This is a genomic window from Micromonospora sp. NBC_01412, assembly GCF_045040215.1.
Lineage (GTDB): Bacteria > Actinomycetota > Actinomycetes > Mycobacteriales > Micromonosporaceae > Micromonospora > Micromonospora rubida.
The window spans coordinates 461,374-519,044 of record NZ_CP109528.1 but is presented as its reverse complement, the minus strand read 5'-3'; the positions used below and the strand labels follow the sequence as shown (position 1 = coordinate 519,044).

Sequence of the window (57,671 nt, the reverse complement as noted above, 5' to 3'; positions counted from 1 at the left end):
GTCACCACGACCGAATACGACGGGCTCGGCCGGGTCGTCAAGACGAAGATGCCGGACCTGACGAACCGAACGGTCGCCTACGACGGGGCCGGCCGGGTCACCCGGGTGCAGAACTACAGCGCGACGAACGCGCTGCTCACCACCGAGACCCTGGGCTACGACGACAACAGCAGCCGGGCGCGGCCTGTCGTTGTGGGATGCGCACAGCGGGGAACGGCTGCCGTTGCCGGTTCCGGAGCAGGAGAGTCTCGGCGACATCGCAGGGGCGGTGCTGTCGGCGCGGGACGGCCGGGACGTGTTGACCGTCGTGACGGGGGCGCGCGAACTCGTGATGTTCGACGTTGCCACGCACAGGTGGGCGGCCGGATCGACGCGCACGTCAACGACTTTTCGCAGTACAGGGGACGGGTGTGGGGCGGCAAGCGCGCCCGGCCGAGGCTGGCGATGGTAGGCGGGGTGCTGGCGGTGCCGACGAGATGGGGCGTCCATCTGTGGGATCTGCCTGCCCCGGCACCTGCCCGACCGCCGTTGCCGGGGCCGGTACGTAAGCCGGTGCTGGCGTCGGTGCGGTGGGAGGGGCGGGACTGGCTGCTGACGGGCTCGGCCGAGGACGGCATGGTGGGCTTGTGGGACCTGGAGCCTCCGGCGCGGCGGTCGACGGGTCACCGGGAGCAGGTCGCCCGCCTCGACGTGGCGGAGCCCGGGGTGGTGGTCTGCGTCGATGACGGCGGAACGATCGCGGCGCGCCGGACCGGTGACGGTTCGCTGGTGACCCGGCCAACCCACACCAATGTTCGCGGCGTCGTGTCATTGGTGGCTTGGGTGGACGGGACGAGCGTGCAGGCGGCGACCGGAGCTGGCTCGCCACGTTCGTCGCATCCTTGGTTGCAGCGGTGGGACCTCGTCATGCGCGAAGAGATGCCCCCACCGATCAAGCTGGGCGTTCCGCAGGTGAGGCACGTGGGCATGGCCACCGTGCGGGGCGAGAAGGTCCTGGTGGTCGTCGATCGCGAGCTGCTGCAACTGCGGCGAGCCGCCGACGGGGCGCTCCTCGACGAGGTTTGTAAGGACCGAGGCACCTACCGGCTGGTGACAGGTCCGTCCGACGGCGGCCCGATTGCAATGGTCTCAGCGATCGACCGCCCGCCCGAGGTGTTCCGGCTGGAAGAGTTGACGGCGCCGCCCTCGTCGGTGCCCGGCCTACACGGCGGGTTCGCCGCCGCCTTGGACGGAACGCGCCTGGTCGCCGGAAGTCTCACCGAGCGGCGGACCGGGTGGCGTACCGTGTGGACCTGCGATCTGTCGGGCCACCCCCTCGGCCCGGATATCGGCGGCCCGCCGATCACCTCTATTGCGATCGCCACCTGGCCTGCAGCCTTCATCGCCCGCGCCGACGGCACCGTGTCCCTGACGGACCTTGAGTCCGGCCACGACCTGTGCCCAGTCCTCCAACTGCCAGCGGAGGCTCGCAGCATCGCCACCGCCGACGACGGGGACCTGCTCGTGGGAGTCGGCACCGATGTGGCCCGGTTCAAGCCGCCGATCCAGGCTTGGTTTTGAACCTTCTGATGACTGTTGGGGCCAGTGGCGCTTGGCGGCGGTGTGAAGTTTGACAGTCCTTGACAAGGTCAGGATGGCTACGTTCGGTAACAAGGGGGCGTGGGTTCGAAATCGACCACTTCGACAGTGCCAGGGCGCCCTGGCCGGGCCTGCCTCTGGCGGGCTTGCCGGACGCAGCGTTGCTGCAGGTGGCAAGGCTCGGCGGCGGCGGACTGCTACCGTCCACAGTCGATCATGATGTCGTCGTCGGTGCATAGCGACGGTGGGGTTACGGTATCGATCACCCCTCGGACACCAGTACGTGTAGAGATCCACGCGAGATCAACTCCCTTCGTGGGATCTTCGATTCCACCTTGTCCATCTGTGCGCACCGCCCCCCTCGGGAGTCGCTGCCACCTGCGCTGACACCACGGCATCCGCGCTGGCGGGGGCATAGGTGAGTCGCGGCAGCCCGCGCCATCGTCGGCCCGACGAGCAACTCGTCGAGGCGCTCGTACCTACCCCACTGCCGGTCGCATCGCCGGAGCCGGCGCCCCTGCCGACATTGCCCGCGCCCGCCGCCCGCAGTGGCGATGGCGTGCTGTTCGACGTGGCCCGACCCGACGCCGTCGGCCGGGTCACCGCCCGCGCGCTGCTGCGCGCGCTGGGCTGGACACCCGGCCTCGCGCTGCACGTCGACGTCGTGACCGGCGCAATCCTGATCACGCCGGCCGCTGATGGCGCGTACGTCGTGGGCTCCCGCGAGGAGTAGACACGCCTGCCCGACTCCGAGCCGCCCGCGCCCACGCCGCTGGGCGGCAGCGAGGACAAGCCAACACCAGCGCCACGAGGACGTCGTCGACGCCGGCCGCCACCACCACCGGTGGGTCTCGGCTGTGGGACACCTGGACCCAGACCCGACGACGTCAGCCCGATCTGCGGGCACCACCGCCGCGCGAAATGCGTCGGCTGCTGCCGGCGTTCGGGGAGGCATCGTCAGCCTGAGGCCTCCCCGACGCCGGCTCGTTCGCGCGCAGCGAGGATGTCCGGGACGTGCGTCTCGGCCCACTGTCGTACGGCACGCAGCGGCACCAGCAGGGAACGGCCGAGCTCGGTCAGGGCGTATTCGACGTGCGGCGGGTTGCCGCCCAGGTCGGTACGGGCGAGCAGACCGTCAGCCTCCATGGCGCGCAGCGTCTCGGTGAGGGCCTTGGGGGTGATCCCGCGGATGTGCGTTTTGAGCTCGGTGAACCGCATCGGTCCGTCCTCCAGTGCGTTGACGGCGAACACCGTCCAACGCGCCCCGATGCGGTGCAGCACAGTGCGACTCGGGCACGTCGCCGCCATGACGTTGTACGCCTTGCCCATGGGGGTCCTCTCGGTAGCGTTGAAGATACCGGTAGCAAATGTATACCGTCGCGGTCATGAGCGAGAACCTGACAGGCAAGCGGATCCTGGTCGTCGGCGGGGCCCGCGGTATCGGCGCTGAGATCGTCCGGCGCACCGGGCAGGCCGGCGCCGACGTCGTCGTCGCCACACGGTCTGGCCCCGAGGTCCAGATCGACGTCACCGACGAGACCACCATCGCGCGGGCCGCGGAGTCGCTCGGCGCCTTCGACCACGTGATCTCCACCGCGTCGGCTCACCATGACGTGCCGGTGCCCGACCTGGAACACGACAAGATCCAGGCCGCGTTCTCCGCCAAGGTCGTCGGCCCGCTGCTGCTGGCCAAGCACTTCGCCCCACGGATGCCTGCCGACGGATCGTTCCTGTTCTTCTCCGGCATTGTGGGCTGGCAGCCCAAGCCCGGCACCGTCGTCAAAGGTACTGCGAATGCTGCCCTGGCCGCGCTGGTCACCCACCTGGCCGTCGAGCTCGCGCCGCTGCGTGTCAACGCCATCGCGCCCGGTATCACCGACTCTGGCACCTGGGACCGGCTTCCGAACGAGCGTCGCCGTGCCTTGTACGACAGAGCTGCCGCGGCCTCCCTCACAGGCAGGGTCGGGACGCTCGAGGACGTCACCGACACCGCGCTGTGGCTCTTGGGTGCGGGATGGGTGACGGGCGAGACGGTCCATGTCGACGGCGGCACCCGGCACCGCTGATCCCGGCGCCACCAATACCATGGCAACCCCCATCAAAATCCAGGCACGTGCCCTCGTCCGTGCCTCCGGAGGCCCCCGCTATGCCGTCGCCCTGGCCGTGGACGCGCTCGGCACCGGCCTGCTGCGGCCCTTCCTGCTGCTCTACGGGGTGACGGTGCTGAGGCTGCCCGCGCCGGCCACCGGCATCGCCATGACCGTCGGCGCCGTCGTGGCTCTGGTATGCATGCCCGCGGTCGGCCGATGGCTGGACCGGGGCGCACGCAGCACGGTCGTGGCGGCGTCGATGCTGGTGCGGGTGCTGGGCGTGGCGCTGCTGCTGGCCACCCCGACGGGGAACGTCTGGCTGTTCGCGACAGCGGCACTCTTCCTCGGCATCGGCAACCAGGCATGGCCGGCCGCCCACGCCGCCCTCGTGGCCACGGTCGCCCACGGCCGCGAACGCGACGCCGCCCTCGCGGGAGGCCGCGCCCTGCGCAACGCCGGCCTGGGCGTGGGCGCCCTCCTCGCCACCGCATGCCTGGCGGGCGGCACCACCGCATTGCAGGCGCTGGCAGCCGCCACCGGGCTCGCCTACCTCGCCGCGGCAGCCTTGGCGTGGTCGGTCCACGTGCACGCTCATCCGGCCGCTGCCGCGGCCAAGGACCGGGACGACGAGCCCGCACCTCGGATGCGCGTGCTGCTGGCCGCCAACGTGATCTACGTCTTCTGCCTCAACGTCCCCGAAATCGCGCTCCCCCTGGTCCTGGTGACCCAGATGCACGCATCCCCGGTGTGGTCGGCAGCCATCTTCGTGGCCAACACCGTGCTGGTGGTCACCCTGCAGGTTCCGGTCACCGTCCTGATGTCCCGCTTCTCCCGGCGGACCGTGCTGGCTCTTGCCGGCGTGGTACTCGCCGCGTCCTACCTCGGCTTCCTCGCGGCCACCTCACTGGGACACGGCTGGAGTGCCCCGGCCGTCGCCACGGTGTCCGTGGTCTGCACTATCGGCGAGATCATCTATGCCGGCAGCGCCACCGCGCTCGTCACCGCCCTCGCCCCGGCCCATGTCCTGGGACGCGCCCTCGCCCGCTTCCAGCTCTCCACGGGCTTCGGCCTCGCCGTCTCCCCGGCGGTCATCACCGCTCTCGCCTCCCGCGGCTCGGCCGCCCTCTGGGGCAGCCTAGCCGCTGCGACGCTCCTCTCCGCCTCCGCCGTTGCCACCGAGAAGGATCAAGGAACGCGGCTCAGCGGTCGCTGCCGCCGGGCGCGAGCAGGCTCGTGAGCTCGGCGATCGCCTCGGAGGACGGCTCACGAAACGCGCGCGCGGCCGTTGGCCTGCCGGTAGCTTCCGGACCAAAAACAACTCCAGCGTTCACGTCCGCGCCCGGCCTGCGGCTGCTGGGGCACCTCACCACCGTCCACGTCGACCTCGACGACCACCCCGCCGACCGGGCCGTTCACCTTGTCGCGGACGACCTGGACGGCCAGCCCATCCCCGGCGGCCCAGCGGCCTGCCCGGCGGCGTCCGACCGCCGTACCGGGTGCTGCGCACCGAGCAGGGCTGGCACATCCATCAACGCGGCGGCTGGACCCAGAGGCCCTGGATCCGCTCCGGCGTCTTGCGTGACATCACCGGCCCTGACGCCGCCTGGTGGCCACTCACCCCTGGCCTGGAGTACCGGCTCACGGCCGAACAGGACGGCCGGTGGGCCGTGCACGCCCTCGCCGAGACGCCCTGCGACCTGCCCGACCCAACCACCCGCGAAGACTGCCGCTGGTCCGCTGCCCGACGACCCCGCCGGCCCCTGGACCTGACGCCGCGCCAACCGGCCGGCCGCGTAGGCGGTGAGGGGCAAGGCCGCCTTGCCCCTCACCGCCGCCCGCTCGCCGGGCTCACTCCAGGCGGGCCTGCCGCCGGTACCACAGGCCGGCCAGGAACACCGCCAGCACACCCAGCACGCCCGAGCCGACACCGCCGGCGAGTCGCACCGCCCCGGACCCGGCCCAGGAGGCGACCAACGCCACGGTGGCCACCACCGCGCAAGCGACCGCGACCGGCAACAACCCCCGCCCCGGCGGCACGAACTGGTCCGGTCGCCGCTGCACCAGCAGCACATTGCTGTCCACCGGATCCGCCTCGACCTGGTAGCCGGCCCGCTCCAACACCCGCCGGTAGCGGGCCACCGCCTCCACCTCATTCCGGGTGCCGCAGTACGACACGGCGAACGGTTCCGGCCCGTCCATGCTGGTGTTGGCGCCCTCGACTGCGAAACCGTCCAGGTGTCGCTCACCGAAGTCCCGCAACCCGGCCTGCCGCAGCACCCGCCGGACCACCTCCGCGTCCCGGTCCCGCGGCGACCCCAACGGCCGCCCACCATCGCCATACCCGTATCGAGGCCGCTCCTCATCCATGGCCGTCACCGTACCGACGTCGACGCCCCCGCCGGGCACCTCGCCGCCAGGTGGTGATTCCGGGGAATCGGTCCGGCCGGACGTCGGGGCATGGTGGCCTGTTGGCCTCGCCGTAGTTTCCGGACCAAGAACAACTCCAGCCCTAGTACGGCAGCCGCCGTGCGGGATCATGGTTGAAGTTCGAGGTTGAGGCGTCGTGTGTAGTGGGCTTGTCTGGCTCTGGCTTGATGGCGGCGCCGCCACTGTGACCAGCGCAGACGGTGGGCGAGGTCGCGGATCGGGCGGATGATGCAGGCGTTGATCAGTCGGCGGACCTCGTTGACCGTCAGTTTGATCAGCCTTGTGTCGGCCGGGTTGTGGTCGGCGGCGTCGGCGGCGCAGATCGCCAGGACGGCGAGGGCGGCCAGGGCGAGGGTGGTGAACCGGTGCCAGGAGTCCCAGCGGCGGACCTGGTGCTGGTCGAGGCCGACCTGACCCTTGGCGGCCTGGAAGCTCTCCTCGACTGTCCAACGGATGCCCGCGACCCGCACGAGGTGGGCCAGGGTGGCCGGGCGTGAGGTCCAGCAGCGGTAGAAGGCCAGCTCACCGGTGGTGGTGTTGCGGCGAATCAGGAGGCTGTGGCGGCCGCCGTCATCGGGGTCGGCGTCGGTGTAGACATCATCGAGCCAGGCCCAGTCGTAGAAGCGTGGCCCTTTCGACCCGGCTCCAGCGCTGCGGCGCTGCCACGCCGAGGCCGGTAGCTCGGCGGCGACCCGGTCGGCCCGAACCCGGGTCTTGCCGCCGTCGAGTGGGACCAGGTGACTACGGGACACGGCCAGGACGTAGCCCAGGCGGTGTTCGCGCAGGTGGGCGCGGAAGACGCTGCTGTTGCCGTAGGCCTCGTCCGCGGCCGCCCACCCGGCCGGAACGCCGGCGTCGAGGGCCGTGGTGATCATGTTGGCGGCCAACTCGGGTTTCGTGGCGAAGGCGACCGCGTCGGGGACTCCGGCAGCCTGGCAACGGTCCCGGTCATCGGTCCAGGACACCGGTAGGTAGACCCTGCGGTCGATCAGCGTGTGCCCATGCCGGCTGGCATAGCCGCAGAACACCCCCACCTGCGCGTTCTCGATCCTGCCGGCGGTGCCCGTGTACTGGCGTTGCACCCCGACCGAGTGAACGCCCTTCTTCAGGTCCCCGGTTTCGTCGACGACCAGCACCGCGTCCGGTCACCGAACCGGCCCACGACCACCGCCCGCACATCGTCGCGGACCGCGTCGGCGTCCCACACCGCCCGAGACAACAACTTCTGCATCGCGTCCGGCCGGGCGTGTCCGGCCTGCTCCGCCAACTGCCAGCACGTCTTGACCTCGATATCGGCCAGCAGGCCGGTCACGAACGCCGCCGCCGACCGCCGCGGCTCGACCCGCCCGAACCGTCCCGCGAACGCATCACACACCCCGGCCAGGACCTGCCGCCACCGGACAGGGTTTGCGCTGTGACACGCGGCCACCGCCAGATCTGAAGTTATGTCCACAGCAGACAGACGATCACGCGGTGGCCGCACCTCGTCTACCCGGCCCCACCAGCAACATCTCAAACGGCGGCTGCCGTACTAACAAACCGTAATCAAACCGGACCGGACACTTCCGAACAACGCCGGGGCCGTGGGCCTCTACCATCGCCGAGCTGCCGACACCGCCCCGCAAGCGGGCGACGAAGAAGACCCGTTGACGGGCCTGCCGAAGACCGGCGTCGGGCCGCGTAAGCCGGCGCATCAGGGACCCGACGCGCTCGTTCTCCGCGTCGCGGCTCCTGTAGCTCGCCACGCTACCTCCCCAAAATCCACATCACCGCGATCAACGAATGGCTACACGTACTTCGAAACACTGCCTGGTGCTCGCTCGCCGGGTTCGGGTCGCACGGTCTCGGGTAATTTACCCAAACGCCACCCGGCAACGTGGCGGCGCACTCCCGACGTGGAGTGCGCCGCCACGGGTGTTGCGGCTATCGCAGGGACCTGACGAAGGTGCGAATGTCACCGACTAGCAGTTCAGGCTGTTCCAAGGCGGCAAAATGGCCGCCGCGGTCGAATTCGGTCCAGTGCACGATCTTGTTGCCGTACTCGGCGAGTTTGCGGATCGGCAGGACGAGGTCCTTGGGGAACACCGCGACGCCCATCGGCGTGGTCGACTCCTGCGGCTGCGACCACGAGTGAGAGAACTCGTAGTAGATCTGGGCCGAGGAACTGGCCGTGTTGGTCAGCCAGTAGATCATCGCGGTGGTGAGCAGATAGTCCCGGTCGACCGGCTCGTCGCTCCATTCCTTGAACTTTTCGGCGATCCAAGCGAGCTGGCCTACGGGAGAATCGGCCAGGCCGTAGGCGAGGGTCTGTGGCCGCGACGACTGGATAGCCAAATAGCCGCCCAGATCTCCTTGAAAGGCCTCGAGCCGGTCCAACCGCGCCTTGTCCTGCTCGTCGAAGTCGTGCTCGCCGAATGGGAAGGTCATCAGGTAGTTCACATGAACCCCGATGACATGCTCGGCATCAACGATACCGAGTTCACGTGAAATCCCTGAGCCCCAGTCGGTTCCCTGCGCGACGTAGCGCTGGTAACCCAATTGCGCCATCAGCGCCGCCCACGCCCGGGCGATGCGGTTGAGGTCCCAGCCTGGCTGCAGATCCGGCCCTGAGAACGCGAACCCGGGCAGCGACGGGATAACCAGGTGGACCGCGTCAGCTGGATCGCCGCCGTGGGCGCGCGGGTCAGACAGTGGGCCGGCAATCTCCAGGAACTCGGCCACCGAGCTCGGCCAGCCATGGGTGAGGATCATCGGGGTGGCGGCCGGCTCTGGGGAGCGCACATGCAAGAAGTGAATCTGCTGGCCGTCGATCTCGGTGACAGATTGCGGGTACGCATTGAGCCGCGCTTCATATTCGCGCCAGTCATAGGTGCTGACCCAGTAGTCGGCAAGCTCCCTGAGGTAGGCGACCGGCACGCCGCGTGACCACTCGGCCCTGGGAACTTCGGACGGGTATCGGGTGCGGCTGATGCGTTCGTGCAAGTCGTCGATCTGTGACTGGTCGATGTCAATCTTGAAGGGCTTCACGAAAACCACGTTAGTGAGTATTGCGGCAAGCTTCTTGCCGCAATATCAACTAATATCAAAACATGCTGGAGACCTCTGCCAGGTTGCTGCGCCTACTGACGCTATTGCAGGCCAAACCGGACTGGACCGGCGCTGAACTGGCCGCCCGCCTCGCCGTCAGCCCCCGCACGATCAGGTACGATGTGGACAAGTTGCGCAACCTGGGCTATCCCGTGCACGCGGCTCCCGGGATAGCCGGCGGGTATCGTCTCGGCGCAGGTGCAAAGCTTCCGCCCCTGCTGCTCGACGACGACGAAGCGGTCGCCGTGGCGGTAGGCTTGCGCACGGCCGCCATCGGGTCTGTCACCGGGATCGAAGAAAGCGCCATGAACGCGCTGGCAAAGTTGGAGCAAGTCCTCCCCCCGCGCCTGCGCCAGCGGGTAACCGACCTGCACACCTACACCACCCCGCTCATCAAACGCGGTGATGCTGTTTCTGCCGAAACCTTGACCCGGCTGGCCGCGGCGTGCCGGGATCACCATCGCGTGCGCTTCACCTACACCAAACACAAGGGCTCGGCCGAAGAACGTGACACCGAGCCACATCGCCTCGTGCACACCGGACGACGCTGGTATCTGATCGCCTGGGACACCGCCCGGCGCGACTGGCGCACGTACCGCGTCGACCGGATCACGCTCCTGCAACCCACCGGCATGCGCTTTGTCCCCCGGCCGCATCCCCCGGACCCCGCAGGCGTGATCCGAGGCGTCGACACCGCCCTGTCAGCGCACCGCGCCGAAATCACCGTGCTCGCACCAGCCTCAGCCATCACCGGCTACCTGCCAGACTCCGTGGCAGTGCAGCCAATCGACGACACGACCTGCATCGTGTACGCCGGAGCGGACACCCCGTACCAGCTTGCCCTGCACATCCTCATGCTGAACAAGGACTTTCACGTCTGCGGCCCACCAGACCTGCTAGACGCCTTTGCTGTCATCCGTAACCGGTTAAATGCCATCACCTGCTAAAGGCGGCCACCGACACGCGGCGTCAGCCGCCCCAGGAAACGGGGGCCGAGCATATCGCCCAGTCCGCGGCCGACCGGTCTCGCGGCGACCGGCACGACGGAGCATGGGATCGCACCAGATATCGCGTCATCGCGGTACGCGAGCCGGTCGGGGTGGGCGGCCACTCGCTTGCGATGATCGAGTAGACAACGGTGTCGCGCACGGTTCCATCGGACATGATCATGTGGCTGCGTAGGATTCCGTCTTGTTTGGCGCCCAGGCGTTCGATCGCTCTCCGGGAGCGGTGGTTGAGCCAGTGCGTGCGGAATTCGACCGCAATGCAGCCCATGTCGTCAAAGGCGCGTGTCAGTAACAGGAGCTTGCAGGCTGGGTTGATGCCGGTTCCTTGTTGGGAGGCTGCGTACCAGGTGTAGCCGATCTCGGCGCGGCGGTTGGCCGCGTCGATGTGGCACAAACTGGTCACGCCCACCGCCTGGCCGGTGTCGGAATGGCACACGGCGAAGGGCTGCATGGTGCCCGCCGACCGCTCGAGGATGAATCGCCTGACGGTCTCGCCCATGGTGTCGGGGGTGGGAACGCTCGTAAAAAACAGCTCCCAGAGGTTTCCGTCACTGGCCGCCTCGATCAAGCTGTTCACATGGGACTCGTTCAGTGGCTGCAACTCCACCCCGTGGCCACGCATCCCCGCCTCAGCAAGCGCCACGACACGCCTCCCACATCCCGCAGGTCATCTCGTACTCGACCTCACCCAAGTCCGCTCCCGGCAGCGGGTCATCCCAGGACGGGAAGTACGTGCGCACGTACCGCATGCCGATGGCCTCCATCACGCCTCGAGACCCGGTGTTCACGGCCATGGTCTGCGCGATCACCCGGCTCTGCCCGACGGTGTCGAAGGCATGCCGCAGCAAGGCGCGGGACGCCTCGCTGGCCAAGCCTTTCCGCCAGTACCGACGGACGAGGCGGTAACCCAGGTCTGTGACAGTTGGGTCGTCAGGTTGGTCGGGCCCATGCGCCGGCGGAAGCATCATGAGCCCGATGAACTCGCCGTCGTCCTCACCGGCCGGCGGCGCCGAGCCACGCGCGCCGCCATCAGAGCCGAACGCCATCCAATAACCCAAGCCGTCCACCTTGCATGCCAAGGCCATCCGCTGCGCATGTGAGGCGACCACCTCGTCCCTGGATCGCGCCCGGCCGCTGATGTAGCGAATCACCTCCGGATCGGAGTCGAGCCGGAATTCCAGCTCAAGGTGTCGGTCGGCAAGTGGGACCAGCAGCAGACGGTCAGTACGCAAGATCGGTTGGGGCATTCGGCAACGATCGCATGGTCGCGCCCGTTGTACGATCCGATTTATCGCAGGTCACACGCACTCATCTAATGGGTTCTGCCGCGAAGCGAGTGGGCTTGCACGCCCTCAGCGATTGTCTCCAGCAGGGATAAGGAGCCAGCGCGCGAAGCAGCTTTCGTCGTCCAGTTCGGTGTACCACCGGATCTTGAACAGATACGCTGTGGTGTCACCCGTCTGGATCAGCATGCCCGGGTCAGGCTCTCGCTGCGGTGGACCGTGAACGATTGGCACCGGCCCTGGCCGTGCCGGCGACAACGGGGCCGAGTAGTCGCCGGCGCCGTCGAGTGCTGTGCTGAAGACCGCCAGTTCACCACTGCCGACGGCGAGGTCATCACCCTCGTCGTCCTCGGCGTCCGGATACTCCAGTGCTGCAGCGAGCACACGCGGGTAGTCGGGCCCAGATGCCTGCACGAAGGCGAGCGTGCCGTCCTCGGACTGGACGACCTCAATCCAACTGTCGTCGCGGATAACCCCGTCCCCGCCGACCAGAGCCGCTCTGCCGGCCCCGACGGAGATGGTGGTGTCCTCCGGCGCCATGTCAACGACCCGTTCGAAGTCGTCGTTGCTGTAACCGCACCATTCGCTGCGCCGCATGGCGTCGATAGCGAGGAACGGTTCACCGTTGGTCCACAGCCGGCCGACATGAACCCATGAGCCTCGCACTGACCCAGTATCACTGCCGCGTACGAGGACCCAGCAGTGGGGCATCTCGTGGCCATCGCCCCAACCAGCCCTACCGGTCCTGTCGATGAGCCATTCGGGCCCGCGTCCGACTCGCATCGCCCGCCACGGCATCCGAACATGCCGCTGGTCGGTCGTTGGCGGCTCAGCGGTGAGGCACACCCGACCATGTCGAGTTGAGGATGTCGATCGGACGATCTTCAGTGCGAGCATCTTCTGTAGAGAGTAGGCGCGAGCACGACGCGTGCCGCATATAGCAGCGCGCACTCTCACGCCGTCGACCGGGATAAGACGGAGCGTGATGTCCCCGGTGCCGCAGCGCCCGGTCGTAGCCGAGAGCAGTGTTTGTCCGACGAGCGAGCTCGGACGAACTCGTCCTTCATGCCTGGTGAAGCAGAGCCGCCATGGTTTGGTGGCGATGCTGCAACGTGCGGCGTGGTACCCGACAGCTTCCGGCGACAGCGCTTGCGGCGGTCAGCTCTGCTGGTAGTTTACTGCGGCGAACCCGCACGGCTGGTGCAGGTGCAGGTAGTAGGCGCCCTCGCCGAACTCGTCCAAGTCTGCACCGCCGATCAAACCCACGTAGTCCATCGGTTGTCCGCAGCCTGGGCAGTCGGCGTGCTCGGCGTCCTGGATCCAGTCGGGCCGGCCGCCTAGGGTCGAGCCGCCCCGAGTCCAGGCGCTGGCCTGGTAAGGGCTGGGCAGAGCCGGTCCTGGGACCGGCAGCAGCGCCGGCGGGTCCTCCGGTTCGGCCGCATCCGGTAGGTAGCTGGGGCGGGTGTTGCCGGCCCACCAGGTAGCGGCACCGGCAGGCGTGACCCGGCTGTACAGCGTCGTATAGCAGGCGCAGAAGTGGCAGCTCTCGATCACCAACCGGCCGGACCAGCCCGTGTGGGCCATGGCGGCACCGACGGCGGGGTCTACGGTGTCGAGGTCCGCGGCAGTCCAGAGCGGCGACGCGCACCACGGACAGTGGGGACGCTCTTCGCGTCGTGATGTCTCACGCATGACCCACCGGTACGCGGTGTCACCGCACAGGTCACGTCGGTTGCCGTCCGGGCCGACCACCCAACCGCCCTCCTGCGCGTAGCGCAGCGGCCCGACGTGCAGCTCGTCCACACCGGGCGGCGGCTGGGTCGACCAGCGACGCATGGCGCTCTCGGCGAGCGGGTGAGCACTGTGCGCCAGGACAAGGAGCAGGTGATTGAGCCGGTCCGGCGTCCGCCCGCCGTCGATCTGCTCGATGACCCGGCGGACCACGTCGGCACCTGCCGCTCGGTACAACTTCGCCGGCCACAACACGTCGAGGTCCAGCAGGAGGCCCTGGTGCGGAGTCAGGCTCCGCAGATCGGTGTCCGCGATCGCGCACAACTCCTCGATCGCATCGTCGTCCTCGGTGGCCGTTCTCCTGATCAAGTCCTCGATCACAAGGGGATGGTAGTCATGTCGATCAGCCTGCCCCGTAATGGACCGACCTTCTCGGCATCGCAGCACGAAGGCGCCGGTGCCCTCATCTGCCGCGATCCGCGCGGACAGCCGCCACTCGGTACGTCGCAATTCCAGACCATGATTACGGAGGGCGACTCACCAGCGGTGGTGATCACCGTGCGGTGGGGCCAGCTATGGCCGTCCTGGTGGAGCCGGCTTCCTTCCGTCACAACCACTCGGCGCCGCGAGGCGACGAACACCACCCCGTGCGCGACACCTGTCACAGATCAAACCGGGCACAACATACCTTCTGAACTGCGCAAACCCTTCACCCTTGACGACCGACCCCGGCGGAAGACCGCAGCCGCGTCAAACGCGGCGAGGAGCGGAAGCGGCGCGCCAGGACGGGCCGCGTCCACAGCGAGGCCGGCAGCGGGCCAGATGAGAGGTACATCGTCGGCTGTCACCCTCCGCCGGCCCGCTACTGCTAGCGACGAGGTGTCCGCCCGTGAGGACTGAACGTGTCCGTCGGCGCGGAGGGCAATGTCCGCCAAAAAGGAAAAGTCCGTGTCCGCTAGCACCCGCCGACTACAGCCTGTTACCACGACGAGGGGCGGAGCTGCCGCACCGCTCACCATCGAAGGCATAATGGCGGGTCGTGGATCTCGACCGGATCGCCGCGCTCACCGGACCGCCACCCGCCCACGTGCCGCCCGTCGACTGGGCCGACGTCGAGGCCCGGCTCGGGGTGCCGCTGCCGGCCGACTTCCGGGCCTTCGCCGCCGCCTACGGACCGATCGACCTCGGCGAGTACGTGTGGATCTGGTCGCCCGCCGGCAGCGAGGTGCCGTACCAGGTCCGGACCTTGGGCTGGCTGCGGTCCAACCGCGACGCCAACCCCGGCTCGGCGCCGTACCGGTTCTGGCCCGAACCGTGGGGGCTGCTCAGGTGGGCAACGAGCCGGGCCGGGGACGACTTCTTCTGGGACCCGTCCGGCTCCGAGGACCCGGACACCTGGCCGGTCGTCGTCGCCCGGTTCGCCCATCACCGCTGGCACCGGTTCGACCTGACCATGACCGACCTCGTGGCGGCCATGGTCACCGACGGCATCGACTGGAGCCCCGGCCACCGCACCGGCCCGCTGCCCGCGCGGTACGGCCCCGACCTGAGCCTCGAACGGCCGCGTCCCACGCCGGTCGCGCCGCTCAGGCCGTCACGGTCCGGGCTGGACCGACTGCGCGCCGCGCTGCCGGCAGCGACAGCGACCCGCGACCGGGCCGGGCCCTGGGCCGATGTCGACGCCCCGGCGGACTACCGCGAGCTGCTCGACGCCACCGGGCCGGGAACGCTCGGCGGCGTGCTGCGCCTGCTCGCGCCGGGCGGGCCGGACGGGTTCGACCTTGCCGCCGAGCACGCCGCCGCCGCCGACCTGGCGGACCCGCCGGCCGGCCTGTACCCGGACCCGCCGGGGATGCGGCTGTGGGGCCGGATGGCCACCGGCGAGACGCTGTGGTGGCTGCCGGCCTGGCACTCCGCCGACCACTGGCCGGTCGTGGTGGTCGGCACCGGCTGGCAGCGGATCGACCTGCCCACGACGACGTTCCTGGCCGAGTGGCTCGACAGGCGGATGGACCTGCCGGTCCTCGATCCGGCGGCCTCCCCAGGGGCGGCGCTGTGGACGCCGGCCGCCGACGGCGTGCCGCCCGCGCCGCCGCCGTCGACACGCCGCCGCGACCCGTTCGCCCTGCTCGCCACGCTGCTCGGCCCGCCCGACCCCGGCGAGGTCGACTGGACCGACACCGAGCGGGAACTCGGCCGGCGGCTGCCCGACGACTTCAAGCGGCTGGTCACCGGCTACGGCGAGGCCGTGCTCGACGGGCTGTCGTTCGGCGACCCGGTCGAGCACACGCAATGGTTCACCGACCTGCTCGACGACGACGAGCAGCCACCGTTCCCGGTGGTGATGTGCGGCGGGACCGAGGGCCGCGACCTGATCGGCTGGAACGCCACCGACCCCAACCCGAACGCCTGGACCGCCGTCGTCGAGCGGGCCGGGGAACTGGAGCCGTTCAACGGCACGCTCACCGACTTCGTAATCGCGGTGGCCACCGGACGGACGGACCTCATCGGCACCACCCCGAGCTGGCCCCGGTTGCGCCCGTGACCCCAGGCTGGATGCGGCTGGAGCGCTGGCTCCGGGCGCGGTCCGCGCTCGTTGCGGCTGATGGGAGCGGGTGACCGAGCGCCTCGCGGCAGATCAGGATGTCGGCGGTGGTCGGCGGTGACGACAAGGCCCAAAGTCGGGTCGGCACATGTACGGCTGGGATGATCGTCGCCATGTGGTTGGAGTCGCGGTGACGGCTACGTCGGATCGTGGAGTGGTGCCGGTACACGGTTCGTTGGCGGTCTATCCCGGTACGTTCGATCCGTTCACCCCGGGGCACCGCGACCTGGTGGCCCGTGCCCGGGTGATATTCGACCAGATCATCGTGTTGCTGGCGGTGAACGCCGACAAGCGACCAACCGCCGAGGCCACGACCAGGGCCGCACGCGTGCGCGACGCCATGCCGGCAGCCTGGGGCAATGTCGAGGTGGACACCTGGACCGGCCTGACCACCGCCTACTGCCTGCGCCGCGGCGCCACGGTCATCGTCCGCGGCCTACGCACGGCCGCGGACCTTCGCCACGAGTACCAGCTCGCTGCGATGAACGAGCAACTCGGCATTCAGACCGTCTGGTTGCCGTCCCGTCCGCAGCTGGCCGCCACTTCGTCCACGGTCGCACGCGCATACCGCTCGGCACAGTCGGCCCGTCCGTCCCTGAACGCTGAAGCGTGACCCCCAGGGATACCGGAACGGTGGCAACGCCTCGAGGTGGGATGCACTCTTCTCGGCTACTTAGAGACTTTCCGCAGGATCGATGTCCGGCCAGACTCGGTCCAGGTGCTCGGCGAGACGCTCCCACATTGCGGCTGCGCACCGGTGTCATTGGTGTGGCTCTCTCATGGCCTGCGTCTCGCCGGGCACCGGGCGAGGAGTGGCTGGAAAGGGGTTTGTTCTGCTCGAAGTAGCGGTGCCCTCCTTGCTGACAACTCCGTCCGAGTTCAGTCAAGGGAGGCACCGATGTCGGTGATCATCGGGATGGACCCGCACAAGCGTTCAGCAACCATCGAGGTCGTCGACGAACGCGCCCGGGTGCTCGCAGTGGGCAGGTATGGCACGGACAAGGCTGGCTACGCGGAGATGCTCGCCGCCGGCCGCAAGTACGCCGATCGGGTGTGGGCGGTCGAGGGTTGCAACGGCATCGGGAAGCACATCGCCCACCGCCTGCTGCATGACGGTGAGGCGGTGCTCGACGTGCCCGCGAAGCTGTCTGCGCAGGTGCGGGTGTTCGCCACCGGCAATGGCCGCAAGACCGACCCGGTCGATGCGCACTCGGTCGCGATGGTCGCACTGCGCACCCCGAACCTGGTGCGGGTCCAGCTCGACCCGGGCCTGCAGGTGATGGGGATGCTGGTCGACCGCCGCGACGAGCTGGGCCGCGCCAGGACGCAGACCGTCAACCGGCTGCACCGGCTGCTGCTGGAGCTCTTCCCAGGCGGGGCAAAGCAGTTCCTGTCCGCACGGCAGGCACGTGCGCTGATCGCGACCATCAAACCCCGCGACATCGTCGGCAAGACCCGGCGCCGCCTCGCCGTCGAGCTCATCGGTGAACTCGAGGGCATCGACAAGAAGATCAAGACCGCGGAGAAAGACCTCAAGGAGCTTGTCGTCGCCCGCGGCTCCACGCTGATGGACCTGCACGGGATCGGCCCCTCAGGCGCAGCCCGGCTGCTGGCAGACGTCGGCGACATCCGCCGCTTCGCCGACCGCGACCGGTTCGCGTCCTGGAACGGCACCGCACCGCTGGACGCCTCCTCCGGCGACCAGAAGCGTCACCGGCTCTCCCGCGCCGGCAACCGGCGGATCAACCGGACGCTGCACATCATGGCCGTGGTCCAGCTGCGCAACCGCACCGAAGGCCGCGCCTACTTCGACCTGAAGAAGACCTCCGGAAAGACCTCCATGGAAGCCATGCGCGCGCTGAAACGGCGACTGTCCAACGTCGTCTACGCCCGCATGGTCGCCGACCAGAAACGCAGGCAGGCGGCGGATCCGGGAGGGCAGTCGGGGACGACTCTGCTATCCAGCGTGACCGACCTGACCCCGGAAATCGGCCCTTCGGACAAGCCACTTCCCAGACCCGCCACCAGCAAGCCTAAACCCGCCCTCCGAGCGGTGTCTTGACATAAAGGGGTGCCATCCGGATGCATGCACCCGTGAGCTGGTTACCTTGGTGACGAGCGCTTCGCGGCATGTGCGGACGACTAGTCAGGATCTTCGTGATCGGTCGATCTGGTCCAGGAGCTTGTCCGCGCTGGGCGTGCTTGAGGAGGCGGAGCGCGGTCGCTGCGAAACTGTCGTGTTGTCGGAGCGATGACGACCGGCGTCCTGGAAAGTTCTTCAAAAATCCGGGAGGGGGTGTCGGATCGGGGCGGTGGTGTTCGTAGCAGGGGTGAGGCCGCCCACAAGGGCGGCGCCGAGGTAAAGGAACCGCGATCATGAAGCTGACGACCATGACCCAGATCACCCTCGATGGAGTGATGCAGGGAAACGGTGCCGCGTCGGATGACCGCAGGAACGGATTCGAGCGCGGCGGATGGGCCCGGGGGCGGGGTGACGACGAGACCAGGACGTTCATCACGCAGACCTACCAGCGCGCCGAGGCGTTCCTGTTCGGCCGGCGCACCTACGAGTTGTTCGCCGGCTCCTGGGGATCAATCGACCAGATGCGTGCACATCCCATCGGCGTGGCCTTGAACGAGGCCCCCAAGTATGTTGCCTCGACCACGCTCACCGCGCCGCGTTGGGAGGACACGACCGTTCTCCGCGGTGACCTCGCGGCGGCCATCAGTGAGCTGAAGGCCAAGCCGGGGGGTGAGCTGCAGGTGCACGGCAGTGGCGCCCTGACCCGGTGGCTGCTGGAGAACGATCTGGTCGACGAGATGATTCTGATCGTGATCCCGGTGATCCTCGGCCAGGGCGCGAGACTGTTCCCGGAGCCCGGTCCGGATCTTGCGCTCGACTTGGTCGAGTCGCGGGTCGACTCGAAGGGCGTGACGATCCAGGTCTACCGGCCGGCCGGGCGCCCGCGGTATGCAACGGCCTGAAGTCCCTGATCCACCGAACCACGCTGTCTTGACCCCAGAGGAGATGATCTTCAGATGCAGTACCTGGTTTCCGTAATCGATGACAAGAGCAATCCCGGCAGCACGGACAGGCAGCCTGCCATCAGCGCGTTCAACGAACGACTGATCGCCGAGGGCTACTGGGTTTTCGCGGGCGGACTCGCGGACACCGACGCGGCCACGGTCATCGACAACCGGGGCGAGCAGGCGGTGTTCAGCGACGGGCCTTTCGTGGAGTCGAAGGAGTACCTCGCCGGCGTCTGGGTGTGGGAGGCCCCCGATCTGGATGTGGCGCTCAAGCTCGCCGCCGAGGCGTCGAAGGTCTGCGATCGGAAGGTCGAGGTTCGGCCGTTCCTGTGAGCGACGTCGAGGAGGCGATCACCCGGGCCCACCACGAGGAGTGGGCCCGGGTGGTCGCCTCGCTGACCGGGCGTTTCGGTGACCTCGACATCGCCGAGGAGGCAGCGGCCGAGGCGTTCGCGACCGCCGTGGAGCGGTGGCCGGCCGACGGCGTGCCGCCCAACGGCGTGCCGCCCAACCCCGGTGCCTGGCTGACCACCACCGCCGTTCGCAAGGCCATCGACCGGATCCGGCGCGAGAACAAGCGCGACGACAAGCACAAGGAGGCTCAGATGGTGTACGACAACACCCCACCCGAGCCTCTCGGCGCCATCGACGACGACCGGCTGCGGCTGATCTTCACCTGCTGTCACCCGGCGCTGGCGATGGAAGCCCGCGTGGCGCTGACGCTGCGCATGCTCGGCGGGCTGACCGTGCCCGAGATCGCCCGCGCCTTCCTGGTGCGGGAGACCACCTTGGAGCAGCGGATCACCCGCGCGAAGGCCAAGATCAAGGCGGCTCGGATCCCCTATCGCGTGCCGGCCGCCGAGGATCTCCCGGCACGCGTCTCCGGCGTACTCGCCGTGCTGTATCTCGTCTTCAACGAGGGCTACCTGGCGACCGGCCCCGACACCGATCCCGTACGTCACGACCTGACCGCCGAGGCGATCCGGCTCACCCGCCTGATCCGCGCTCTGCTGCCGGAGGACGGTGAGGTGGCCGGGCTGCTGGCGCTGATGCTGCTCACCGAGGCCCGCCGCACCGCTCGGGTTTCGGCCAGCGGCGAACTGGTCGCCCTCGACGAGCAGGACCGTGGGGCCTGGGACAGGGCGCTGATCGCCGAGGGTCACCGGCTGGTGCGCGAGCGCCTCGCCGCTGCCGCCGCCGGGGTGGCTCCGGGCCGCTACCAGATCCTCGCCGCGATCAACGCCGTGCACACCTCCGCCCGCGACATCCGCGACACCGACTGGTCGCAGGTCGTCGCCCTCTACGACCAACTCGTCCGCCTCGACTCCTCGCCGATCGTCGCCCTCAACCGGGCCATCGCGGTCGCCGAGCTCGACGGACCGGAGGTGGCGCTGGCGGCCGTCGACCGTCTTGAGGACGAGCTGGCCGGCTATCACGCCTACCACGCGACCCGCGCCGACCTGCTGCGCCGGCTGGGCCAAAGTCAGCAGTCGCGCGCGGCCTACGACAAAGCCATCGAGCTGGCCGGCAACACTGCCCAGACCGCCAACCTGACCCGCCGCCGCGACCAACTGCGGTAGCGCCCACGAATCCCGATCGAAACCCCGCGCGCAGCGGCGGCCGGCCCCGACGCAATCAGATCGGCCCGATACCCGCATGAGATCGTCAGCTTCTACGGTCGGCACTGCACTGTCATCGGCTACTTGTTTCATTGACCTGCGACCGTGGCCCGGCCAGGCTTCGGTCGAGGCGCCCGGGCTGTCGCTCTCACATCGGCTGCCCACGCTGGTCGTGTGGCTCTCATTTGGCCTGCGCCGCCCGGGCGTCGCCCCAGGGCGGGGAGAGGCTCAAGAGGGGTTTGCTCGGCTCGAAGTAGCGTTGCCCTCCCGGCTCGACAACCAGGTGAATCGAGCATCGGAGGACGCGTTGACTGTCACATCGGATCGTGCGGTCATCGGGATGGACCCGCACAAGCGCTCCGCCACGATCGAGGTCATGGCCGGCGACGAGACCGTGATCGGCGGCGGCCGGTTCGACACCGACCGCGACGGCTACACGGCGATGAGGAAGTACGCCAGCCGGTGGCCGAACCAGGTCTGGGCGATCGAGGGCTGCCAGGGCATCGGCCGACACATCGCCAACCGGCTACTCGCCGACGGCGAACAGGTCGTCGACGTCCCACCGAAGCTGTCCGCCAGAGCACGGATGTTCGCCACCGGCCAGGGCCGCAAGACCGACGCCACCGACGCCCACTCCATCGCGCTGGTCGGCACCCGCATGGCCGGGCTACGCCCGGTGGTCAACGACGAACAGCTCGCCCTGCTGCGGATCCTGGTCGACCGTCGCCGGTCCCTCGGTGAGGACCACACCCGGATGGTGTCCCAACTGCACCAACTGCTGCTGGAACTGATCCCGGGTGGAGCGAAGAAGAGCCTGTCCGCCGCCCAGGCCAAGGCAGTACTGGCCACGGTCCGGCCCCGTGACACGGTTGGCAAGGCCCGGCGACGGGTCGCCGCGGAACTGATCGGTGACCTCGAACGCGTCTACCGACGTTCCAAGGACGCCGACAAGGAACTGAAAGAGCTCGTGGCGTCCACCGGAACCACGTTGATGGACCTGCACGGCATCGGACCCTCCGGCGCCGCCCGGCTGCTGGTCGAGGTCGGCGACATCACCCGTTTCCCAACCGGGACCACTTCGCCTCCTGGAACGGCACCGCCCCCATCGACGCGTCCTCCGGCGAGCAGGTACGCCACCGGCTCTCCCGCGCCGGGAACCGGCAGATCAACCGGGTGCTGCACATCATGGCCACGGTCCAGCTACGCAACCCCACCGGAGGCCGCGCCTACTTCGACCGCAAGAAAGCCGCCGGGAAGACATCGATGGAAGCGATGCGAGCGCTGAAACGACGCCTGTCCGACATTGTCTACCGACAGATGATCGACGACGCCACGATGGCCACGGCGACGGGCCCGGGAGGACAACGGGAGACGACTACTAACAACTCCTAACTAAATGATGTTGGGCGTAACCGGTTGGACGTGAGGGTCGTTCTGTCTGGACGTGAGGAGGGGTGAGCAGCCGCCGTGGATCGTCTCGGACGAGTTGTGGGCCGAGATCGCGCCGCTGCTGCCGCCCCGTCCCACCGCGGCGGCGCCGCTACCCCGGACGTAAGCCCCTGGATGACCGCAGGGTGTTGTGCGGGATCCTGTTCGTGCTCCACACCGCGATCCGGTGGGAGTACCTGCCGCAGGAGTTGGGGTTCGGGTCGGGGATGACCTGTTGGCGCAGGCTACGAGACTGGAACGACGCCGGCGTGTGGCAGCGACTGCATGAGGTCCTGCTCGGCAGGCTGCGAGCGGCTGGGCAGTTGGACATGTCGGGGGCGGTGATCGACGGCTCTCACGTGCGGGCGCTCAAGGGCGGCCCAAAACCGGTCCGAGCCCGGTCGACCGCCGCAAGCCGGGCTCGAAACACCACGTCATCACCGACACAAACGGCATTCCCCTCGCGGTGAGTCTGACCGGCGGCAACCGTCACGACGTCACCCAGCTCATGCCCCTGGTCGACAAGCTTCCCCGGATCAGGGGCATCCGCGGCCGTCCCCGGCAACGACCGCAGCGGCTCTACGCCGACCGTGGCTACGACTACGACTGCTACCGCCGACAGCTCCGGGCCAGGGCATCACCCCGGTCATCGCCCGACGCGGCGTCGGACACGGCTCCGGACTCGGCGCCCGACGATGGGTCGTCGAACAGACCATCGCCCTACTGCACTGGTTCCGCCGCCTCCGCATCCGCTGGGAGATCCGCGACGACATCCACGAAGCCTTCCTCACCCTCGCCTGCGCCATCATCTGCTGGCGCCGACTCCAAAACTCAAAGAGTTAGGAGTTGTAACTCCAGCGTGACCAGCTCACATCCCCATGCCGGCTCTTCGGAGAAGTCACTTCCCGGACCCGCCACACCCCAGCCTAGAACAACCCTCGCTGCGGCCTCTTGACACAGAGGGGAGCCACGTGAGTGCACGGGGTCGGGTCGATGCGTGCGCCAGTTACCTACGGAGGTTGACGGGAGCTTGTGCTGTGCCCGTCCATAAGGCGTGTCTGTGAGGGAGTTCCCGGCACCGGATGGGCCCCGGTTGACAGCCCGAGGGACCCACCCAGTCCAGGTAGGGTGATTGTCAGCCGATCGGGATGGCACCGAAAACGCGGAACCCGTGTTGGTAATCGGTTCGTGTCGATCCTCGGACACAAACTTGCGGCATCCATGCCATCTCTTGCGTACTGGTGGTCAAGGCTCCTTGATCACGTGAACCTGATCTTCGCGACCAACTTCGCCGGACCTGTACCGGTTGACGGTGGTGGTCGCTGTGGCTGATCCATCTCTGGCTTCCGTCGTCCCCGCAGTCCTTCTGCCGGACCGTGGGCGAAGTAATCCACGTGGTTCCAGCGCACCGCTGCGACGGGCTCTGTTGCCGATGCCAGCGCTTGCGCAGCAGCGGATTGAGGCCAAGGTGTACCGCCTTGCGTCGGTCGATGCCAGCGGTCGGATCCGTGATCGAGGCATCGTGCGTGCCCTGGCTTGGGAGCCTGGTGCCCGACTGGAGATCCGCGAGAGTGCTGGCGTTGTTATCGTGCGTCGGGATCCTGGTGGAGTCTTGCCGGCCAGGGACATCTGTTGCTGCCGGCGACATCCACGAAGCCTTCCTCACCCTCGCCTGCGCCATCATCTGCTGGCGCCGACTCCAACGCTCAAAGAGTTAGGAGTAGTTACGCGTCAGGGCCATCCCGTTACCGGGATGGCCCTGACGCGTATCCGGGATCGCTTTCCACGGCCGGAGGCGGCTCACCCCGGGCTGGCCGGCGGCGGGCAGGTGCTCCCGGCGTAGGCGAAGAGGGAGTCGGTCACACTCGCCCGGATCGATCTGTGCCGGAACATCGAGTCGGCATTGACGATCGGGGCCGAGGCTAGCGGGTCCGGGTGCACCGGGCAGGCGTTGATGCGGTCGAGCAGCCACACCCGCTGCCCGCTCGGGCCGGTGCCGGGGCTGAAGGACAGGCTCAGGGCGGTGGTGCCGATGTACCGCGGCACCGGCACCTCCTCTGGTGGCCGGGTCAGGCAGGACGGGGTCGTCTCGACCACCCGGACGTCGATCACCGTGACGCCGCCTGGCGCGACGCTCACCCGGACCGTCGAGCGCTGCGGGCGCACCTCGATGCGCTGCGGGTCGTCCCAGAAGCCCGGCGGTGGCCCGGAAGCGTCCGGGGTGGGCGTGGGCGGGTCGGTCGGCAGCACCGCTCGGCAGGACCGGACGGCCCGGTTCGCCGCGCGGAGGGCGGCGGCGTGGTCGTCGTCGCGGTGCAGCGCGCTGAGGTGCGGCCCGACGTCGCCGCCGGGGACCTGGGCGCCGAGCAGGACGAACAGCCGGTCCAGGTAGGCGTCGACCAACGCCGGGCCCGGGCGGACCTCGTCGGCCGATATCGAGAGCAGGTGCCGCAGCCCCACCGGGCAACGGCTGGCGAAGGTCGGCATGTTGATCACCATGGCCGCGGCGGAGATCGGGTCGTTGCAGGCCCGTTCGAACAGGGCCCGCTCGTCCTGGCGCCGCTGCTGCTCCAGCGAGTCGGTCCGCCGCTCGATGTACCAGGTGGTCGTCGAGGCCAGGCCGAGGAGGGCTGCGGTGAGCACGGCGGCGACCGGCCGGGCGGGCCGGCCGCCCGGCCGGTCGCCGCGGGGACTGGGCGGGGCGTCTCCGGCGTCGGCGGTGCGGCCTGCGTCGTCCATGCCCGGAACCCCCTCATCGTCGCGCCCAGAGTAGCCAGGGCCCGCGACCGGGGCCCCCGGCTACTCGGCGAACCCCATCAGGCGTTCTTTTCGCTCTCGGCGAGGGACCGCAGCGCCGGCCGGAGGCGGATCTGCTGGACCGCCTGGTCGTACCCTGCGAGCATCAGGAACGCGTCGTCGCCGGTGCCGAGCTGGCACATCGACCGGATCCACCCCGTCGGGTCGAGCAGCATGCTGATCAGCGAGCCGATGCCCAGCGAGCCCCGGCGCGCCATCCTCGCCGGGTCCCACAGCGTGACGCCGACGCCGTCCCCGGCGGTGGCCAGGAGCACCTCGCCGTCCATCTCCACCGCGCAGAGCGCGTACCGGGGGCCCGTCGTCGAAGGAGCCGAGGCGCTCGCCCGTGGCCGGGTCCCACAGGGCCACGGTGCCATCGCCGCCGGCCGAGGCGAGCCGGACCGCGCCGTCGACGGTGACCGCGCAGAGGGCGTTGACGCCGCACCGCTGGGCGCCCAGGTGGCGGACGAGCCGGAGCTGCACCGGGTCCCACAGCCGGACGGCGCCGTCCGCGTAACCGGCCGCGAGCAGGAGCTGACCGTCCACCGACAGGGTGCACAGCGCCCGGACGGACCAGCGCACCTCGCGGCCGACGGCCCGGAGCTGACGGCCGGTCTCGGGCTCCCAGAACCGTATCCCCCGGTCGTCCCCGCCGGAGGCGAGCAGGACGGTGTCGCCGGCCGGCACGGCGACAGGGCGTTCACCGGCCCCCGGTGGCCGGCGAGGGCGTGCACCGCCCGACCGGTCGCGGGGTCCCACAGGTGCACGGCGTCGCCGTAGCCGGCGGAGGCGAGCAGCACGCGCCGCGGGGTCTCGACCGCGCAGACGGCCCGCACCAGGCCGGGCGTGAGGCGGTCGAGGTACGGCCGGATGCTGTCCGGGATCGGGTCCGGCAGCAGGCCCGACAGCTCGACCAGCACGCCGGCGGAGCCCATCACCTGCAGCTCCCTGCCGGCGCGCGGATCGCCGACCCCGACGAGGTGGCCGATCCCGCCGTACGCGACCTGGAGGCGGCCGTCCACGGGCACCGGCGTCACGCAGGCGTGCCACGGCCTGGTCCACGCCAGGGTCGTGCCCATGACCAGCGTGCCGCCCGCGACCAGGCCGCCCAGCAGCGCGCCCGGCCACCGCTGCGCCGACTGCACGCCCGGCACCAGCTCGACGGCGGCGAGGTACCAGAGCAGCGGCACCGCGAACCGTGCCGCGAGCCGCGCCACGCCGAGGACGTCCGGCGGGAACGGCTCCGCCCGCAGGGCGCGTCCGCCACCGCGCAGCAGGGAGACGAGCACCACCAGCGCCACGACGATTCCCCCGATGACCGCCGCCGGGCCGGGGCCGTCGGTGAACGACGTCAGCAGGGCGAAGGCGACGACGGTGGCGAGGAGGCCGCTGATCCACGGCGGCACGTGCGTCAGGACGCGTCGGAGCAGCCGCAGGGTCGCCGCGGCTCCGACGGAGGTGACCAGCGCGACCGCCGCCAGCGGCCAGAACCCATCGACCCGCAGGGCGTCCGGATCGGCCCATCGCACCGCGGACAGGCCAGCAGTGTCACGGCGACCGGCAGTACGAGTCTCACCATGCGATGACCTCACAGCCCAGGTGCCCGATCGAGCCGGGCATCGACGATGGTCGAGTGGAACGCGTGTTCGATTGTGGCAGCGGGTTGCCACCCCCGGCCGTGGCCCGACCCCGGGCCCGCCAGCGACGCGGCCGGCACGCGCCCGCCGGTCCTCCCGGCGGACCACCACGGCTCCGGGTCGAGGCCGCCCGGGGATCGGAGCGGTCTACGCGAAGCGGGACAGATCCCCCCCGCGCCGACACGGACGATCTCGGGCTCGCCGTCGGAGAAGTCGACCACTAACAACTCCTATCTCTTTGAGCGTTGGAGTCGACGCCGGCAGACGATGGCGCAGGCGAGAGTGAGGAACGCTTCGTGGATGTCGTCGCGGATCTTGTACTGCCCGGAAACCCGGTTCTGGCCTCTGAGAGGACGTCTGATTCACGTATTTTGCCGGTTATGTGGGTTTAGTTGTATCGCCAGGTTGGGGTGGTTTCGGCGGTGAGGCGTTTGGCGAGGTTGTCGATCATGGCGATGGTGATCATGCTGGCGGAGTTGTCGGGTCGGGCTTCGTAGTCGCGGACGAGTCGGCGGTGGTGCGTGAGCCAGCCGATGGTGCGTTCGACGACCCATCGGCGTTTGACCACGCTGAAGCCCTTGGCCTACGGGTCTTTGGTGACGGTCTCGACGTCGATGTCGAGGGTGGCGCCGTGTTCGACGACGCGGTTTTTGAATCCGGCGTCGACCCAGGTCTTGGTCAGGGTGGGGTAGGTGGTGGTGGCTTGGTCGAGTAGGTCCATGCCGATGGTGTTGTCGCTGGCGCTGGCTGCGGTGACGATGACGGCGAGGAGTAGGCCGAGGGTGTCGGTGATGATGCCGCGTTTGCGGCCGACGATCTTCTTTCCGGCGTCGGTGCCCTGTGTGGACAGTGGGACGTTGGTGGAGGTTTTCACGCTCTGGCTGTCCATGATGGATGCCGTGGGTTCGATCGTGCGGCCGTGGTGGTCGCGGACGAGACCGGTGAGCTGGTGGTTCAGTTCGGTGAAGATGCCCTCTTTGCTCCAGGCGGCGAAGTAGCCGTAGACCGTCGCGTGGGGTGGGAAGTCGTGGGGCAGGTAGCGCCAGGCGATGCCGGTGCGATTGACGTACAGGATGGCGTTGAGGATCTCGCGTAGGTCGTGGGTGGGGGCGCGTCCGCTGTGACGCCGGCGTCGGTGCGGGCCTGTCGCCAGGCGGTCAGGCGGGGTGCGATCAGGGCCCACCGGGCGTCGGACAGGTCGGACGGATAGGCTCGCCGTTCGGTCATGGTGCAGGCGTACGGCGTTCGGGTGCCGCCTCGACGGACGTCACGTGCGTCGATGTCGGGTGAAAGTGAACCAAACACGATCACGGGGCGAAATGCTCTGATCTCGGCCAGGGTTGAGCCGCGCGCAATGTGTTCTTTCCGGGTCAGGTCGGACATCTTGCGCTACCGAGGTCGAGACGTGAATCGGCCTCTACTGGGCGCGAAGGTGAAACAAACGTCCAGTGAGGTGCGGTTTTGTGTGGCCCAGTCAGCCGACCGAGGGGCATGGTGGCGGGGCATGTTCGTGTCCTTCGGGTACCTGATCCTGTGTCTGATCCTGCGGTTGGTGGTCCAGGGCATGCGTGGCGAGCGGTCCAAGGACGTCGAGATTGTCGTGCTACGTCATCAGGTCGCGGTTCTACGCCGCCAGGTCGCACGGCCGGATCTGGAGCCCGTCGACCGGTTGGTGTTGTCAGCCCTGTCGCGGCTGCTGCCGCGTACCCACTGGTCGGCGTTCTTCGTCACCCCGGCCACCCTGCTGCGCTGGCACTGCAATCTGGTCGCCGGGAAGTGGACCTACCCGAAACGACGCTCCCGGCACTCACCGTTGCGGGCGGAGATCCGCGCTCTGGTGCTGCGTCTGGCCTGGGAGAACCTGACCTGGGGTTACCGCCGGGTGCAGGGTGAGCTTCTCAGGCTGGGTTATCGGGTCGCGGCCAGCACGGTGTGGACGATCCTGACCGCCGCCGGTGTTGACCCGGCTCCGCGTCGCGGCGCGCTGACCTGGACACAGTTCCTGTCCATCCAGGCCAGGGCGTTCTGGCCTGCGACTTCCTGCACGTGGACACGATCGGTATGACCCGCGTCTACGTCCTGTTGCTGATGGAGGTCGGCAACCGGCGGGTTCACCTTCTCGGCACCATCGAGCATCCGACGGGGGAGTGGGTCACTCAGCAGGCCCGGAACCTGTTGATGGACCTCGGTGACCGAGTCGCCCGGTTCAGGTTCTTGAACCGGGATCGTGACAGCAAGTACATCGCGCCGTTCGACGAGGTGTTCACCACCCAGGGGCATCGAGATCCTGCGAACTCCGCCCCGGGCGCCTCGGGCGAACGCGTACGCGCAGCGGTGGGTTCGTACGGTCCGCCGTGAGTGCCTCGACCGGATGCTGATCTACAACAGGCGGCACCTCCTCGCCACCCTCGGGGAGTACGTGGCTCACTACAACGACCACCGGCCGCACCAAGCCCGGGGCCAACAACCGCCCAATGCCACCGACATACCGCCACGACCGGTCGCCGACCTGACGGCCGCACGAGTGCGCCGTAGGAAGATCCTCAACGGGCTAATCAACGAATACTCCCAGGTGGCATAGCTCTGACCGACTTTCCGAGCGGTACAGGTGCTGCAAGGTGAAGGCTTGCGATAAGAGCACGAATTTTGATTCGTCGGTACCGTTTGACACGATCACCATCGTGTCGGATGCGCAGTACAGCTACGTGGGACCGCCGGACGCGCCGGACCGGTATGAGCTGATCGAGCGGCGCGCCGCTGGTGGCGAGGGCGAGGTCTGGCGAGCTCGCGAGCACCACGGAGACGTGGCATTCTCGTACGCGGTGAAGATCCTCCGGGTACCAGCGGAGGACCAGACCGACCGCGGCTTGGAGGGCCTCCGGCTACAGGCGGCGCTGGCGACCCAACTCGAACACCCGGCGCTGGTGAAGGTCAAGGAGGTCTTCGTCGGCCCGTCGCCGCATCCGGCCGGAGAGTCCACCACGGACACCGCGCCACGACTGTACTTCGTGATGAAGTGGATCGAAGGCCGCAGCCTGCAGGAAATGCTGGAGAGCGGCGGGGTACGCGGGTTGGACATCCTCAAGCCGCTTGAGCCGATCGCCGAGGCCATCGACTACCTGCACAGCGGCCAGGACACCGACGGCATACCGGTCCTGCACCGGGACATCAAACCAGCCAACATCCTGGTCTCCGGCAGCGGGCGGGCCTATCTGGTCGATTTCGGCCTGGTCCGGCTGCGCAGCACCAGCGGCACCGCCCGGGTGTACGGCACGGCGCCATTCATGGCACCGGAGTCCCTGGCCCGGGGCGAGTACACCCCGGCCACGGACCGCTACGCCCTCGGCGCGACCGTCTACTACGCAGTGACCAGCGAGATGCCGGTGCCCGGCGACATCGACGGCATGACCCAGCGGCTCACCGCGTCACTCGGCCCAGGGCAGGACCGGGTGATCCGCGGAATCCTGTCGATGGTCGCGGTGACCGCCGAGCGCCGGCCGGCCGCCGCGGCGGCCTGGGTCAACGCGCTGCACGCCGGACCGCCGGAGACATCGATCGGCGGGCCGCCGCCGTCCCCGCCGCCGCCCACCTCCGGGCCGCCCGGCTCCCCGCTGCCGCCCACTTCCGGGCCGCCGGGCTATCCGCTGCCGCCCACCTCGGGGCCGTCGGGCTACCCGCTGCCGCCCACTTCCAGGCCGCCCGGCTCCCCGTCGTCGGGCAACCCTGCGTCCTCGGACTACCCGCTGCCGCCCGGCCCGCGGCCGTCGGGGGCTCCGGGGCTGTCGGACTACCCGCTGCCGCCCGGCCCGGGACCGGCAGGCTTTCCCGGGGCGCCCCGCCAGCCCGGGAAGTCCAAAGCCCCGTTGATCATTGGTATCGTGGCGGCGGTCCTCTTGGCCGCCTGCTGCGTACCGTCGGTGTGGAGCGTTGTTCAAGGCAACCTGCCCGGCGACCTCCAGGCGAGTCCGACCCCCAGCATCGACCGTGCCTCCCCGCCGCCGGAGGTGACCGCACTGGAGCCGGTGCTGCTGTCGGTGGCCGACGTCGTATCCGCGATGAAGGTCGGAGACCGTGACTGGGTCAAGCCGAGTTCCACCACCGACGCGCTGCACAACGGACTGGCCAAGCTTGCGCTCTGCTCGGACGGCAACGTTCGCGGTGATGCGATCGGGGCGCACAGCAGCAACGGCTACTGGGTGACCAGCGGCCAGTACCCGTACCTCGGCTCGGCGGTCGCCGGCTTCTACGGCAACGCGGCCGACCCGTTCCTCGATGCCACCCGCAAGGCGGCCGAGCGGTGCGGATGGCGGCCGTTCACGGTGCCGAAGTTGGGTCAGGAGTCGTTCGGGATCACCGTTGGCGGCTCCAGCGGCATCTACGCGATGATCTTCGTCCGTTCGGGCCAGGTGCTCCTCCAGGTCGCGATCCAGAACGATTATCAAGGTGGCAGCTACCAGAGCGACCTGATCAAAATGGCGACGTCGATGGCCAAGCGGCTGCCGAAACCGAAGGCGAGCCGGTGACCGCCCCGGGGCCGGTGGCGGCGTGAGCGCCACGTTGCTGGTCGGCGTGCCCGGCGGGGGCGGGGAGCGCCGGGTCACGGCGGTCGGCGGGCCGTTGCGAATCGGCCGTGATCCACTCTGTTCGATCGTTTTGGACGACTCGCGGGCCTCCCGCGAGCACCTGGAGCTCACCTACCGGGCCGGACGGTGGCACCTGCGTGACCTCGCCAGCCGGAACGGCACGTTCGTCAACGGCCGTCAGGTGCACGAGCTGGAGATAACGGTCGCCTGCGCGGTGCGGCTCGGCAACGCCGTTGACGGTCCAGTGCTCACCTTCCGTCCGGAAGGTCCTCCCGCTGCCCCGCCGACGGTGACCGATTCGGCGCAGCCAGCCCCGTTGGCCGAGGTGCGGCCGAGCGGCTTCGTACCCGGCGCCGAACCACCATCCGGTGCAAGATTCGCGCTGGGCCGGATCCCCTCGGCCAGCTACCCGACCGCGGATCGGATCCGGATCGGGCGGGAGCCGGACAACGACATCGTCCTCGACGACCTGCTGGTCTCCCGCTACCACGCCGACCTTGTCCGGGACGGTGCCGGATTTCGCGTCATCGACCTGGGTACGCGCAACGGCACGTACGTCAACGGACGGCAGGTCGAGCGGGCCGTGCTGTACGGCGGGGACCTCCTCTCGTTCGGGCACCACCAGATGGTGTTCGACGGCGCCGCACTGCACGACTACGTCGATGTCGGCCGGGTGTCGCTGCGCGCCGAAGGGCTAGGTGTCAAGGTCGGCGCGCGGAACCTGCTCTTGGGGGTCTCGTTCGAGTTGGACGAGTGCAGTCTGCTCGCGGTCGTCGGCCCGAGCGGTGCCGGCAAGTCGACGCTGCTGGGGGCGCTGACCGGCAACCGCCCGGCGCAGGCCGGCACGGTGCGCTACCAGGACCGCGACCTGTACGCCGAGTACGCCGACCTGCGGCACCGCATCGGCCTGGTGCCGCAGGACGACATCCTGCACCGCCAGCTGACCGTACGCCGTGCGTTGCGCTACGCGGCCGGGCTGCGCTTCGGCCCCGATGTGACGCCTGCGGAGCGGGACCAGCGCATCGACGAGGTGCTTGGCCAGCTCGCCCTCACTGCGCACGCTGACCAGCGCATCGACACGCTCTCTGGTGGACAGCGCAAGCGCACCTCGGTGGCGCTGGAGCTGCTCACCGAGCCCTCGCTGCTCTTCCTCGACGAGCCGACCTCCGGGCTGGACCCGGCGCTGGACCGCGACGTGATGCACGGCCTGCGCGAGCTGGCCGATCGCGGCCGGACCGTCGTGGTGGTGACGCACAGCCCGCTGCACCTGAGCGTGTGCGACCAGGTGCTGGTACTCGCCCGCGGCGGCAAGGTCGCCTACTTCGGCCCGCCGGACGAGCTGCTCGACTTCTTCGGGGCGGCCGAGTACGCCGACGTGTTCACCGCGGTCGCCGCCGAGCCGGACGTCTGGGCCGCCCAGTTCGGGGCCACCCGCCCGCCGGCCAAGGCCGCACCGGCGAGCGAGCGGGCGGTGGCCACCGCGCCGCCGCCGCGTCAGGGCTGGTGGCGGCAGATGGCGATCGTCGCCCGCCGCACGGTCGCCGTCACCCTCGCCGACCGGTTGTACGCGGCGCTCTCCCTCGGCCTGCCGATTGGTCTCGCCGTCCTGCTGCACGTGGTCCCCGGTTCCGACGGTCTCGGGCTGCCCGCACAACCGCCCGGGCGCAGCACCGAGGCCGCCGAACTGCTGGTCATCCTGATCACCGGCGCGATCTTCATCGGGCTGGCCGGCGGCATCCGCGAGTTCGTCGGGGAGAGCGCCATCTACCGCCGGGAACGGGCGGTTGGCATGGCGCCCGGCGCCTACCTGAGCGCGAAGCTGGTCGTGTTCGCCGTACTGAACGCGTTCCAGGCGGCACTGTTCGTCCTGCTCGGCATGTTGGGCCGGCCGGCGCCACCCGAGGCGCTCGTGCTGGGCGTGCCGCTGGTCGAGCTGATCGCGGTGGTCTGGCTGACCACGCTGGCAGCCACCGTGCTTGGGCTGTTGGTCAGTGTCTACGTGTCCACGAGCGAGCAGACGATGCCGGTGCTGGTCGGGCTCGTGATGGCGCAGCTCGTGCTCTGCGGCGGGCTGTTCGCCGTGGTCGAGCGCACCGGCATCGAACAGCTCTCCTGGCTGGCCCCGGCCCGCTGGGGATACGCCGCCGCAGCTGCCACAGTGGACCTGCGCGCGATAATGCTGAGGCCTGCGCCGGACGCACTCTGGGCGCATACCACCGGCGCGTGGAGCTGGGCGATGGCCGTCCTGGCCGGCCAGACCGTACTGCTGACCGCAGCGGTGCGGTGGGCGCTACGTCGCCACGAGCCCGTACTGGAGAGCCGGAGGAATCGCACGTGAGTCGCCGTAAGGATTCTGCCGCCGCCCTCGAAGCCGTTCTGCGCGACGGCTGGAGCAGTGCATGCCGGCTGTACGAGCACCTGGCGCGGGGTGGCCAGTTGATCGCGCTGCCGCCCAGCGGACTGCGGCTGAGCCCGAACGAAGCGGTTTTCGGCGACACGGTGCTGGGTTACGCACGCTTCTACGGCACCGCCGTGCAGTATCGGGAGAGTAGCCACCTCTGGTTCGGCTCGACGAGTTTCGTGCTCGCCGGCATGGCCGGTGACGCCATCAGTAACGCCAGTGCCCGCAGCCGCGCCCAGGCGATGGCGGCGGCCCAGTGGCGGGACCAGGCGCAGGTGCGGATGATCCTGACCAACCAGCGGCTGCTCGGGGACTACCAGGGCAACCTGCTGAGCTTTTGGCACAACGGCGTACTGGAACTCACCGCCGACCTGACCCAGTGGTCGTTCATCCTCCGCTACCAGGAGGGCAATCCGCTGATGCTGCATGGCCCGGCGGCGCCGTGGTACGCGGTCGCGATCGCCTGGCTGATCTTCGGCCCGCAGGGCATGCACCTTCCGGCGCTCGCACCGATAAGCGCAGCCGTCGCGCAGCGGTCCCGCGCCATCACCGGCGAGGTCGTGCCCGACTAACGACCTCGTGCATGGTTGGTCGGAGTGGCCAGTCGCTTCATCGGCGGTGGGGTGCGGCTGGTAGGGCCTTGAGTGGCTTGGTGGCGTTTTGGGTGTGGTCGGGTGTGTTGGTGGTTGGATAGGCTCTGTTGCATTGGCGGATCGGTGGACACGCCGAGCCGCGTCAGCGGGCATTGGTCAGATCGCTCGCGCCAGTTCGGTGAAGGCGGCGGCCACCCGTAGCGTGGGCGGGACGTCGAGTCCGAGTTCGTAGTGTCCGCGTCGGAGGTTCTGCACGAAGGCGTGGCCGGTGATGATCGTCTGGGCGGTGCGGTCGGTGCGGAGCCCGCGCATCGGTCTGAGCCGGTGCTTGAGCTGGCTGTGATCAGCCTCGATCGGATTGTTGGCATGCCGCTCGACGTGGTGCCACGCCGACGGAACCAGCTCGTCGAGCCACCCTCGGGTAGACCGGGTTCGCGTCGGTGACAACCTCGCTGGGCGTGACCTTCAGCGAGTTCAGCGCTCGATGGAAGAACCGCCGGGCCGCGGCGGCGTCCCGACGTGCCGAGACGAGCACGTCGATGACCTGCCCGTGCTGGTCCACCGTCCGGTAGACGTACCGCCAGACCCCGTTGACCTTGACGTAGGTCTCGTCAACGTGCCAGCGGTCACCCGGTGCGTGGCGCGCGAAGCGGGCGGCGTCGGCCAGCAGCGGGGTGAACCGCTGCACCCACCGGTAGACGGTGACGTGATCCACCTCGACACCCCGTTCGACCAGCAGCTCCTCCACGTCTCGGTAGGAGAGGTTGAACCGCAGGTACCAGCGGACCGCCAGGACGATCACCTCGGACGGGAACCGGAACCCAACGAACGCCGATGCGGGCGGAGACCAGGACCCGAGACGAGACAGCGACCTCACCGGCCAAGCAGACCACATCGGGCAAGCTGGAGTCGATCATGCTTCCGCCCAACGCAACAGAGCCCAGCGGCAGCTTCCCGCACGCCAGCGCGACCTCCCGGGTCGAGCGGGGGTCTGCTGGCGGCCGGCCGCCAGCATCCGCGATCAACTTCACGGCGTCCGAGATGGGCAGCGTCGGGACGTCGACGACGGTCGCGCCAGCGAGGTCCGGCAGTCGCCACCGGCTCGTGACCAGTACGTCACAATGGCCAGGACCGGGAAGCAGCGGCCGTACCTGCGCCGCCTCACGCGCGTTGTCGAGAGTGATCAACATTCGGCGGTCGGCCAGCTCGCTGCGCAGAGACGCCGACGCCTCGGCCTCATCCACGCCAACCGGGCGAGCCGGCACGCCCAGGGCGCGCAGGAACCGTCCAAGCACTTCCATGGGTGCAACGGCTGCCCCGGTTCCGCCCCGCAGGTCGGCGTAGAGTTGCCCATCCGGGTAGCCGGTGCGTAACTGGTGCGCCGCCCTCAGGGCGAGGGCGGTCTTGCCCACTCCCGCAGCTCCGCTGAGCATGACGATGTTGGGGGAGACCTGCCCGTCTTCGGACGTACGTCGTTCGAACGCGGCCCTGATCGTGACGAGTTCGGTGGCCCGTCCGACGAACCCCGGCGGCGGGGCGGGCGCCTGCTGGAGCACTGGGCGGTGCGCCGGCGCCGGGGCCGGCGACTTGCGGCGCTGCAACGCGTAGTCGTGCGCCTGCCGGAGCTTCGGGCTGGGCTCGATGCCCAGCTGCTCCACCAAAGCGGCACGAATCCGCTGGTAGGTGGCGAGCGCCTCGGCCTGCCGGCCGCTGGCTGACAGGACCATGATCAGCTCGGCGTGCACTGGCTCGTCCAGCTCGAACTGCCATGCCAACTCCCGCAACGGCGGCAGCACCTGCTCGCAGCCGCCGAATTCCCGAGCAAGCGCCGCCCAGCTGCGGAGGAGCTGTGCGTACTGATGCCGCAGAGCGATGGTCACCGGAATGTCGCGCAGCGCCTCCACGTCCGTCTCGCCGCGCCATAGGAGCGCCGCTGCGGCGAAATGGCCGCTAGCCAGCTCGGGGTCGGCCTCACCAGTACCCAGCGCGATGAGCCGGCGAAACCGAAGTAGATCCAGTTGCCCCGGCGCGAGCGTGAGGCGGTAGCCATCGCCTGCCGCGCGGAGCACCCTCGTCGCGTCGTGGAGTCGCAGCTTCCGGCGGAGCCGGCCGACGTAGCTTTGCAGCAGTTGCTGGGCCCGCTGTGGCCGCTGGTAGCCCCACAGCAGCTCAATGAGTTCCTCGCGTCCCACCACCTCGCCGGCGTTCAGCGCCAGTCGCACGAGGATGCGGCGCTGCTTGGTGGAGGCCAGTTCCACCTCGTGTGGACCGCACCGCACCTGAAGTGGCCCGAGCACCGCCACCGAGAGTTCGTCAACAGGGTCTTGAACGCCAAAACCCCGACGGCGTGCCCCGCCGGGGCAGAGTGGCGTTCGTCGATACTCTGACCAGATGCGCCCTTCCCGTGCGAGCCTCGGACCGCTGCTGCTACTTGCCCTCGCCGCCTGCTCGGGTCCCGACACGGCCGCGACCGCGCCTTCCTCGTCGCCGGCCGCGCCGCCCCGGCCCGGGCGGCTGGTGTCGAGCGCCCACCCGTACACCGCCGACGGTCCCGCCACGCCCACGGACTACGGCGCTCCCGGTTCACCGCACGCGAAAATTATGCGTGAGCTGCAACAACAGGTGCTGAATCAGGCCGGCGCGCCCGCGCACACGTCTGTGACTTGCGACAAGAAATTCATCACCGGCAACGTGAAGGCGAACTGCACGGTGAAGTTCGACGACCTCGCGGTGCCGATGGACGTGACCGTGTCGATCGCCGACCAGTACATGACCTGGTCCGCCATCGCCTCGGTCGGCGTGCTGTCCCGGACGAACGTGGGCTGGCAGTGGAACAGCGAAGCAGTCAACAACAACGCCCGGCTGGGCACCGCGATGTGCGACGCCGCGATGCCCGACCAGGCGGTGTTCCCCTTCGGCACGACGCTGTTCCTCTGCTGGTACACCACCGCGGAAGGCACCGTGGTGGAGAAGCAGGTGTCGGTCGGCCGGCGGGGCATCACCTTCGAGAAGGCCTGACCGAGCCATGAGGAGACTTCGGCACACCGCCGAAGCGCTCGGCCACACCGCCCATCGCGCCTCGAAGCGCAACCGGAACAGGTCTATCCCTACCAACACCCAACCGCATCGATCTCTACAACTCCTCCGAATTGCCTGAAACGGTCATATGGCTATCTTGCGCGACCCCTGGCTGGCGTGGCGGGTGGTCTCCGGGCGGGGTGCCGTTGACTGGGCGGTCGATGTGCGCCTGCCCGACCAGGCCTGCTCCGCGCCACCGCGACCAGGGTCGGGTTTCCCCTCGAAGCGACTCGTGTCGAAGGTCCGTATGGCATTGCAGTTGCATTGCCATGCCGGGTATGGTGGGATGCAATTCAGATGTATTGCAAAGAGGGGGCGCCGTGCAGGTGATCGGCTTGTCCGAGACGAACCCAGACATGGTCGACCTGGTGGGTGGCAAGGCGGCCGGGCTGGGTGAGCTGATCCGGCAGGGCGAACGGGTGCCGCCCGGCTTCTGCGTCACCACCGAGGCCCACCGAAGCGGCGTCGTCCCGCGGGCGGAGATCGTCGAGGCGTACGAGCGGCTCGGCGCCGGCCCGGTGGCGGTGCGTTCCAGCGCCACCGCCGAGGACCTGCCGGACGCGAGTTTCGCCGGACAGCAGGACACCCTCCTCAACGTCACCGGCGCCGCCGAACTGATCGCCGCGATCGGGAAGTGCTGGGAATCGCTGCACAGCGCCCGCGCGGTCGCCTACCGCGACGCCCGCGACATCGACCACCAGGCGGTGTGGATGGCCGTCGTCGTGCAACGGATGGTCACCCCTGAAGTGGCGGGGGTGTTGTTCACCGCGAATCCGCTGACCGGCTGCCGCACGGAGATGATGGTCGACGCCGTACCGGGCCTCGGCACGGCCGTGGTGGACGGCGCCGCTGTCGTCGACCACTACGTCCTCGACGGGTCCGACCAGGACGACGAAGGATGTCTCACGCCGGCGCGACTGGCGGAGTTGGGCGGCGTGGGTGAGCGGCTCCAGCGTCACTTCGGCTGCCCACAGGACGTGGAATGGGCAATCGACCGGGACGGCGCACTGTGGTTGCTGCAGTCACGGCCGATCACCACGCTGTTCCCCCTCCCGCCGGACACCGGGAAACCCGGCCCCCGCGTCTACCTGGAGTTCGGCCACGTGCAGGGGATGCTGCGGCCGGTCACCCCGATGGGCATGTCCACGCTGACGTCCCAGGTGGCGGCGATGCTCGCGTCGTTCGGCATCAGGGTCGACATCGTCGACATCGGAGGGCGCCTCTACGGCGACCTGACCGATCTGGCGCGTAGCAGGTCCACCCGTAAACGCCTGGTCAAACTCATGGCGGTCGACTTCGGTCCACGGGCCCAGGCGGTGATGCGGCACGTCCTGGCTGATCCGCGGTTCGCCCCGGTGGGCGGCAGGAGCGGGCGCGGGGTCGCGGCCCGGGGCTCGTCGCTACGGACGGCGACGCGCGCGGTGGCGGGGATCGTCCGCACACTGGCCCGCCCCGACGCGGCGCGGATCCGGATGTTCGACGCCATCGAGCAGCTGAGGCTGAGGTCGGCCGCACCGGACGGGCTACGGTCCGCCGCGGAGCGGCTGCGCTTCGTGCGGGCCCAGGATCCAGCGGGAAACGCCGACGAGATCATCTGGCCCATCGTGACCGGCATGCTCGCGGCCGCCCTGCCGGCCCAGCTGTTGAAGGGTGTCGCCGGCTCGGACGAGATCAACACTGTACTGGGCGGAATGCCGCACAACGTCACCATCGAGATGGACCTGGCACTGTGGCGGCTCGCCCAGGGCGCCGGTGAACACCGCCAGCTGCTGCTCGACACCCCGCCGACCGAACTGGCCGCGCGGCACCTCCGTGGGACCCTCCCGGACATCGGGCTGGCGGCGTTCCTGGACGCCTACGGTCATCGCGGCGTTGCCGAGGTCGACCTCGGGGTGCCCCGCTGGGACGAGGATCCGACACCGGTCTTCGCCGCGGTCGCCAACTACCTGCGGGTCGCCGACCCCGAGCAGGCGCCCGACAGGCGCTTCGCAGCTGCCGCCTCAGCGGCCGAAGCCGCACTCCACCAGCTTGTCGCGCGGGCCGGCAGCCGCAGGCCGGTACGCGGCCGGATCGCCGGGTTCCTGCTGCGCAGGGCGCGGTCGTTGGCCGGCCTGCGGGAGGCCGGCAAGTTCGCCGGCCTGTACCGGCTGCGGGAGATGCGACGGCAACTGCTGCTCATCGGCGTCGACCTGACCGGCGCAGGGCTGCTGGACCAGCCGGACGACATCATGTTCCTGACCGTCGAGGAGGTGCACGCCGCCGTACACCGGAACCTCGACCACCGGGACCTGGTCGCCGCCCGCAAGGCGGTGCACCGCAGGGAGCTGCGTCGCAGGACCGTACCGGTGGCACTGCTGTCCGACGGAACCGACATCGAGACCGTTCTGCTGGCGGTGCCCGCTGCGGACGGCACCCTGACGGGCGTGGGTGCGGCAGCGGGTCGGGTGACCGGCCCCGCCCGGGTCGTCCACGACCCGGCCACCGCCCACATCGAACCCGGCGACATCCTGGTCGCCGCGACCACGGACCCCGGCTGGACCCCACTGTTCCTCACCGCCGGCGCGCTGGTGACCGAGACCGGCGCGGTCATGGCCCACGGCCCCACCGTGGCCCGCGAATACGGCATCCCCGCCGTCATCTGCGTTCCCGACGCCACCCGGAAGATCTCCACCGGGCAGGTCGTCACCGTGGACGGCGCAACCGGAACCGTCACTTTCACCTGACCGGGAAGCCCTGCCGCGAACCCAGCCCTGACCAGCCACCGCGTGAGGACGATGATGAGCGAGACGAAAGCCCCCGCCACCAGGATGGCCGGCCCGCTGCTGCGCCGGGCAGCCGCGACCGAGGGTGCGATGTGGCGCAGCATGTACCTGTGGGTGCGGCGCCGGCCCCTGCCCCTCGCCCCGGATGACGAGCCGTTCGGCTACATCGGCGTGGTCAAGCCGATCCTCGGCGTCTTCATCGGCCTGTCGATCGTCGAAATCCCGATTTTCGACCTCGTCGTCAGCAACGTCGTACCGTGGCGGCCGGCCCGCTGGATCGTGCTCGGGCTCGGCGTCTGGGGCCTGCTGTGGATGATCGGCTTCTTCGCGAGCATGAAGATCCACCCCCACGTCGTCGGGGACACGGGTATCCGCGTACGGCTGAGCGCGGGCATCGACATCACCGTGCCCTGGGAGAACGTCGAGGCGGTGAGCAAGCGCTACCGCTCGATGCCGTCCGGGAAGTCGGTGCAGGTCGAGGAGGAGGACGACCGCCGGGTGCTGCACATCCTGGTCGCCAAGCAGACGAGCGTCGATGTCCGGCTGCGCCGGCGGACGGCCTTCATGCTCCCGAAGGGGCGGACCGAGCCGGTCGATGAGCTGCGCATCTACGCCGACGACCCCAACGGCTTGCTCCACAGCGCGCAGGTCAGGTCCAGAACCGGAGCTATCGCGGAGTAGCGGTCGACCGCTGGCACGTATCAGAACATCAACCTGTGGAAGCATCGATCCCATGCCCAAGAAGGTCGATCGCCTGGAGCGACGCACGCTCATCGCCGACGCGTTGATGCGGGTCGCTGCGGATCAGGGCCTGGAGGCCGTCAGTCTCCGCCACGTGGCGGCCGAGGCCGGCGTCTCGGCGGGGATGGTGCAGCACTACTTCCGCACCAAGGACGAGATGATGTCGTTCGCGCTGGCCGTGGTCCGCGAACGGAGCCAGATCCGGGTCACCGAGGCGGTGGCACGACTCGGCGACGACCCGTCCCCACGGCTGCTGCTGCGTACGATGATCGCCGCGCTGCTGCCGCTCGACGAGCAGACGCGCGACGATGGGCGAGTGGGGCTGGCGTTCCTCGCCTACACCGCGGTACGACCAGCAGCCGTCTCCACCCTCCGCGAGGACACCGCGCAGCTGAGCGCCTTCATCGCCAGCATCCTCCCCTCCCCGAAGGCCGACGACGCCGCGGCCGGCCTGCTGGCGCTCATGGAGGGGCTGGGCGTCTACCTGCTGGGCGGGCACTACACCCCCGAACGGGCCCTGAGCGCGTTGGACGCCCACCTCGACCTGCTCTTCGACTCGGAAACGCACGCCCGCTGACCGGCACGGTGCAGCGCGGCTCGGGCGGTGCCATAGCTCGACCGTGAGCTGTCGACGGTGTCGGAGCTGCTCGTGGAGGCCGGCAATCAGCGGGCAGCCAACCTTGTGTCCCTGATACAGAACGCGGAGGCCCTTCCCTCCTCATCCGCAGACTGGCTGGCCCCGACGACCAAGGTGATGCTGCGGGTACGGCCGATGTTCATGGCGTCGTTCGAGCCGGCGGACCTGCGGGCGATCGGTGCGCAGTTCGACAAGCTGCTGATCGGTGCCCGCCAGCATGAGGTCACGGTCGCCCCGATGCTCGTCGACCCGTGTACCGTGCCAAAACTCGTTCGAGGGCCTGGACTGGGATTTCGAAGATCGCGTCAGGCTGTCCGGTGACGCTCGTTGATCACCCCGCCGAGTCGTCGGCGGTGTCGTACGGGCTTGTTCAGTGGGGTGATGACGGCTGGGTCGTGGTTGGGTGGCCGCTGGTGCCGTCCTTGGTGCGGCCGGTGGTTGTTGAATTGGTCCACGTACTCGTTGATCACGGTCAGCGTGTGCCGCTCGTTGTAGATCAACAGATGGTCGGTGGATTCGTCGCGGAGGTTGCGGCCCCGGCGTTCGATGGAACAGTTCGGCGGTGGTCACCTCCATGACCACCAGCGCGTACAGGCGTTGCGACATGACGGTGTCGAGGTGGAAGAGGTTGATGGCCAGCAGGCCGGTGGCCTGGTTGCGCAGGAAGGTACGCCAGTTGGTGTCCTGGTGGCGGGACGGTGGGCCGATATGTCGGCGGGTCAGGATTCGTCGATCGTGCCGGCCCCCGATGTGTTGGCCCAGCCGCTGCAGTTCGTCTTGGATTCTGCGGTGTCCCCAGCGTGGGTTCTCGCGGGCCAGCCGTAGCACCAGGTTCCGGATCTCGTCGTTGACGGGTGGGCGGCCTGCCTTGTTCGGGTTGGTCCAGCGACGTTGTACCAGCCGCCGTTGGCAGTTCAGCAACGTCGTCGGGGTCACGATTCGGTGTGCCCGTATTCGGCGGGGCAGCAGGCGGGCGAGGGCGGACAGGATCGCCCGTCCGGCCAGGACAGCCTCGGCCGGCCCTGAACGTGGCGGCGCAGCACTGCTATCTCCTGCCGTAGCGCGAGGACCTCGACCAGTAGCACTCTGTCACTGCGGATCAGTAATCCCATACCGCTGAACAGGCGGATCATTCCCAGGTACAGCAACCGTACGACCATACCGACGATCATCAGCCCGAGCCGAAAAAAACTCCGAAGTCACAGCATGTGCGACGAGTTATGGCACGCTACAAGCTGGCTACGTTCATGTGAACATCGACGGGACCCTGATCGAGACCGACCGGTGTCGTACCCCGGGGCCGACACCGGGGGTCGATCTGTGGTGGTCGGGAAAACACGACAACCACGGCGGGAACATCCAGGTCATCACCGCCCCGGACGGGTGGCCGCTGTGGACCTCCCCGGTGCGTCCCGGCCGGGAACACGACACCACCGCCCTGCGTGAGCACGGCATCCTTCCCCTGCTGACCGCCTGGACCGACGACGACCTGCGCGTGCTCGGCGACCTCGGCTACGAAGGCGAGGCGACCACGATCACGGTCGCGTTCAAGAAACCCCGCAACGGCAACTGCACCGCCGTCCAGCAGCAGTTCAACAGGGCCCACAACGGTGTCCGCTCGATCGGCGAACGCCGGAATTCCCTACTCAAGACCACCTTCAAAGCCCTACGCAACGCCAGCCTCTGCCCCTGGAGCATCGGAAAGATCACCGCAGCCGCTCTGGTCCTCCTCCACGTCGACCACGCCCGGACAACGTGATCACACACCGCCACAACTCGTTACGCGCAAAGGCTCAGTGAGCATCCCGCAGACCGTGCGCTGCCCGGTCTGCGCGATCAAACCCACGGTCAAGGCGCGGAACACCTCGAACGTCGGCGTCGTGAAACACCCCGCGAAGGCGTCCAGCAACCGGCGCAGCGAGATCGGTAGGCTGACTCCTGGAAGCATCGCCGGATCACTTTCGGCAACGACAGTGGTGTAAGCACCGCCGATGCTTCCGTCATCTCACCCCCAACACCCTGCATCCCAGGCCGCCCCGGCGTGTCACACCCACCGCCGATCCGTCACCCAAATCTGCGAAAATCCAGAAATTGGGCAACTGTCCGGAAGCACGCGGCAGCCAGGCCGTCTGCCGTGACCAGCGACGCCTGTCAGAGCGGAGACAGCCCATGGGACTGCAGCACTACTTCGTAGCGGTCGCCTCGGTAGAGACCCCCGACAAACTCCACCACCACACCCTCGGCGTCGCGAGCTATTCGTTCACCCCGTAACGCCGGCTCTCCTGGCTCTGTCTCGAGTAACGCCGCCTCAGTCGGATCAAGTATCACTGCTTGGAGTCGTTGCATACCCTCAGCGACCTGCACCCCATAGCGGTCCGCCAGGATCCCGTAGAGACTCCTGGTCTGCAGATCCTCCGCCGCTAGACCAGGGAACCTGTCGGCGATCAGGTGGCTCTCCTCCACCGCCAGCGGCACCTTATCCGCGGTCCGTACCCGCCGCACCCGGAGCACGTCGGTGCCGGCCGGCACCTCCATCCGGACAGCGAGCGACCCCACCGCCTGGATCGTGTCAAGATCGAGCAGTCTCGCACCCGCCTTGAATCCCCGGGCCTGGATCAACTCGGTAAACGAGGAGAGGTGCTCGGTATGTGTGAACGGTCGCTCAGCGACAAAGGTCCCACGGCCTTGCTGGCGATACACCAGCCGACGCCGTGCAAGGCGTTCGATCTCGACGCGCACGGTCATTCGGGCAACGCCGTACAACTTGACCAGGTCCCGCTCGCTCGGTAACGGAGCTCCCGGTTCGAGAGAGGCAATGTGGGCCTCGAGGATTTCCTGTAGTTGAACCCCCTTTGGCCCACCGTTGAGTTTTGGCGGCAGCGCTCCGCTGCGTTTGGCCTTGCTGGCCATGGCGTGCTCTCCTCCTCATCTGCAGCTGCACTGGAACGCCCAGGTTGATTGGCTTCAGGCGGACCAAGCACCTCGGTATCGATACTATCCTGGCCTACAACCGACCACAGTCGACGTGACGCGGGTACACCCACTCACATCCTATTTGGTGCGCTCGTAAGGAAAGTCGGGGCATCCTGGGTCACGTGGGATCCGAAGCTAAGATCCGCGCCGTGCTTGAGGTCCCCGGCCAACCCTGGAAGTTCGATGACGACCTGGCCGGCGAGCCGTGGAACTCGTCCTGCCCCAGCTCGCGGCCACACTGAACGGGCTCCAGCTCACGACGCCCCTTGGTCCCAGAGTGTCACTGATGTAAGGGCCGGGCGGGGCTGGCCGGCCAGCAGAAGGGCTCCCCCCACCGCGTCGGCAGCCGGCGGCCGCGGCGCGGCGCCGGGGGCTAGTCGGTGGATCTCCTCCTGGAACGGCTCCTGTAGCAGCGCACCGACGCTGAACAGGCCACCGGCCCACGACATCGCCGTGGGCGTGGGCCCCTGCAGGACGGCGGCGGCAGACACCACCGTGCGGGCCAGGTCCCGGCCTGCGGCGGCCCAGATGGCGATCGCGTCGGAGTCTCCCTCGATGGCCGCCGCGGCGACGGCGCGCGAGAAGTCAGCGATGACTCTCGCGGGCACCTGTGCCCCGTGTATTTTCCGGCTCATTTGGGTGGGGTTCCCGAACCGCTTCGCGGCGTAGGACGCGAGCACCTGTGAGCCGCCTCTGCCGTCGACGGCGCGCAGGGCGCTGCGCAGGCCGTGGGAGCCGATCGCGTAACCGCTGCCGTCGTCCCCGAGCAGGTACCCCCAGCCGTCTACGCGCGACACCTCGCCGGCGGAAGACAGGCCCATGGCAATGGTTCCGGTGCCCGCCGCCACGACCGCGCCTGGGACGAGCCCTAGGGCGCCGCAGTAGGTCGTCACCATGTCGCTGGTGACGACGATGCGGTCGGCGACGACCAGGCCGCGCAGGATCCGGGCGACGTGCTCGGCTTCTGGTGAGGGAGCGTGTACGGCATTCATGCCGATGCACACGGTGTCGAGCTGCCCGAGGTTGCCGAGGGGGGCCAGGGACGCAGCCAAGGCCAGGTGAACCGCTTCCGGGCCCCCCGGTGCGGTGATCATCTCCAGACCGGGCCCGCGGATGCGGGCAGCCGTCCGCCCTTTGACGGAAAGCTCTACGAGGGTCTTGGTCTTGCCGCCGTCGATGCCGAGCAGCCGCTGCGGCGTACTGCGGTCCGCGGTCAAAACGGGCCGTCCATGTGCTGGGTGGGGGAGCCCAGCAGTGGCTCGGTCAGCGTGGCTGGCGAGCCGTTGGGCCCGATCTGCGTGACGAACCGGTAGCGGTCTCCGCGGTAGGCGGAGGTGACGTACTCGATCACGATGCCGTCGACGTAGTACGTCGTTCGCGAGGGCGCGGGCGCGGACAGGGGACGCCGAGCGGGGCGACTCCTCCTCGTCCGTTGGGCGGGGGATTCGGGGTTCATGGTGATGGCCGTACCGCGGTGTCTGCCGCCGGCCGGTGGGGCGGCTGCTGGTCTTGCCACAGTTCACGGAGGAGTCGCCGCTGGATCTTGCCTGATGCGGTGCGGGGAAGGTCGTCGAGGAAGATGAATCGCCTGGGGTAGAGGTGCCTGCCGAGTCGGGCGCGAACGTGGTCTTGCAGTTCAGTGACGAGCGTGTCGCTGGCTACGGCTCCATCGGTGAGGACGAGCGCGGCGGCAACGAGCTCACCGCGCCGCGGGTCAGGGATGCCGAAGACCGCGGCCTGCGCCACCTCCGGATGGGCGCGTAAGACGGCTTCGATGTCGTCGGGGCCGATCCGGTATCCGGAACTGTTGATGACGTCGTCGGCGCGGACGGCCGACGCGAACACTCCGTCGGGCTGGGTATGAGCGGTGTCGCCGGTGACGTAGTACCGCGACCCATGGGGGAGGCGTTCGGCGGTCTTGTCCGGGGCCTGGTAGTAGCCGGTGAACCAGTACAGCGGCGAAGCGGCGGTATCGATTGCCAGGTCGCCGACTGTCCCGGGTGGTACTTCGGCCCCGGTCGGGTCGAGGATGGTGGTGCGGAAACCGGGCAGAGCGCGACCCATCAGGCCGGTCCGGGGGGACTCGGCCAATTGTGGGTGGCGGGCCCAGCCGATGGCCATGCCGACTTCACTCTGGCCGTAGTGGTCGTGGATAGGCGTGCCGAGGTGCTCAGCTGACCAGTCCAAGAGGTCGGGGCTCAAGGGCTCGCCTGCGCTCGAGGCGGCTCTCAAGCCTGTGCGCTCGCGGAAGCCCGGGTCGACGCCGTGTTCGCGTACGGCGCGGTAGAACGTGGGCGAGCCTGCGAGATTCGTGATCCCCAGTCGTTCGACGGCCTGCAACGCGTCGGCAGGGTCGAACGGTCCGCCCCGCAGCGTCGTGGTGTGGCCTAGCAGTAAAGGGCCGACCACGCCGTACCACAGGCCGTAGGCCCACCCGGGGTCGCTCACGTTCCAGAACACGTCATCCTCGCGGAGGTCAACGGCGTAGGTCATGTAGGCGTGGAAGGAGGCCAACGCCCGGACGGGTACCTGGACGCCTTTCGGTTTGCCGGTGGTGCCGGAGGTGTACAGCAGGATGAATGAGTCCTCGGCGGTCATCACAGGCTCGTCGATCTGACCAGGGCGTTCGGTGGCCTGCAGGAAGTCCAGGTCGCCTGGCTCGCCCGATCCGACACAGAAGACGGCTACGGTGCGGCCGTCGCTGGGGTCGAGCTTGGAGCGGTTGCCAGTATCGGTGATAACGGCTGTGGCCCCGGAGTGCTCGCAGCGGTAGTTGACCGCATCCGGTCCAAACGCAGTGAACAGCGGTACGTGTACCGCACCGAGCCGCCAGATCGCGATCAGCGCGGTGACTAGCTGCGGTGAGCGGGGCAACAGGACGGCCACCCGGTCACCGCGACCGATCCCGCGGTCAGCGAGCGCTGCGGCGAGGTTTCGCGACCGGTACTGCAGTTCGTCGAACGACAGAGTTTCCTGCCGCCCTGCGTCCTCGTAGAGCAACGCTTCGCGGCCACGGCCGGCGTAGGCGTCGCAGAGTAGATGACCGAGACGGGCAGGTGCTGAGTAGGTCTGGACCAGGGCGCTGATCTCAGCGGCGACTCCGGTCGCGGTGTCAGTCATGCCGCTCCCTCCTACAGGGCTGGGGTGGTGAACAGTTCGCTGATCGGGCCGGGTACGTTTCGGGCGTCGGCACCCTCGAAGAGGGAAGCGTGGAAGGCCGCCGCGGTGATGGATGACCACTGGTCGGGCTGAGTGGTGTTGCATCGGGTCGACCAGCCGCCCAGGTGCCGCACGCTGACACCGGCCACGACGAACACCTGGCCCGTGACGTCGTCGGCAGCCGGAGACGCCAGCCAGGCGACGAGCGAGGCGACGTGCCGCGCAGAGAGCGGATCGTCATCGTCGAAGGCGCCGAACGCAGCCTCGCTCATCGGCGTGCGGGCTCTGGGCGCAATGGCGTTCACGCACACGCCAAGGCGATCCAGTTCCGCAGCCAGGGTCAAGGTGAGGCCTACCAGGCCGGCCTTCGCGGCGGCGTAGTTGCTCTGTCCGGCGTTGCCGTAGAGCCCGGATTCGCTGCTGGTGTTGATGATTCGCCGGTCCGAGGCTGCGGGCTGGTTGCGCCAGTGCCGGGCGATCGCCCGACACAGCCGAAACGGTGCCGTGAGGTTGACAGCGAGCACCGAGTCCCACTCGGCGTCGTCGAGGTTGTAGATCATCCGGTCCCTGACCATTCCGGCGTTGTTGACCAGGGTGGTAACCGGCGCGGCGAATCGGTGCGCGGCGGCGACGATGTCATCGGCGGCGCCGGGTTGGGTGATGTCGCCGTGCCAGGCGTGGGCGGTGCCGCCGCGATCTCGGATCGCGTCGACGACGGGGTTGGGGTCGACGCGGTCGACGCAGAGCACAGCAGCGCCACGGCCGGCGAGTAGGCGTGCTTCGGCCTCGCCGATGCCCTGTGCGGCGCCGGTGATGATGCAGGTCTGGCCGGCCAGATCGAGCGGCTGTGCGGGCGTGACGTGGGTTGTCATGCGGTCCTCCGGTTGGTAGCGATGAAGTGAGACCAGGACGGCGGCAAGCACGGGCCGCCCTGGTCTCACTTCCACAAAGCCGGCGGGTCTGTCGGCCGGGTAGGGCGCCCCACTGAGCGCTGGTACGGGTTGTCGAACGCGGCCTGCTGATCATCGGCCTGGGATGTCCCGAGTTCCCTGGAACTCGGGACATCCCAGGCCGGCTCCGAATCAGTGGTGCGGATGGGTCATTGCGCGGTCACCGAGAACTCACGGACAGCGAACCATCCGGGCGAAGTCGCCGTCGCCCGCATCCGGACATAGCGCGCTTTGCTGTCCGCGGGCAGCGTCACCGAGACATCCGGCTGATTCGTGTAGCTGCCGATCACCGTCCAGTTTGTGTTGTCCGCGGAGTACTCGAGCACCCCCTCGTGAATGTAGTCACCAGGCGACACAGGATTGCCCATCAGCAGATCGATCTTGGTAATGGCCCGCACCGAGCCGAGGTCGACCCCGACATAGTCTCCCTTCTCGACATTGCGGTTGCTGGAGTACGCGGTAGACGCGTCGCCGTCGATCATGTTGTCCACCGCGTAGTCACAACAACCGGTGTAAGGCGGCGCCGACGCGAAGGCTTGGCGGTCGGCGGCCGTCGTCACGTTGACGGTCAAGGTGGTCTTGGTCGTCTGTCCGGTGCTGCTGGTGAAGGTGACTGGCACAGCGTAGGAACCGGTGGTGGTGCCGACCGCCACCTTCACCGCGACCTCGACGGCGACGTATCCGCCACGGTAGGCGGTGACGCTGCTCTTGGCTGGTTCCACGGAGAGGCCGGCGGGCGGGTCGACGGTCAGGGTGCCCGTGACGTTGGCGGCCCGGTGTGACACCACGGTGGCCTTGGCTGCGGTGGGCTGGCCGTCCGCCACCACGTCGGCGTTCGGCGGGTCGATGGTCAGACTGACTGCAGGCACATCGGTGAACCACGGCACGATTTCGTTGATGACCGGTGCCGGTGATTCCTGCTTCCAGACGAGCCGCACCGCGTCGGCCGTCACGCCACCGGCAGCGAGTTGGGTGTAACCGGGGGCGAGCTCCCCGATCGACTTCCACACCGACCCGGTGTGCACCTGCACGTCCGCCGTAGCAGGGGACTCACCCGACTGCAGGATCACCAGCTGGTCGAGCGGGCGGGTCGGCGAGATCGCCAGCTGTAGCACGTCGCCAGGCTTCGGCCGGTTTGCGCCGACGTACGCACTGTCTGCGTCGCCATCGACCGCAGCCGCGTGTGTCGAGGTGCTCGCCGCGGTCGGGGCGCCGCTGACGGTCAGCATGGTCCCTTGCGCCGCGGTCACTGAGAACTCGCGGACAGCGAACCATCCACCCAGGGCCGCCGTCGCCCGCATCCGGACATAGCGCGCTTTGGTTCCCTCGGGCAGTGTCACGGCGATATCCGGCCGGCCGGTGTAGCTCCCGATGGGTGTCCAACCGAACCCGTCGGGGGAGTACTCGAGCACACCCTGGCGGATGTAGTCACCAGGAGCCGCCGGATTGCCCATCAGCAGATCGATCTTGGTAATGGCCCGCACCGAGCCGAGGTCGACCCCGACATAGTCTCCCTTCTCGACATTGCGGTTGCTGGAGTACGCGGTAGACGCGTCGCCGTCGATCATGTTGTCCAGCGCGTAGTCACAACAACCGGTGTAAGGCGGCGCCGACGCCAAGGCTTCGCTGTGAGGCCGGGTGAGCCCAAGCCAGCGGTCAGAATAGTCATCCAAGCTGCTCAGGAACGGGCCAACCACATCTCGATAGGCCGTTTGCGGGATGGCGTTGATCCGGTCGAGGCTGGCATTCAGTGCTTGCCTGCTGGTCCAGGCGTTGGCTCTGTCATCTGTTCTTTGGGCGAGTAGCAGCGCGATCGCTTGCTGGCCGGCTCGGCCCTGAAGTTCGAGCTTGTCGAGCCACGGTTTGACCTCGACGAGCAGGGCAGGGTTGTCCAGGCCCGCTCGTAGCGTGGCGGGTGCGGTCGCCATCTTGCGGAAGTAGTCGTTGAGCTTCGCCGCTGCGGTCTCCAGCCCGCTGTCGGAACTGTAGGCGGTCAGAAAACTATCGATCAGTGGCCGCAACACCGGCGACTCTGTCGCATCGATCCAGGAGGAGTAGTTGTTCTCGGCCAACACCTTCAGGGCCGGCCACTGATCCCCGCCGAGGTCCTTGACCGCGGCGAGCCACGATGCCTCAGGGTTGTACGCGTCCGGGTTCCACGCGAAGTCCCCGGACGTGAAGACGGCAACCTTCGATGCCTCCGCCTGGTTCATCGGATTGACAACCAGGCCCGCAAGATATTGCACGATGCCCGGCTCGCGACCGACGTAGGGCCCGAAGTGCAGGTTGTTGACCATGGAGACGTCGTTCACGGGATAGTTGTCCCCGAGCAGAAGTCCCTGGCCGAAGACCTCCTGGGCCAGCTTGGCCTCTGCGGTGGTGATGGTCTCGGGGATGACTGAAGAACCGGTCCAGTACACGAGGGTGTCCGGGTCTTCGAGCTTGGTGCGGAACTCCTTCAAGTAGGGCGTGTCGCTGGTGCCCGTGTACTCGGTCGCAGCGGTCGTCAGATTCGGTTGCACGCCCGGGTGGGTGGCGATGAACTTCTGGTGGACCCGGTTGAGCAGGTACGTCTGCGCTGAGGCAGCCGCCACGAGGCCAGTGCCGAACCGCTCCTCGTCCTGCGGACAGTTCCACGTCGTGTAGTTGATGTCGTCCAGCTGTATCGCAAACGAGCGCACTCCGATATCCCACACCGTCTGGAACTTGTCCACCAGCACCTGCAGGTCGCTGTCCGAGCTGTAACAGATCGACAAGCCAGGTGACAGCGTGTACTTGAACTGGACATGATTAGCGGTCGAGGCATTCGCCAGCGCCTTCATGTTTGCCAGCTGGTCCGCGGGATAAGAGTCCCGCCACTGTGCGCGCAGGTACGGATCGTCCTTCGGGGAGTAGGCGTAACTGTTCTGCTTGGTGCGGCCGAGGAACTCGATCTGGCTGATCCGGTCCCGGTGCGACCACGGCGTGCCGTAGAAACCCTCGAGGACTCCGCGGAGTGGGGTTTCCGGCCAGTCGCGGATCGCGAGCGCGTTCACTTTGGAGGTCCTGTCGAAGGTGACGACCAGCTGGCGCAGGGTCTGTGCCGCGTAGAAAGTGCCGATGGTGTCGACGCCTGACAAAGCGATGACGTTGCGGCGGCCGGCCTGCCCGGCGGCCAGAACGTAACCGCCCTCGGACAGTCCCGCGGGTCCGTCCACGTCGAGTTGGTTCAAGATCCCGGCCGTGGCGGCATTCTCGCTCGGTCCGCCCAGGTAGACCGTCAGCGGCGTCCTCGGTGACGGGTCATCCGCGTGCGCGGTGACGAGACGGTCCACGCCCGCCGCCCGCAGCACCTGTTTCACCGCCTTGGTGGCGTTGGGGTCTGTGTCCTTGCCGACTACCAGCCCAACCGAGCTGGGGATGGTCACGGTGCCGTTGCGCACGTCAAGGTGCTGAGGAGTCGGCCACACCGGTGGCACCGTCTTGAACGGCGATCCGGCGCCGCTCGCGGGCGGCGCCGCGGTGCCCGGGGGCGGCGGGGCCGCGGCAACAGGGCCCGAGATCGTGATGGCCATCGTGGCCACCAAGGCCCCGACAGTCAGGTGTGCGACGAGCGCACGGGTACCAGTGACGAAACGGTTGTTCATGACTTCCGTTCTCGCTTCCGTGTTCAGGGGACCGAGCTGACGGCGTCTTGCCTGAGCGATGGGTATGCCGAATGATCGGACTAGACATGGACTAGACCACTGCGCCCCGCTCGGTGTCAACAGGCCGTGTTGAGTCATCAAGTGAGCACGTGGAGTGGGGTCGTTGACATCAAGCCCACTGAGGTGGTCTAGTCCTTTCATCAGGCGTATCCATGGCTCGGCAAGTGCCGCGGCCGTCCCCAAGCACGGCACCGGGAGGTACGTCTCCGTGGACCAGTGAGAGAGGTAGTCAGATGCGGCATGGATTCGGACGACGAGGGGCGGCCCTCGTTGCGGTGGGGTTGGCCTTGGCGGCCTGCGGGCAGAGTGAGGACCCGCGCGGCGCCACGCAGGGGGGCGACGGGAACGCCGGAGGCAGTGTGTCTCTGAGCATCGCGAGCTGGCGCACGGAGGACCTTCCGCTGTGGAAGAACCAGATCATCCCGGCCTTCAACGCCGAGCATCCCGACATCAAGGTCACGTTCGAGCCGACGACCAACACCGAGTACAACGCCGCCCTCGACTCCAAGCTGGACGGCGGTACGGCAGCCGACATCATCACGTGCCGGCCGTTCGATCTCTCCGACGCCCTCAACCAGCAGGGGCACCTCGTGCCGCTCGGCGACCTCAAGGGCATCAACAGCTTTCCCGAGCTGGCCCGCAGCGCCTGGGCCGCCGATGACGGGACGCCCTTCTGCGTGCCGATGGCCTCGGTGATCCACGGCTTCTACTACAACGCAGACATCTTCGCCAAGCTCGGTCTCAAGGAACCGACCACGCAGGCCGAGTTCGTGCAGGTGCTGCAGGCCATCAAGGATGACGGCAAGTACGCCCCGCTGGCGTGGGGGACGGCGGACGAATGGATCGCCTCGCAGACCGCGTTCACCAACGTCGGCCCCGGCTACTGGCACGGGGAGGACGGGCGTCGTGCCCTCGTCTCCGGCGAGAAGAAGTTCACCGACCCGCAATTCGTCGCGGCCTGGCAGGCGCTGGCGGACTGGCAGCCGTTCTTCCCCAAGGGCTATCAGGGCATCACCTACACGGACACGCAGCAGTTGTTCACGCTCGGACGCGCGGCGATCTTCCCCGGCGGATCCTGGGAGATCACCTCGTTCAAGGACGCCAAGTTCAAGATCGGCGTCTTCCCGCCGCCGGTCCCGAAGCAGGGTGACGACTGCTACATCACTGACCACACCGACATCGCGATGGGCATCAACGCCGCCAGCAAGAAGCAGGAGGCGGCTCGCACGTTCCTCGAGTGGGTGACCGGTGGGAAGTTCGCCGGCATCTATGCCAACAAGCTGCCCGGCTTCTTTCCGCTCACCAAGGAGGAGGTCACGATTGACGAACCGCTGGCCAAGGAGTTCGTGTCCTTCCGCGACGAGTGCAAGTCGACAGTGCGCCTGCCGGACGAGAAACTCAGCGCCGGCAAGCCGAACACCGACAACCAGGTCGGCGCCCTGACCGTGCAGATGTGGAACGGCAAGCTGACTCCCGAGAAGGTCGCCCAGGAGATGCAGCGGGGACTCGCGAGCTGGTACCAGCCGCAGCGGTAGCAGTCTGATATCCCACGGGGTGGTGGCGCACCTGACCTCGGGTGGCCACCCCCCCCGGTTACCGAGGAGATGCACGTGCGTGGAGTGAACCGTCCCCGCTTGTCCCACCTGGCGATGTTCGTCGTGCCGGCTCTTGTCGTTTACACGGTATTCGCCGTCTACCCGCTGCTGGACTCCATCCGGCTGAGCTTCTTCACCAGCGAGGGTGGTGAGCTGCGGTACGTCGGCTGGGACAACTACGCGCATGTGCTCACCGATGAGTACTTTGCCCCTCGCTTCTGGAACGCACTGCTCAATAACTTCATCTTTTTCGGCATCCATATCCTGGTGCAGAACCCGATCGGGCTGCTGCTGGCCGCGCTGCTGACGTCAGGAGCGGTTCGCCGCACCCGGGGTCTGTACCGCACGCTCATCTTCATCCCCACCACCCTGTCCGTGGTGATCGTCGGGTTTATCTGGGAGCTCATCCTGAGCCCGCTGTGGGGCCTGGTGGATAAGCCGCTCCTCGGGTTGCCCAGCACTGCGCTGCCCACCGTGTCGCTGATGTCGGTGTGGCAGTACGTCGGGATCCCGATGACCTTCCTCTACGCCGTGCTGATCGCGATCCCGAACGACGTGCTGGAGGCAGCGCGCATCGACGGCGCCTCGGCCTGGCAGACGTTCTGGCGCATCAAGTTCCCGCTGGTGCTCCCCATGTTCGGGCTGATCACCGTGATCACCTACATAGCCAACTTCAACGCCTTCGACCTCATCTACTCGGTCCAGGGGGCCATCGCGGGGCCGGACTTCTCGACCGACATCTTCGGCACGCTCTTCTACCGGACGTTCTTCGGTGAAGGCAGCACGCCGGGCGACTCCACGCTTGGCGCAGCCGTGGCCACCCTGACGTTCTGCGTGATCCTGCTGGGCGCCGGCGCCTACTACTTCCTGCTCCACCGCCGCACAACGACCTACGAGCTCTAGGGGGAAGATATGCCCAGCACTGTCGGTGCAGCGACCGGGCCGGTGACGGCTCCGGGCGCCTCACGCGGTGGCCGGCGTAGCTCCACCGTCACGCGTGGGGACCTGCCCAACGTTCTGGTCCACGTCGTTCTGGTCGCCTACGCCTGCGTGGCACTCGGTCCGATCCTGGTTGTCATCGCGAACTCGCTGAAGACCGACAGTGCGATCTTCGACAGCCCCTTCAGCCTTCCGAACGCGGAGACGTTCAGCTTCGCCGGCTACGAGCGGGTGCTGACCGAGGGCGACTTCGGCCTGTACTTCCGCAACAGCTTCGTCGTCACGACGGCGTCGGTGCTGCTCGTGCTGGTGCTGAGCGCGTTGGCCGGGTTCGGGCTCAGCGAGTACACCTCCCGCATCACCCCGGCGCTGCTGTTGTTCTTCGCCGCCGGGGTGATGCTGCCGATCAGGCTCGGCACGGTCAGCCTCCTGGAGATGATGGTGTCCTGGCGCCTGGTCAACTCCCTGACCGCCCTGATCCTCGTTTACACGGCCATGAGCATGCCCCTCGCCGTGGTGCTGATGGCGCAGTTCATGCGCCAGACCCCGCGCGAGCTCAAGGAGGCCGCGCGCATCGACGGCGCCGGCGAGTTCCGGGTCTTCGGCCTCATGATCCCGATCGTTCGCCCCGGCCTGGCGGCGGTGGCCACGATCACCATGCTTCCGATTTGGAACGACTTGTGGTTCCCGCTGATCCTGGCCCCCAGCCCGCAGACCAGCACAGTCACCCTTGGGATCCAGCAGTTCGTGGGGCAGTACGCCACCGACTGGAGCGCCGTCCTAGCCGCGCTGACGCTCGGCGCGATCCCCGTGATCCTGCTCTTCGTCATCTTCTCCCGCCAGTTCGTCAGCGGACTGACCGCGGGGGCGGGCAAATGACCTTGCACCCATTCGCCGCCGCCCTCATCGAAGGCATTGCCCGCGCCATCGAGGAGCAGGACGACCTACTGCGCTCCACCGCGCTCGTGGTGGCGGAGAAGGTCCGCAGCGGCGGTGTCCTGCACGTCTTCGGCTCCGGCCACTCCCACCTGATCACCGAGGAGCTGTTCACCCGGGCCGCCGGCGTCACGTTCATCAGCCCCGTGTTCGACCCCGCCCTGATGGTGACGGGTGGGTACGAGCGCAGTACCCGAACCGAGCGCCTGCACGGCTACGCCGAGGCGGTTCTGGCCGGTGCCGACCTGCGCGAGCACGACATCGTCCTGATCGTCTCCAACTCCGGTCGCAATGCGGTCCCGGTCGAAGCCGCCCTGTTCTCGCGCAAGCGAGGATGCTTCGTCATCGGCCTCACGTCCGTGCAGCACTCCGCGTCGGTGGAGTCGCGCCACCGCAGCGGCAAAAAGCTAGCGGACGTCGTCGACGTCGTCCTGGACAGCCACGCCCCGGCAGGTGACGCCGTGCTTGAGGTCGGACAGAGCGGGGACCGTTACGGGCCCACCAGCACCATCCTCGGCGCCGCCGTCGCCCACACGCTGCTCTGCCTGGTCGTCGAGGAGCTGGTCCGGCTCGGCGAGGAACCGCCCGTCCTGCGCAGCGCCAATCTCGACGACTCCGACAACGTCAACGCCCTCAGGAAGGCCCGCTACGTGGGCCGTATCCCGGGGCTCGGCGGACCCGCCCACCCCACCACAGCTGAGTAAGGAGACTCCGCCGATGCTACTCACGAACGGCCGGATCGTCACGCCCACCGGATCGCTCGACCCGGGCTGGGCCCGGATCGACGACGGGGTCATCACCGCAGTCGGTGCCGGTGTCAGGCCGGCGGAGCCGGCGACAGGCGAGGAAGAGATCGACCTAGGGGGCCGCTGGGCGGGGCCGGGTTTCATCGACATCCACGTCCACGGGGGCGCCGGGTACGAGGTCATGGATGGGGATGACGCCTGCCTGCCGCCGATAGCCGTGTTCTTCGCCCAGCACGGGGTGACGTCGTTCCTGCCCACCACCTACACGGCCTCGCGGGCCGATACGCTGCGCGCTCTCGAGGTGATCGCGGCCCATCAGGGTCCCATCGACGGAGGAGCGAAGGTGCTGGGCGCCCACATGGAGGGCCCGTACCTCAACCCTGCCCGCAAGGGGGGCCAAAGCGAGCAGTACCTACGGGGGGCCGAGCGCGACGAGTTGGAGGCCTTCCTCGCGACCGGGGTCGTGCGGCTGATGGCCGTCGCGCCGGAGCTCGAGGCCAACGCGGGTCTGGTCGAGGAACTATCGGCTCGCGGCGTCGTTGTCTCGGCCGGCCACACCGACGCCACGTACGCGGACATGGCCTCCGCAGTGGAACGGGGCACCTCCCTGGTCACCCACCTCTTCAACGGCATGCGTGGCATCCACCACCGCGAGCCCGGGGCCGCCGGCGCGGCGCTGGCCTTGGACGAACTGCGCTGCGAGCTGATCGCCGACGGCGTCCACGTCAGCCCGGCCGCCATGCGTCTGGTGTGGCGAGCCAAGGGCCCACGGGGCGTGGTCCTGGTCACCGATGCCGGCAAGGCGGCGGGCATGCCCGTGGGCATCTACGAGCGGGCCGGACGGACCCTGGAGGTGCGGGGCGGGGTGATGCACTTGCCCGACGGCACGATCAGCTCGAGCGTGCAAACGCTCGACACCGGGTTCCGAAACTTCTGCGCCGCGAACTCTCTTTCCTTCGACGAGGCGTGGGACTGCGTGAGCCGCAACGCCGCGGAAGCGCTGGGAGTGGCCGACCGCACGGGCACCCTGGAGGCAGGCAAGGATGCGGACATCACGGTGCTGGACACCGAGGGTCAGGTCTGCGCCACCATCGTGGCAGGGCGCGTAGTCCATCGGACGTGGTGAGGTCTTCACCACGTGAGGGCTACCCAAAGGAGCTGCCCACCCGGTCCCCAGGCATGATCGCCCGTCTGGACATACGCCGACGCGACCGGCTCGGCGGCATCCTGCACGAGTATGAGCATGCCGCGTGACGTACGCGGATGAGTTTTCGGCAGGCGCCGGGACCACTGAGCCTTTCCGCGTAACGGCGTGAGTGCTGAGGGTGGCTGTCCTGGTGGGCGGTGTGGACACGCCCGGACCCGTTGTGGTGCAACGTGAAGACGCAGAACCCCGGTATGAAGTGGTCCTTCCACAGATCAACTTCAGTAGGGGTCCTGCGTCGTCATGAGTGTCACCGCCGGGCACGCGGCCCGGTGCTCGGGCCCAAGCCCCGGCTGTCAACGCCGCCCCAACCCTGGCTCTGGCACACATTTTGGATGCTGTTGGTGATCTTGGTGGTTGATCATCAGCT

Annotated in this window: 45 protein-coding genes and 7 pseudogenes (1 of these 52 running past the window's edge); 32 read left to right on the top strand and 20 right to left on the bottom strand. The window is 68.5% G+C overall.

Features of this window, described 5'->3' with window-relative positions; genetic code table 11:
• Together OG617_RS02160 and OG617_RS02155 are read left to right on the top strand one after the other, a co-directional pair.
• Window positions 1-1,560, top strand: the 3' portion of a protein-coding gene (locus tag OG617_RS02160; protein WP_405098227.1) for a hypothetical protein. 189 nt of this gene lie to the left of the window's left edge; only the last 1,560 of its 1,749 coding nucleotides appear in the window; the start codon falls outside the window, past its left edge; its stop codon occupies window positions 1,558-1,560.
• 436 nt (window positions 1,561-1,996) lie between these two features.
• Window positions 1,997-2,311: a hypothetical protein gene (locus OG617_RS02155; RefSeq protein WP_405098225.1), complete on the top strand. Its 315-nt coding sequence runs from the start codon at window positions 1,997-1,999 to the stop codon at window positions 2,309-2,311.
• A 224-nt stretch (window positions 2,312-2,535) separates the two neighbouring features.
• Here the strand turns inward: OG617_RS02155 and OG617_RS02150 are convergent, their stop codons facing one another.
• Window positions 2,536-2,907 (bottom strand): winged helix-turn-helix transcriptional regulator, encoded by a 372-nt coding sequence (locus tag OG617_RS02150; RefSeq protein WP_405098223.1) that lies wholly within the window; start codon window positions 2,905-2,907, stop codon window positions 2,536-2,538.
• 56 nt (window positions 2,908-2,963) lie between these two features.
• On the opposite strand from OG617_RS02150, the gene OG617_RS02145 reads away from it, so the two are divergent.
• Both OG617_RS02145 and OG617_RS02140 read left to right on the top strand, forming a co-directional pair.
• Window positions 2,964-3,644, top strand: a complete 681-nt coding sequence (locus OG617_RS02145; RefSeq protein WP_405098221.1) for an SDR family oxidoreductase — start codon at window positions 2,964-2,966, stop codon at window positions 3,642-3,644.
• 19 nt (window positions 3,645-3,663) lie between these two features.
• Window positions 3,664-4,905, top strand: coding sequence for an MFS transporter (locus OG617_RS02140; RefSeq protein WP_405098219.1), 1,242 nt, complete (start codon window positions 3,664-3,666; stop codon window positions 4,903-4,905).
• 611 nt (window positions 4,906-5,516) lie between these two features.
• Here the strand turns inward: OG617_RS02140 and OG617_RS02135 are convergent.
• The 3 genes and pseudogenes from OG617_RS02135 to OG617_RS02125 form a co-directional block, all read right to left on the bottom strand.
• Window positions 5,517-6,035 (bottom strand): hypothetical protein, encoded by a 519-nt coding sequence (locus OG617_RS02135; protein WP_405098217.1) that lies wholly within the window; start codon window positions 6,033-6,035, stop codon window positions 5,517-5,519.
• Between the two features lie 167 nt (window positions 6,036-6,202).
• A pseudogene (locus OG617_RS02130) lies at window positions 6,203-7,479 on the bottom strand (IS701 family transposase).
• Window positions 7,480-8,018: 539 nt separating this feature from the next.
• Window positions 8,019-9,122: an epoxide hydrolase family protein gene (locus OG617_RS02125; protein WP_405098215.1), complete on the bottom strand. Its 1,104-nt coding sequence runs from the start codon at window positions 9,120-9,122 to the stop codon at window positions 8,019-8,021.
• Window positions 9,123-9,184: 62 nt separating this feature from the next.
• Here OG617_RS02125 and OG617_RS02120 point away from each other — a divergent pair, with 62 nt between their 5' ends.
• Window positions 9,185-10,129, top strand: a complete 945-nt coding sequence (locus OG617_RS02120) for a helix-turn-helix transcriptional regulator (protein ID WP_405098213.1) — start codon at window positions 9,185-9,187, stop codon at window positions 10,127-10,129.
• A gap of 22 nt (window positions 10,130-10,151) precedes the next feature.
• Here OG617_RS02120 and OG617_RS02115 read toward each other — a convergent pair whose 3' ends face one another.
• The 4 genes from OG617_RS02115 to OG617_RS02100 all read right to left on the bottom strand — a co-directional run bounded on the left by OG617_RS02115 (window position 10,152) and on the right by OG617_RS02100 (window position 13,584).
• Window positions 10,152-10,832, bottom strand: coding sequence for a GNAT family N-acetyltransferase (locus tag OG617_RS02115; RefSeq protein WP_405098211.1), 681 nt, complete (start codon window positions 10,830-10,832; stop codon window positions 10,152-10,154).
• Window positions 10,819-11,436 carry a GNAT family N-acetyltransferase gene (locus OG617_RS02110; RefSeq protein WP_405098209.1) on the bottom strand — a complete coding sequence of 206 codons (618 nt, stop codon included), beginning with the start codon at window positions 11,434-11,436 and terminating at the stop codon, window positions 10,819-10,821. The genes OG617_RS02115 and OG617_RS02110 overlap by 14 nt, the downstream gene beginning before the upstream one ends.
• Before the next feature lie 105 nt (window positions 11,437-11,541).
• Window positions 11,542-12,138 (bottom strand): hypothetical protein, encoded by a 597-nt coding sequence (locus OG617_RS02105; protein WP_405098207.1) that lies wholly within the window; start codon window positions 12,136-12,138, stop codon window positions 11,542-11,544.
• Window positions 12,139-12,630: 492 nt separating this feature from the next.
• A complete protein-coding gene (locus tag OG617_RS02100) occupies window positions 12,631-13,584 on the bottom strand; it encodes a hypothetical protein (protein ID WP_405098205.1) in 954 nt (317 codons plus the stop codon).
• Window positions 13,585-14,242: 658 nt separating this feature from the next.
• Here OG617_RS02100 and OG617_RS02095 point away from each other — a divergent pair.
• The 9 genes and pseudogenes from OG617_RS02095 to OG617_RS02055 all read left to right on the top strand — a co-directional run bounded on the left by OG617_RS02095 (window position 14,243) and on the right by OG617_RS02055 (window position 22,728).
• The gene (locus OG617_RS02095) at window positions 14,243-15,748 is read left to right on the top strand and encodes a hypothetical protein (RefSeq protein ID WP_405098203.1); all 1,506 of its coding nucleotides are present in this window, start codon (window positions 14,243-14,245) and stop codon (window positions 15,746-15,748) included.
• 148 nt (window positions 15,749-15,896) lie between these two features.
• A complete protein-coding gene (coaD, locus tag OG617_RS02090; protein ID WP_405098201.1) occupies window positions 15,897-16,421 on the top strand; it encodes a pantetheine-phosphate adenylyltransferase in 525 nt (174 codons plus the stop codon).
• 285 nt (window positions 16,422-16,706) lie between these two features.
• The gene (locus tag OG617_RS02085) at window positions 16,707-17,870 is read left to right on the top strand and encodes an IS110 family transposase (RefSeq protein ID WP_405098199.1); all 1,164 of its coding nucleotides are present in this window, start codon (window positions 16,707-16,709) and stop codon (window positions 17,868-17,870) included.
• Between the two features lie 314 nt (window positions 17,871-18,184).
• A complete protein-coding gene (locus OG617_RS02080) occupies window positions 18,185-18,793 on the top strand; it encodes a dihydrofolate reductase family protein (protein WP_405098197.1) in 609 nt (202 codons plus the stop codon).
• A gap of 54 nt (window positions 18,794-18,847) precedes the next feature.
• Complete coding sequence (locus OG617_RS02075) at window positions 18,848-19,171, top strand: YciI family protein (RefSeq protein WP_405098195.1); 324 nt, start codon at window positions 18,848-18,850, stop codon at window positions 19,169-19,171.
• A complete protein-coding gene (locus OG617_RS02070) occupies window positions 19,168-20,418 on the top strand; it encodes an RNA polymerase sigma factor (RefSeq protein WP_405098193.1) in 1,251 nt (416 codons plus the stop codon). Before OG617_RS02075 ends, OG617_RS02070 begins: the two co-directional genes overlap by 4 nt.
• Window positions 20,419-20,494: 76 nt before the next feature.
• Window positions 20,495-21,193 (top strand): annotated as a pseudogene (locus tag OG617_RS02065) (transposase); the annotation flags it as partial.
• A 368-nt stretch (window positions 21,194-21,561) separates the two neighbouring features.
• Complete coding sequence (locus OG617_RS02060) at window positions 21,562-21,849, top strand: transposase (RefSeq protein WP_405104074.1); 288 nt, start codon at window positions 21,562-21,564, stop codon at window positions 21,847-21,849.
• A 79-nt stretch (window positions 21,850-21,928) separates the two neighbouring features.
• Window positions 21,929-22,728, top strand: a pseudogene (locus OG617_RS02055) (IS5 family transposase).
• Between the two features lie 957 nt (window positions 22,729-23,685).
• On the opposite strand, the gene OG617_RS02050 reads toward OG617_RS02055, so the two are convergent.
• The 3 genes and pseudogenes from OG617_RS02050 to OG617_RS02040 form a co-directional block, all read right to left on the bottom strand.
• Window positions 23,686-24,624 carry a hypothetical protein gene (locus OG617_RS02050; RefSeq protein WP_405098191.1) on the bottom strand — a complete coding sequence of 313 codons (939 nt, stop codon included), beginning with the start codon at window positions 24,622-24,624 and terminating at the stop codon, window positions 23,686-23,688.
• A gap of 60 nt (window positions 24,625-24,684) precedes the next feature.
• Window positions 24,685-26,205: a WD40 repeat domain-containing protein gene (locus OG617_RS02045; protein ID WP_405104073.1), complete on the bottom strand. Its 1,521-nt coding sequence runs from the start codon at window positions 26,203-26,205 to the stop codon at window positions 24,685-24,687.
• Window positions 26,206-26,706: 501 nt separating this feature from the next.
• Window positions 26,707-27,545: pseudogene (locus tag OG617_RS02040) on the bottom strand (IS5 family transposase).
• 277 nt (window positions 27,546-27,822) lie between these two features.
• On the opposite strand from OG617_RS02040, the gene OG617_RS02035 reads away from it, so the two are divergent.
• The 6 genes from OG617_RS02035 (at window position 27,823) to OG617_RS02010 (ending at window position 33,874) form a co-directional block, all read left to right on the top strand.
• Window positions 27,823-28,383, top strand: coding sequence for a hypothetical protein (locus tag OG617_RS02035; protein WP_405098189.1), 561 nt, complete (start codon window positions 27,823-27,825; stop codon window positions 28,381-28,383).
• On the top strand, window positions 28,380-28,676 hold the full coding sequence (locus OG617_RS02030) for a hypothetical protein (protein ID WP_405104130.1): 297 nt from the start codon (window positions 28,380-28,382) through the stop codon (window positions 28,674-28,676). Before OG617_RS02035 ends, OG617_RS02030 begins: the two co-directional genes overlap by 4 nt.
• Entirely contained in the window at window positions 28,597-28,899 is a 303-nt protein-coding gene (locus tag OG617_RS02025) for an integrase core domain-containing protein (RefSeq protein WP_405104072.1), read from the top strand. Before OG617_RS02030 ends, OG617_RS02025 begins: the two co-directional genes overlap by 80 nt.
• Window positions 28,900-28,999: 100 nt before the next feature.
• Window positions 29,000-30,841, top strand: a complete 1,842-nt coding sequence (locus tag OG617_RS02020) for a serine/threonine protein kinase (RefSeq protein ID WP_405098187.1) — start codon at window positions 29,000-29,002, stop codon at window positions 30,839-30,841.
• A 22-nt stretch (window positions 30,842-30,863) separates the two neighbouring features.
• On the top strand, window positions 30,864-33,239 hold the full coding sequence (locus OG617_RS02015) for an FHA domain-containing protein (protein WP_405098185.1): 2,376 nt from the start codon (window positions 30,864-30,866) through the stop codon (window positions 33,237-33,239).
• Entirely contained in the window at window positions 33,236-33,874 is a 639-nt protein-coding gene (locus tag OG617_RS02010; RefSeq protein WP_405098183.1) for a hypothetical protein, read from the top strand. Before OG617_RS02015 ends, OG617_RS02010 begins: the two co-directional genes overlap by 4 nt.
• Window positions 33,875-34,051: 177 nt before the next feature.
• Here OG617_RS02010 and OG617_RS02005 read toward each other — a convergent pair.
• Both OG617_RS02005 and OG617_RS02000 read right to left on the bottom strand, forming a co-directional pair.
• A pseudogene (locus tag OG617_RS02005) lies at window positions 34,052-34,790 on the bottom strand (IS6 family transposase).
• A 724-nt stretch (window positions 34,791-35,514) separates the two neighbouring features.
• Window positions 35,515-36,153 (bottom strand): annotated as a pseudogene (locus OG617_RS02000) (BTAD domain-containing putative transcriptional regulator); the annotation flags it as partial.
• 133 nt (window positions 36,154-36,286) lie between these two features.
• Here OG617_RS02000 and OG617_RS01995 point away from each other — a divergent pair.
• From OG617_RS01995 to OG617_RS01975, 5 genes are all read left to right on the top strand, one after another.
• Window positions 36,287-36,913 carry a hypothetical protein gene (locus OG617_RS01995; RefSeq protein ID WP_405098181.1) on the top strand — a complete coding sequence of 209 codons (627 nt, stop codon included), beginning with the start codon at window positions 36,287-36,289 and terminating at the stop codon, window positions 36,911-36,913.
• Window positions 36,914-37,299: 386 nt separating this feature from the next.
• Window positions 37,300-39,696 (top strand): PEP/pyruvate-binding domain-containing protein, encoded by a 2,397-nt coding sequence (locus OG617_RS01990; protein WP_405104071.1) that lies wholly within the window; start codon window positions 37,300-37,302, stop codon window positions 39,694-39,696.
• Window positions 39,697-39,750: 54 nt separating this feature from the next.
• Window positions 39,751-40,416, top strand: coding sequence for a hypothetical protein (locus OG617_RS01985; protein ID WP_405098179.1), 666 nt, complete (start codon window positions 39,751-39,753; stop codon window positions 40,414-40,416).
• A 52-nt stretch (window positions 40,417-40,468) separates the two neighbouring features.
• Complete coding sequence (locus tag OG617_RS01980) at window positions 40,469-41,053, top strand: TetR/AcrR family transcriptional regulator (protein WP_405098177.1); 585 nt, start codon at window positions 40,469-40,471, stop codon at window positions 41,051-41,053.
• A 57-nt stretch (window positions 41,054-41,110) separates the two neighbouring features.
• Window positions 41,111-41,434 (top strand): hypothetical protein, encoded by a 324-nt coding sequence (locus OG617_RS01975; protein WP_405098175.1) that lies wholly within the window; start codon window positions 41,111-41,113, stop codon window positions 41,432-41,434.
• Here OG617_RS01975 and OG617_RS01970 read toward each other — a convergent pair.
• Window positions 41,419-41,613, bottom strand: coding sequence for a transposase (locus OG617_RS01970; RefSeq protein WP_405098173.1), 195 nt, complete (start codon window positions 41,611-41,613; stop codon window positions 41,419-41,421). The two genes, OG617_RS01975 and OG617_RS01970, sit on opposite strands and share 16 nt — an antisense overlap.
• A gap of 46 nt (window positions 41,614-41,659) precedes the next feature.
• Between OG617_RS01970 and OG617_RS01965 the strand changes: the two genes are divergently transcribed.
• Both OG617_RS01965 and OG617_RS01960 read left to right on the top strand, forming a co-directional pair.
• Entirely contained in the window at window positions 41,660-41,938 is a 279-nt protein-coding gene (locus OG617_RS01965; protein ID WP_405098171.1) for a hypothetical protein, read from the top strand.
• A gap of 409 nt (window positions 41,939-42,347) precedes the next feature.
• Window positions 42,348-42,872: pseudogene (locus OG617_RS01960) on the top strand (transposase family protein); the annotation flags it as partial.
• A 392-nt stretch (window positions 42,873-43,264) separates the two neighbouring features.
• Here the strand turns inward: OG617_RS01960 and OG617_RS01955 are convergent.
• From OG617_RS01955 to OG617_RS01930, 6 genes are all read right to left on the bottom strand, one after another.
• Window positions 43,265-44,023 carry a GntR family transcriptional regulator gene (locus tag OG617_RS01955; protein WP_405098169.1) on the bottom strand — a complete coding sequence of 253 codons (759 nt, stop codon included), beginning with the start codon at window positions 44,021-44,023 and terminating at the stop codon, window positions 43,265-43,267.
• A gap of 317 nt (window positions 44,024-44,340) precedes the next feature.
• Window positions 44,341-45,303 (bottom strand): N-acetylglucosamine kinase, encoded by a 963-nt coding sequence (locus tag OG617_RS01950; RefSeq protein WP_405098167.1) that lies wholly within the window; start codon window positions 45,301-45,303, stop codon window positions 44,341-44,343.
• Complete coding sequence (locus OG617_RS01945; protein ID WP_405098165.1) at window positions 45,300-45,542, bottom strand: hypothetical protein; 243 nt, start codon at window positions 45,540-45,542, stop codon at window positions 45,300-45,302. Before OG617_RS01945 ends, OG617_RS01950 begins: the two co-directional genes overlap by 4 nt.
• Window positions 45,539-47,206 carry an AMP-binding protein gene (locus OG617_RS01940; RefSeq protein ID WP_405098163.1) on the bottom strand — a complete coding sequence of 556 codons (1,668 nt, stop codon included), beginning with the start codon at window positions 47,204-47,206 and terminating at the stop codon, window positions 45,539-45,541. The genes OG617_RS01945 and OG617_RS01940 overlap by 4 nt, the downstream gene beginning before the upstream one ends.
• An 11-nt stretch (window positions 47,207-47,217) precedes the next feature.
• Window positions 47,218-48,117 (bottom strand): SDR family NAD(P)-dependent oxidoreductase, encoded by a 900-nt coding sequence (locus OG617_RS01935; RefSeq protein WP_405098161.1) that lies wholly within the window; start codon window positions 48,115-48,117, stop codon window positions 47,218-47,220.
• 227 nt (window positions 48,118-48,344) lie between these two features.
• On the bottom strand, window positions 48,345-51,821 hold the full coding sequence (locus OG617_RS01930) for a beta-N-acetylglucosaminidase domain-containing protein (RefSeq protein WP_405098159.1): 3,477 nt from the start codon (window positions 51,819-51,821) through the stop codon (window positions 48,345-48,347).
• 419 nt (window positions 51,822-52,240) lie between these two features.
• On the opposite strand from OG617_RS01930, the gene OG617_RS01925 reads away from it, so the two are divergent.
• From OG617_RS01925 to nagA, 5 genes are all read left to right on the top strand, one after another.
• Window positions 52,241-53,416, top strand: coding sequence for an ABC transporter substrate-binding protein (locus OG617_RS01925; RefSeq protein WP_405098157.1), 1,176 nt, complete (start codon window positions 52,241-52,243; stop codon window positions 53,414-53,416).
• A gap of 75 nt (window positions 53,417-53,491) precedes the next feature.
• Window positions 53,492-54,379, top strand: a complete 888-nt coding sequence (locus OG617_RS01920; RefSeq protein WP_405098155.1) for a carbohydrate ABC transporter permease — start codon at window positions 53,492-53,494, stop codon at window positions 54,377-54,379.
• A 147-nt stretch (window positions 54,380-54,526) separates the two neighbouring features.
• On the top strand, window positions 54,527-55,294 hold the full coding sequence (locus OG617_RS01915; RefSeq protein WP_405098153.1) for a carbohydrate ABC transporter permease: 768 nt from the start codon (window positions 54,527-54,529) through the stop codon (window positions 55,292-55,294).
• Complete coding sequence (locus OG617_RS01910) at window positions 55,291-56,055, top strand: SIS domain-containing protein (protein WP_405098151.1); 765 nt, start codon at window positions 55,291-55,293, stop codon at window positions 56,053-56,055. Before OG617_RS01915 ends, OG617_RS01910 begins: the two co-directional genes overlap by 4 nt.
• A gap of 13 nt (window positions 56,056-56,068) precedes the next feature.
• Window positions 56,069-57,223, top strand: coding sequence for an N-acetylglucosamine-6-phosphate deacetylase (gene nagA, locus OG617_RS01905; protein ID WP_405098149.1), 1,155 nt, complete (start codon window positions 56,069-56,071; stop codon window positions 57,221-57,223).
• Window positions 57,224-57,671: the final 448 nt, after the last annotated feature.

Bases quoted from the DNA above. Each gene is read 5' to 3' on its own strand.
- OG617_RS02080 (WP_405098197.1), top strand. From the start codon at position 18,185: ATGAAGCTGACGACCATGACCCAGATCACCCTCGATGGAGTGATGCAG.
- OG617_RS01910 (WP_405098151.1), top strand. From the start codon at position 55,291: ATGACCTTGCACCCATTCGCCGCCGCCCTCATCGAAGGCATTGCCCGC.
- OG617_RS02030 (WP_405104130.1), top strand. From the start codon at position 28,380: ATGACCCGCGTCTACGTCCTGTTGCTGATGGAGGTCGGCAACCGGCGG.
- OG617_RS01985 (WP_405098179.1), top strand. From the start codon at position 39,751: ATGAGCGAGACGAAAGCCCCCGCCACCAGGATGGCCGGCCCGCTGCTG.
- OG617_RS01965 (WP_405098171.1), top strand. From the start codon at position 41,660: ATGGAACAGTTCGGCGGTGGTCACCTCCATGACCACCAGCGCGTACAG.
- OG617_RS02135 (WP_405098217.1), bottom strand. From the start codon at position 6,035: ATGGATGAGGAGCGGCCTCGATACGGGTATGGCGATGGTGGGCGGCCG.
- nagA (WP_405098149.1), top strand. From the start codon at position 56,069: ATGCTACTCACGAACGGCCGGATCGTCACGCCCACCGGATCGCTCGAC.
- coaD (WP_405098201.1), top strand. From the start codon at position 15,897: ATGTACGGCTGGGATGATCGTCGCCATGTGGTTGGAGTCGCGGTGACG.
- OG617_RS02045 (WP_405104073.1), bottom strand. From the start codon at position 26,205: ATGGGCCGATCCGGACGCCCTGCGGGTCGATGGGTTCTGGCCGCTGGC.
- OG617_RS01930 (WP_405098159.1), bottom strand. From the start codon at position 51,821: ATGAACAACCGTTTCGTCACTGGTACCCGTGCGCTCGTCGCACACCTG.
- OG617_RS02075 (WP_405098195.1), top strand. From the start codon at position 18,848: ATGCAGTACCTGGTTTCCGTAATCGATGACAAGAGCAATCCCGGCAGC.
- OG617_RS02150 (WP_405098223.1), bottom strand. From the start codon at position 2,907: ATGGGCAAGGCGTACAACGTCATGGCGGCGACGTGCCCGAGTCGCACT.
- OG617_RS02140 (WP_405098219.1), top strand. From the start codon at position 3,664: ATGGCAACCCCCATCAAAATCCAGGCACGTGCCCTCGTCCGTGCCTCC.
- OG617_RS02145 (WP_405098221.1), top strand. From the start codon at position 2,964: ATGAGCGAGAACCTGACAGGCAAGCGGATCCTGGTCGTCGGCGGGGCC.
- OG617_RS01980 (WP_405098177.1), top strand. From the start codon at position 40,469: ATGCCCAAGAAGGTCGATCGCCTGGAGCGACGCACGCTCATCGCCGAC.
- OG617_RS02050 (WP_405098191.1), bottom strand. From the start codon at position 24,624: ATGGACGACGCAGGCCGCACCGCCGACGCCGGAGACGCCCCGCCCAGT.
- OG617_RS01945 (WP_405098165.1), bottom strand. From the start codon at position 45,542: ATGAACCCCGAATCCCCCGCCCAACGGACGAGGAGGAGTCGCCCCGCT.
- OG617_RS01955 (WP_405098169.1), bottom strand. From the start codon at position 44,023: ATGGCCAGCAAGGCCAAACGCAGCGGAGCGCTGCCGCCAAAACTCAAC.
- OG617_RS01995 (WP_405098181.1), top strand. From the start codon at position 36,287: ATGCGCCCTTCCCGTGCGAGCCTCGGACCGCTGCTGCTACTTGCCCTC.
- OG617_RS01940 (WP_405098163.1), bottom strand. From the start codon at position 47,206: ATGACTGACACCGCGACCGGAGTCGCCGCTGAGATCAGCGCCCTGGTC.
- OG617_RS02120 (WP_405098213.1), top strand. From the start codon at position 9,185: ATGCTGGAGACCTCTGCCAGGTTGCTGCGCCTACTGACGCTATTGCAG.
- OG617_RS02035 (WP_405098189.1), top strand. From the start codon at position 27,823: ATGTTCGTGTCCTTCGGGTACCTGATCCTGTGTCTGATCCTGCGGTTG.
- OG617_RS02110 (WP_405098209.1), bottom strand. From the start codon at position 11,436: ATGCCCCAACCGATCTTGCGTACTGACCGTCTGCTGCTGGTCCCACTT.
- OG617_RS02085 (WP_405098199.1), top strand. From the start codon at position 16,707: ATGTCGGTGATCATCGGGATGGACCCGCACAAGCGTTCAGCAACCATC.
- OG617_RS01935 (WP_405098161.1), bottom strand. From the start codon at position 48,117: ATGACAACCCACGTCACGCCCGCACAGCCGCTCGATCTGGCCGGCCAG.